Origin of the sequence: Neobacillus niacini, assembly GCF_023715415.1 — a bacterium.
GTDB classification, from domain to species: Bacteria; Bacillota; Bacilli; order Bacillales; family Cytobacillaceae; genus Neobacillus; species Neobacillus niacini_C.
The window spans coordinates 1-57,671 of sequence record NZ_JAMBOB010000001.1 but is presented as its reverse complement, the minus strand read 5'-3'; the positions used below and the strand labels follow the sequence as shown (position 1 = coordinate 57,671).

The 57,671-nt window shown below is 37.5% G+C and carries 46 protein-coding genes and 1 pseudogene (1 of these 47 running past the window's edge); 37 read left to right on the top strand and 10 right to left on the bottom strand.

Features of this window, described 5'->3' with window-relative positions:
• The 12 genes from M3189_RS00235 to M3189_RS00180 all read left to right on the top strand — a co-directional run.
• Positions 1-379 carry the 3' portion of a carbohydrate ABC transporter permease gene (locus M3189_RS00235; protein ID WP_435368051.1) on the top strand. 533 nt of this gene lie to the left of the window's left edge, so 379 of the gene's 912 nt are visible here — the last part of the coding sequence; the start codon falls outside the window, past its left edge; it ends in the stop codon at positions 377-379.
• A gap of 13 nt (positions 380-392) precedes the next feature.
• Positions 393-1,232, top strand: coding sequence for a carbohydrate ABC transporter permease (locus M3189_RS00230; RefSeq protein WP_251630712.1), 840 nt, complete (start codon positions 393-395; stop codon positions 1,230-1,232).
• Between the two features lie 54 nt (positions 1,233-1,286).
• Positions 1,287-2,027: an SDR family NAD(P)-dependent oxidoreductase gene (locus M3189_RS00225; RefSeq protein WP_251630710.1), complete on the top strand. Its 741-nt coding sequence runs from the start codon at positions 1,287-1,289 to the stop codon at positions 2,025-2,027.
• A gap of 23 nt (positions 2,028-2,050) precedes the next feature.
• Positions 2,051-2,494: a PPC domain-containing DNA-binding protein gene (locus tag M3189_RS00220; protein WP_251630708.1), complete on the top strand. Its 444-nt coding sequence runs from the start codon at positions 2,051-2,053 to the stop codon at positions 2,492-2,494.
• A 58-nt stretch (positions 2,495-2,552) separates the two neighbouring features.
• On the top strand, positions 2,553-3,287 hold the full coding sequence (locus M3189_RS00215; RefSeq protein WP_251630706.1) for an RraA family protein: 735 nt from the start codon (positions 2,553-2,555) through the stop codon (positions 3,285-3,287).
• Positions 3,288-3,538: 251 nt separating this feature from the next.
• Positions 3,539-4,261, top strand: a complete 723-nt coding sequence (locus M3189_RS00210; RefSeq protein ID WP_251630705.1) for a FadR/GntR family transcriptional regulator — start codon at positions 3,539-3,541, stop codon at positions 4,259-4,261.
• Positions 4,262-4,322: 61 nt separating this feature from the next.
• Positions 4,323-5,483, top strand: a complete 1,161-nt coding sequence (locus M3189_RS00205; RefSeq protein ID WP_251630703.1) for an iron-containing alcohol dehydrogenase — start codon at positions 4,323-4,325, stop codon at positions 5,481-5,483.
• Positions 5,484-5,503: 20 nt separating this feature from the next.
• The gene (locus M3189_RS00200) at positions 5,504-5,815 is read left to right on the top strand and encodes a UxaA family hydrolase (RefSeq protein ID WP_251630700.1); all 312 of its coding nucleotides are present in this window, start codon (positions 5,504-5,506) and stop codon (positions 5,813-5,815) included.
• Between the two features lie 10 nt (positions 5,816-5,825).
• Positions 5,826-6,974: a UxaA family hydrolase gene (locus M3189_RS00195; RefSeq protein ID WP_251631995.1), complete on the top strand. Its 1,149-nt coding sequence runs from the start codon at positions 5,826-5,828 to the stop codon at positions 6,972-6,974.
• A 251-nt stretch (positions 6,975-7,225) separates the two neighbouring features.
• Positions 7,226-8,119, top strand: a complete 894-nt coding sequence (locus tag M3189_RS00190) for a fumarylacetoacetate hydrolase family protein (protein WP_251630698.1) — start codon at positions 7,226-7,228, stop codon at positions 8,117-8,119.
• Between the two features lie 12 nt (positions 8,120-8,131).
• Positions 8,132-9,595 (top strand): alpha-ketoglutaric semialdehyde dehydrogenase GucD, encoded by a 1,464-nt coding sequence (gene gucD / locus M3189_RS00185; protein WP_251630696.1) that lies wholly within the window; start codon positions 8,132-8,134, stop codon positions 9,593-9,595.
• A 276-nt stretch (positions 9,596-9,871) separates the two neighbouring features.
• Positions 9,872-10,774, top strand: a complete 903-nt coding sequence (locus tag M3189_RS00180; RefSeq protein WP_251630694.1) for an AEC family transporter — start codon at positions 9,872-9,874, stop codon at positions 10,772-10,774.
• A 25-nt stretch (positions 10,775-10,799) separates the two neighbouring features.
• On the opposite strand, the pseudogene M3189_RS27265 reads toward M3189_RS00180, so the two are convergent.
• The 3 genes and pseudogenes from M3189_RS27265 to M3189_RS00165 all read right to left on the bottom strand — a co-directional run.
• Positions 10,800-11,139: pseudogene (locus tag M3189_RS27265) on the bottom strand (ATP-binding protein); the annotation flags it as partial.
• A 143-nt stretch (positions 11,140-11,282) separates the two neighbouring features.
• Complete coding sequence (locus M3189_RS00170) at positions 11,283-12,011, bottom strand: metallophosphoesterase family protein (RefSeq protein ID WP_251630692.1); 729 nt, start codon at positions 12,009-12,011, stop codon at positions 11,283-11,285.
• Positions 12,012-12,427: 416 nt separating this feature from the next.
• On the bottom strand, positions 12,428-13,399 hold the full coding sequence (locus M3189_RS00165; protein ID WP_251630690.1) for a bile acid:sodium symporter family protein: 972 nt from the start codon (positions 13,397-13,399) through the stop codon (positions 12,428-12,430).
• Positions 13,400-13,578: 179 nt separating this feature from the next.
• Between M3189_RS00165 and M3189_RS00160 the strand changes: the two genes are divergently transcribed.
• The 11 genes from M3189_RS00160 (at position 13,579) to M3189_RS00110 (ending at position 24,572) form a co-directional block, all read left to right on the top strand.
• Positions 13,579-14,259 (top strand): hypothetical protein, encoded by a 681-nt coding sequence (locus tag M3189_RS00160; RefSeq protein WP_251630688.1) that lies wholly within the window; start codon positions 13,579-13,581, stop codon positions 14,257-14,259.
• 193 nt (positions 14,260-14,452) lie between these two features.
• A complete protein-coding gene (locus M3189_RS00155) occupies positions 14,453-14,653 on the top strand; it encodes a hypothetical protein (protein WP_251630686.1) in 201 nt (66 codons plus the stop codon).
• Positions 14,654-14,803: 150 nt separating this feature from the next.
• Positions 14,804-16,237 carry an alkaline phosphatase PhoX gene (locus tag M3189_RS00150; protein ID WP_251630685.1) on the top strand — a complete coding sequence of 478 codons (1,434 nt, stop codon included), beginning with the start codon at positions 14,804-14,806 and terminating at the stop codon, positions 16,235-16,237.
• A 335-nt stretch (positions 16,238-16,572) separates the two neighbouring features.
• On the top strand, positions 16,573-16,782 hold the full coding sequence (locus M3189_RS00145) for a hypothetical protein (protein ID WP_251630684.1): 210 nt from the start codon (positions 16,573-16,575) through the stop codon (positions 16,780-16,782).
• Between the two features lie 170 nt (positions 16,783-16,952).
• A complete protein-coding gene (locus M3189_RS00140) occupies positions 16,953-17,639 on the top strand; it encodes a GntR family transcriptional regulator (protein ID WP_251630683.1) in 687 nt (228 codons plus the stop codon).
• Positions 17,640-17,691: 52 nt separating this feature from the next.
• Entirely contained in the window at positions 17,692-18,831 is a 1,140-nt protein-coding gene (locus tag M3189_RS00135; RefSeq protein WP_251630682.1) for a Gfo/Idh/MocA family protein, read from the top strand.
• Positions 18,832-18,886: 55 nt separating this feature from the next.
• A complete protein-coding gene (locus tag M3189_RS00130) occupies positions 18,887-19,990 on the top strand; it encodes a Gfo/Idh/MocA family protein (RefSeq protein ID WP_251630680.1) in 1,104 nt (367 codons plus the stop codon).
• A 253-nt stretch (positions 19,991-20,243) separates the two neighbouring features.
• Positions 20,244-21,212, top strand: coding sequence for an ABC transporter permease (locus M3189_RS00125; protein ID WP_251630678.1), 969 nt, complete (start codon positions 20,244-20,246; stop codon positions 21,210-21,212).
• A 13-nt stretch (positions 21,213-21,225) separates the two neighbouring features.
• Positions 21,226-22,086, top strand: a complete 861-nt coding sequence (locus tag M3189_RS00120) for a carbohydrate ABC transporter permease (protein ID WP_251630676.1) — start codon at positions 21,226-21,228, stop codon at positions 22,084-22,086.
• Between the two features lie 79 nt (positions 22,087-22,165).
• Positions 22,166-23,779 (top strand): extracellular solute-binding protein, encoded by a 1,614-nt coding sequence (locus tag M3189_RS00115; protein WP_251630674.1) that lies wholly within the window; start codon positions 22,166-22,168, stop codon positions 23,777-23,779.
• Between the two features lie 127 nt (positions 23,780-23,906).
• Positions 23,907-24,572 carry a YesL family protein gene (locus tag M3189_RS00110; protein WP_251630673.1) on the top strand — a complete coding sequence of 222 codons (666 nt, stop codon included), beginning with the start codon at positions 23,907-23,909 and terminating at the stop codon, positions 24,570-24,572.
• Positions 24,573-24,691: 119 nt separating this feature from the next.
• Here the strand turns inward: M3189_RS00110 and M3189_RS00105 are convergent, their stop codons facing one another.
• The 3 genes from M3189_RS00105 to M3189_RS00095 all read right to left on the bottom strand — a co-directional run bounded on the left by M3189_RS00105 (position 24,692) and on the right by M3189_RS00095 (position 29,366).
• Positions 24,692-26,149, bottom strand: coding sequence for a CoA-acylating methylmalonate-semialdehyde dehydrogenase (locus M3189_RS00105; protein WP_251630672.1), 1,458 nt, complete (start codon positions 26,147-26,149; stop codon positions 24,692-24,694).
• 78 nt (positions 26,150-26,227) lie between these two features.
• The gene (locus tag M3189_RS00100; RefSeq protein WP_251630670.1) at positions 26,228-27,424 is read right to left on the bottom strand and encodes an iron-containing alcohol dehydrogenase; all 1,197 of its coding nucleotides are present in this window, start codon (positions 27,422-27,424) and stop codon (positions 26,228-26,230) included.
• A gap of 181 nt (positions 27,425-27,605) precedes the next feature.
• A complete protein-coding gene (locus tag M3189_RS00095) occupies positions 27,606-29,366 on the bottom strand; it encodes a sigma 54-interacting transcriptional regulator (protein ID WP_435368050.1) in 1,761 nt (586 codons plus the stop codon).
• A 509-nt stretch (positions 29,367-29,875) separates the two neighbouring features.
• Here M3189_RS00095 and M3189_RS00090 point away from each other — a divergent pair.
• From M3189_RS00090 to M3189_RS00045, 10 genes are all read left to right on the top strand, one after another.
• A complete protein-coding gene (locus M3189_RS00090; RefSeq protein ID WP_251630666.1) occupies positions 29,876-32,512 on the top strand; it encodes a hypothetical protein in 2,637 nt (878 codons plus the stop codon).
• Between the two features lie 321 nt (positions 32,513-32,833).
• Positions 32,834-33,925, top strand: coding sequence for a mandelate racemase/muconate lactonizing enzyme family protein (locus tag M3189_RS00085; protein WP_251630664.1), 1,092 nt, complete (start codon positions 32,834-32,836; stop codon positions 33,923-33,925).
• 14 nt (positions 33,926-33,939) lie between these two features.
• Positions 33,940-34,908 carry an ABC transporter permease gene (locus tag M3189_RS00080; protein ID WP_251630662.1) on the top strand — a complete coding sequence of 323 codons (969 nt, stop codon included), beginning with the start codon at positions 33,940-33,942 and terminating at the stop codon, positions 34,906-34,908.
• 38 nt (positions 34,909-34,946) lie between these two features.
• Complete coding sequence (locus tag M3189_RS00075; RefSeq protein WP_251630659.1) at positions 34,947-35,828, top strand: carbohydrate ABC transporter permease; 882 nt, start codon at positions 34,947-34,949, stop codon at positions 35,826-35,828.
• A gap of 86 nt (positions 35,829-35,914) precedes the next feature.
• Entirely contained in the window at positions 35,915-37,456 is a 1,542-nt protein-coding gene (locus M3189_RS00070; RefSeq protein WP_251630657.1) for an extracellular solute-binding protein, read from the top strand.
• Positions 37,457-37,663: 207 nt separating this feature from the next.
• Complete coding sequence (locus M3189_RS00065; protein WP_251630655.1) at positions 37,664-39,970, top strand: helix-turn-helix domain-containing protein; 2,307 nt, start codon at positions 37,664-37,666, stop codon at positions 39,968-39,970.
• Between the two features lie 24 nt (positions 39,971-39,994).
• Entirely contained in the window at positions 39,995-42,085 is a 2,091-nt protein-coding gene (locus M3189_RS00060; RefSeq protein ID WP_251630653.1) for a hypothetical protein, read from the top strand.
• 202 nt (positions 42,086-42,287) lie between these two features.
• Positions 42,288-42,476 carry a hypothetical protein gene (locus tag M3189_RS00055; RefSeq protein WP_251630652.1) on the top strand — a complete coding sequence of 63 codons (189 nt, stop codon included), beginning with the start codon at positions 42,288-42,290 and terminating at the stop codon, positions 42,474-42,476.
• A gap of 392 nt (positions 42,477-42,868) precedes the next feature.
• On the top strand, positions 42,869-44,611 hold the full coding sequence (locus M3189_RS00050; RefSeq protein ID WP_251630650.1) for an SGNH/GDSL hydrolase family protein: 1,743 nt from the start codon (positions 42,869-42,871) through the stop codon (positions 44,609-44,611).
• A gap of 76 nt (positions 44,612-44,687) precedes the next feature.
• Complete coding sequence (locus M3189_RS00045; protein ID WP_251630648.1) at positions 44,688-47,591, top strand: glycosyl hydrolase 115 family protein; 2,904 nt, start codon at positions 44,688-44,690, stop codon at positions 47,589-47,591.
• A 96-nt stretch (positions 47,592-47,687) separates the two neighbouring features.
• On the opposite strand, the gene M3189_RS00040 is transcribed toward M3189_RS00045, so the two are convergent.
• Together M3189_RS00040 and M3189_RS00035 are read right to left on the bottom strand one after the other, a co-directional pair.
• On the bottom strand, positions 47,688-48,344 hold the full coding sequence (locus tag M3189_RS00040) for a tetratricopeptide repeat protein (RefSeq protein ID WP_251630646.1): 657 nt from the start codon (positions 48,342-48,344) through the stop codon (positions 47,688-47,690).
• Between the two features lie 85 nt (positions 48,345-48,429).
• Positions 48,430-49,626: an acetyl-CoA C-acetyltransferase gene (locus M3189_RS00035; protein WP_251630644.1), complete on the bottom strand. Its 1,197-nt coding sequence runs from the start codon at positions 49,624-49,626 to the stop codon at positions 48,430-48,432.
• Between the two features lie 469 nt (positions 49,627-50,095).
• On the opposite strand from M3189_RS00035, the gene M3189_RS00030 reads away from it, so the two are divergent.
• Both M3189_RS00030 and M3189_RS00025 read left to right on the top strand, forming a co-directional pair.
• On the top strand, positions 50,096-50,944 hold the full coding sequence (locus tag M3189_RS00030) for an MBL fold metallo-hydrolase (protein ID WP_251630642.1): 849 nt from the start codon (positions 50,096-50,098) through the stop codon (positions 50,942-50,944).
• A gap of 513 nt (positions 50,945-51,457) precedes the next feature.
• Positions 51,458-51,808, top strand: coding sequence for a hypothetical protein (locus M3189_RS00025; protein WP_251630640.1), 351 nt, complete (start codon positions 51,458-51,460; stop codon positions 51,806-51,808).
• A gap of 151 nt (positions 51,809-51,959) precedes the next feature.
• Here the strand turns inward: M3189_RS00025 and M3189_RS00020 are convergent, their stop codons facing one another.
• On the bottom strand, positions 51,960-54,008 hold the full coding sequence (locus M3189_RS00020) for an ATP-binding protein (RefSeq protein WP_251630639.1): 2,049 nt from the start codon (positions 54,006-54,008) through the stop codon (positions 51,960-51,962).
• Between the two features lie 170 nt (positions 54,009-54,178).
• Between M3189_RS00020 and M3189_RS00015 the strand changes: the two genes are divergently transcribed.
• Positions 54,179-54,568, top strand: coding sequence for a hypothetical protein (locus tag M3189_RS00015; RefSeq protein ID WP_251630637.1), 390 nt, complete (start codon positions 54,179-54,181; stop codon positions 54,566-54,568).
• 214 nt (positions 54,569-54,782) lie between these two features.
• Here the strand turns inward: M3189_RS00015 and M3189_RS00010 are convergent, their stop codons facing one another.
• Positions 54,783-54,998: a hypothetical protein gene (locus M3189_RS00010; protein WP_251630635.1), complete on the bottom strand. Its 216-nt coding sequence runs from the start codon at positions 54,996-54,998 to the stop codon at positions 54,783-54,785.
• Positions 54,999-55,305: 307 nt separating this feature from the next.
• Here M3189_RS00010 and katG point away from each other — a divergent pair, with 307 nt between their 5' ends.
• On the top strand, positions 55,306-57,516 hold the full coding sequence (katG, locus tag M3189_RS00005; protein ID WP_251630634.1) for a catalase/peroxidase HPI: 2,211 nt from the start codon (positions 55,306-55,308) through the stop codon (positions 57,514-57,516).
• Positions 57,517-57,671 lie beyond the last annotated feature (155 nt).

The following is a 57,671-nucleotide window of genomic DNA, read 5'->3' as shown; positions in this document are numbered from 1 at the left end:
TCCAATGGTTATCTTTCTAGCAGGATTAAAACAAATTCCAACTGACCTGTATGAATCAGCTTCAATTGATGGTGCAGGTAGATTTACAAAATTATTTAAGATTACGATTCCTATGTTAACCCCAATTATTTTCTTTAATCTTGTCATGCAATTAATCAATGCTTTCCAGGCTTTTACACCTGCCTACATAATTGGAGGTCAAACAGGGGGACCTTTGGATTCTACATTATTCTATAATCTTTATCTTTATATTAAAGCTTTTACTGAGTTTCAAATGGGTTATGCTTCTGCGATGGCATGGATTCTATTAGCAGTCATTGCAGCATTTACTGGATTACTATTTTTATTAGCTAAAAAGTGGGTCCATTATGAAAGTTAAGGGGTGAGCTAGATTGCAAAAAGCAACACCATATTGGGCTGCAGGGAAATTTGTCTTATTACTAATAGGTGCTTTAATCATGATTTATCCTTTGCTTTGGATGCTGAGTAGTTCACTGAAACCTGACACGATGATCTTCAAAGAATTGGGACTATGGCCATCACAAATAACATTGGATAATTATTTTAAAGGCTGGGAAGGGACATCTGGTTTTACATTTGCAACATTCTTTAAAAACTCGTTTATTGTGGTCGGATTAAGTATCATTGGGAATCTAATATCCTGTTCCTTGGCTGCGTATGCGTTTGCACGACTTGATTTTTCATTCAAAAAATTACTTTTTGCTCTTATGTTTGGATCAATTATGTTACCTCATGATGTTGTTTTAATTCCTCAATATATTTTATTTAATAAATTGGAGTGGGTTAATACATTCCTCCCATTGATTGTACCTAAGTTTTTTGCTACACAAGCATTTTTTATCTTTTTAATGGTCCAATTTATTCGTGGGATTCCAAAGGGCTTAGACGAAGCTGCAAGAGTTGATGGTTGTGGTCATATACAAATCTTTTCAAGAATTATATTTCCACTAATGCTTCCTGCCATTGTTACTACGGCAATCTTTACTTTTATATGGACTTGGAATGATTTCTTCAGTCAATTTATCTATCTAAGTAATCCAAAGTTGTGGACCGTAACTTTAGCATTACGAGGTTTCCTTGATGCAACTGGTGATTCAATGTGGGGTGCCATGTTTGCAATGTCTATTTTATCGCTAATTCCTATATTCATCTTCTTTATTGCATTCCAAAAGCTACTAATTGAGGGGATTGCAACTACTGGAATTAAATAAGATGGACAACCAAGTTTAATAGAGCCAATTTTATAAAAAAGGGGGGAAGCAGGTATGGATTTAAAAGGAAGAACGGCCATTATTACTGGTGGAAGTACCGGTATTGGTCGAGCAATAGCACTTAAATTAGCAAGTAATGGAGTAAACATCGCTATTAATTATTCCAAATCTCTCTTAGAAGCTCAAAAGACGATCGATGAAGTGAAGAAACTGGGAGTGCAAGGAGAAATCTACCAAGCAAATGTTTCTAATTCCATTGAAGTAGAAGAAATGTGCAAGAGAGTAATCGATGATTTTGGAAAAGTCGATATTTTAGTAAACAATGCTGGTACAACTAATTATGTTGCCTTAGAGGATTTAAATGGCTTGTTAGATGAATATTGGGACAATGCCTTTAATGTAAATGTAAAAGGGGCATTTTATACCAGCCGCTGCTGTCAAGAAGAACTTAAAAGAAATAATGGGTGCATTATTAATATTACCTCAATTGCTGGTTTTAACGGTATGGGAAGTTCCATTGCCTATTCGGCTTCAAAAGCAGCTGGAATTAGCTTAACCAAATCACTTGCCCATGTTTTTGCTCCTGAAGTTAGGGTGAATTCGATTGCTCCAGGTATTGTTCAGACCCGATGGGTTGAAGGACAGGAAGATCATATTAAAAAATATAGTGATGGAACTCCATTGGGCAGAGTAGCTACTCCGGAAGATGTTGCAGAAATGGCAAGTGCTATCATTCAGGGAGGTGATTTTATTACAGGCCAAACTGTTGTGGTTGATGGAGGATTCACTCTTTAAAATAAATTTCTAGGAGGAACGTTATGTCAAGTAATCTGTTTTTTGGAGAAGGAATTGGTAGAGTTATTGTAATAAATCTATCAAGAGGAGATCTTTTACTTGAGGGTATCCGTGATCGATTAAAAGAGGAAGGTATTAAAAATGCAGTACTTTTTGGTGCTGTAGGGTCAATGCAAAAGCTAGTTTATCACTTGCCTACAAGCATGGGACCAACCTCTGAGGATAAATTTATAACCATACAAGGAAATGGACCAATTGAATTAGGTTCTCTTTCAGGAAATGTTATTGATGGTGATCCACATATTCATATTGTCGCTAAAGATAAAGAAGGAACGTATGTTGGCCACCTTGAGGAAGGTACTGAAGTATTATTTTTAGCGGAAATCATTCTTGCAGAAATGAAAGATTTAAACATTCACCGAGTGAAAAATGAACATGGTGTTGTTTACTTAGATCATAAAAATTAATAAAGAAACAAGAACATATATTTTAAAAATATTATTCATATAAAGGGAGAGAAAAAACATGACAACAACTTTAACTGTAACTGAAAAAGATAGAGCATTATTGAATGAACTTAGAAAAGTAAGATTAGCAGATTTATCAGATGGAATGGATGCCTTAGGGTTAGTAAACAAAGGATCCATGTCAACCGAGATGCGTCCAATCCGTCCTGGAATTTCATTTTATGGTTTTGCTTGGACGGTTAAATTAGCCCGTGCTGATGAAACATTTGAGAAGCCATGCGAAACAGTTGAAGAGTACTTAGATCAAAATAACAAATATTGTTCAGATATTTATTCCTTTATGGGCAGAATGAAAAATGAGGATTTAACCGATCATGTATTGGTTGTTGATATGGGTGGATATCCAGGAGGACTTCTCGGATCTGAAAACATGATGAAATATCACCTTTGGGGAATGGTTGGTGCAGTTGTTGATGGAGGCTGCCGTGATTCTTACGAGTGTAATTTGGAAGAGGTAAATGCATTTTGTACAAAACGTACCTATCACCATGTGTCTGGAAGAATGAAAAGTGATGGAGTACAAGTACCAGTAAATTGTGCAGGCGTAACGGTTGTACCTGGGGATATTGTTTGTGCCGATGATGATGGTGTTTTAGTCATTCCTAGAGATAAGGCTGAAGATGTTTTGAAATTTGCAAAGGCAATATTAGAAGCAGACCAAAAGATTCGCGCAGCGCACTATGAGGCACTTGGATATGAACCTGATGAGACCCTTAATAGACTAGGGAATTAGGATTAATTATCTAAAGGGAATATAATTCTTAAAATAAATACAGAACCACTTTTATATGGTTTTTACCTAAAAAGTGGTTCCTTTCTTTTTACTTCACTTGGAGGATCTCATTAACATACCTTTAACCATTAAAAATGTAAACTTTTCTGAATTTCCCTTGTATTTAAGTGATACATTGAATAAACTACATCTATAGGTTGACCATTTTATAAATTTGGTACTGTTATATTAATGAGAGAAGGTAAATATATATGCAAAAAAGTAAGTTTGAATTTGAGCCAATTAAAAAAGACCCTATCGTCATAGAACTTACACGAAGATTACTAGATTTTATTTTTTCCGGAAGCATACAACCTGGAGAAAAGCTTCCAACTGAACGCCAGCTTCAGGAAGCGTTAAATGTAGGTCGTTCATCCATTAGGGAAGCTGTTAAAGTCCTTAATGTCTTGGGAATTCTGGAAGTTAAGCAAGGAGATGGAACCTACTTAACAAAGGCAGACTCAGGGCTATTGCTTGAAACAATTGAATGGGGATTACTACTAGGGCAAAAACATACAATGGATGTCATTGAAGCAAGACATGATATCGAGATAGCAATCGTAAAATATGCTGCTGAGCGTGGCACCGAGGAAGAATTAAATGAGTTATGGTCTATATTAGAAAAACTTAAAGTTTCAACCAAATCAGATTTTGTAGAGCTAGATATTGCTTTCCATGTGAAATTGGCCGAAATGGCTAAAAATTCCGCACTAAAAAGTGTGCTATTAAGCTTGCAATCACTTTTAAGAACATGGATTAAAACGGTAATCGATGTGGCTCCTAATACGACCTTTTCTTATGAAGACCATTATGATATTTATGTTGCACTTGCAGACCATGATCCGGAAAAAGCTGAAATAGCTATGAAAAAACATATGGGTGATGCAACCCGAAGACTTATTGAAGAGATAAACAAAGAAGGAATGGGGAAGTAAAATTCCCTTTAATTTTTTTCTTTATATTGGTTGACCAATTTACGAATAAGAGGGGATTTTCATGAATTTTAATTTTTATATGCCAACAATGATTCGTGCTGAGAGAGGATTGGCTAAAAAAGTTGGCGATTTATTACATTCATTAGGATATAAGAAAGTATTTATTGTAACGGATAAAGGCGTAATAAATGCCGGAATTCTTCAAACAATTGAAAGTTCATTGAATGAATCTTCCATCCAATTTGAAATTTATGATGAGGTTATACCCAATCCAAGTTGTGAAAATATTATGGAAGGTGTAAAAAAATTAAGAGATTATAACCCTGATAGTGTGTTAGCGGTAGGTGGTGGAAGTAGCATTGATGCCGCTAAGGGAATTGCTGTTATGGCAAATAACTCCGGTGAAATTATCGATTATGAAGGAGTTGGAAAGATACCAAATGAGGGACTTCCGCTTATTGCTGTACCAACTACTTCTGGAACGGGAAGTGAAGTCACTTCATCAACAATCGTTACGAACACAAAAACACATTTTAAAGCAGCCGTAATTAGTCCTTATCTTTATCCTAAATATGCCATTCTTGATGCTGAACTCACTATTAATCTACCAATGGGCGTTACCGCTGCAACCGGGATGGATGCATTGACACATGCGATTGAATCCTACACATCTAAAACTTCAAATTTTGCCAGTGAAGCTTTTGCCCTTCACGCCATTGAAATGATTGGAGAAAATATTGAGAAAGCATATTTCGCCGGGACAGATTTTGAGAGCAGGGAAAAAATGCTAGTTGCTTCCATGCTGGCCGCAGCAGCATTTTCTCAGTCACGTTTAGGAAATGTTCATGCTATTTCACATACTTTCAGCGGTGTATTTAATGTTCCTCACGGAATTGCCAATGCTACGCTTTTACCATTCGTAATGAAATATAATTTGCCAGCATGCCCTGAGAGGATGGCAAACATCGCAAAGGCATTAGGAGAAAAAACAGATGGTGTTCCTGTTAAACAAGCAGCAGAATTAGCCATAGAGGCTGTTATTAGATTAAATCAATCTCTAAATATTCCTTCGAATATTAAAGAGCTTGGTGTAACTTTAGATTTACTTCCAAAGCTGGTTGAAGACTCAATGAGAAGTGGAAATGTGTTAATAAATCCGAGACTAACCAGCCCTAAAGATATAAAAGAAATTATTGAAAACGCATATAACGGGATTCTTTAATAGTTTAAGAGGGTGAACCTATGACAAAAACAAATTTCAATTTTGTTGTATTAAATGCAAAAGACAATGTGGCTGTAGCATTAGAAGAGATTCCATCTGAAGTAACTGTTTTAGTCACTGATCCAACGGGGGATTATGAAATAATAGTAAAAGATACCATCCAGTTTGGTCATAAATTTGCGATTAAAACGATTTGCAATGCTGACTATGTAGTAAAGTATGGAGAAATTATTGGACGGTCGATGAGAAAGATTGAGCCTGGAGAGCATGTTCATATCCATAATTTAGAAGGTAACCGAGGAAGGGGAGATCAAATTGGACAAAATCAATAAGCAAACATTTATGGGATACAAGAGACCCGATGGAAGTGTTGGAATTCGTAACCATGTATTGATTCTACCAACCATTACTTGTGCGACCCAAGCAGCCATGCAAATCACGAAATTAGTGCATGGCACCGTTTCATTTGTTCATCAGCATGGTTGTGCCCAGGTAGGTGATGACTATGAACAAACCTTTCGGACATATTATGGAATTGGAGCAAATCCAAATATCTATGGCGTTATTGTTTTAGGACTTGGCTGTGAAACCCATCAGGCAAAAAGTGTCGCTAGTGAGTTAGCTAAATCGGGGAAGCCTGTTGAATTAGTTTCCATTCAAGATGAGGGTGGTACGTTGGATGCTATATGTAAGGGAGCGAAGCTTGCTGCCAGAATGGTTCAAAAAGCTTCGGAACAAAGACGTGAGCCTTGTGAACTCAGTGAACTTATTGTAGGAACAGAATGCGGTGGATCTGATGCCTGCTCCGGTCTTTCTGCAAATCCTGCTGTTGGGAGAGTCAGTGACTTAATTGTCGAACATGGTGGAACAGCTATTTTAGCTGAAACTACAGAGTTAATCGGAGCAGAACATTTATTGGCACAACGTGCGGTGAGTCCACAGGTTTCAAAGACAGTTTATGAGATTATTAACAATATGGAAAAACGTGCCTTTAGCATGGGAGTAGATATCCGTACCGGTAACCCAAGTCCAGGAAATAAAAAGGGCGGACTAAGCACCCTTGAGGAGAAATCTTTAGGTGCAGCCAATAAAGCAGGAACCAGCCCTCTTCAAGAAATAATAGCTTATGCAGAAAAGCCTACTAAAAAAGGTCTTGTCTGGATGGATACACCAGGGCAGGATATTGAACAGCTGACAGGGATGACAGCTGGCGGTGCACAAATCGTATTATTTACAACTGGCCGTGGAACACCCACAGGTTCACCTATTGCCCCAGTTATTAAGATCAGTACAAACAGCCATCTTTATGAAAAAATGAATGATAATATTGATCTAAATGCAGGTACAATCATTGAAGGAATAGAAACAATTGATTCTGTTGGAGACAGAATTCTTGAGGAAATCATTTCTGTTTGTTCAGGGAAACTGACAAAAGCAGAAATATTAAAGCAAAACGATTTTGGCATTTGGAGAATTGGACCTACCTTCTAACTCTCGGATAATAGCATTCGATTAAATAAGAGTGATAATTCTAGCCAATTTAAAATAAATTGGTCCCTTTTCTCCTAGAGTTTCAGTAAAAAAGTAAAATAACTTGAATCTTGCACATTTACCCTAGACCCCTCCCCTGCGAGATAAAGAGTACCACGGAATAGGGCATCACCTTTTTATGTGATTGGTTGTGGTAACCTAAATTGATTTAAGAATAGTTTTATATTTTAAATCGAAGGGTGACATTTTTTATGAGAATAATATGTTATAAATCCGAACAAAAAGCAGACCAACTAGCTGCACTAACGAACAGCGATCAAATTTATATTTTACCTTATTATAGTTTCATACATCTTATGGAGGAAGCAGAAACTAAAAATCAGGGATGTTTATCTTTGGTGCAAGAGGTTATTCAAAATTCACTTCCAATTGAAGAAAAACTGGAAGAACTTCAATTGACGTTACCGATCCGCCCTGATGAAGTGTGGGCTTCTGGAGTTACTTATTTAAAAAGTCGAGAAGCAAGAAACTTGGAATCAAAATCGACAACGAATCAATCCATATATGACAAAGTTTATGAAGCTGAAAGGCCAGAAATATTTTTGAAATCAACTTTACGTAGAACGATAGGGCCAGATACGCCTGTTTATATACGGACTGATTCCAACTGGCAGATTCCGGAACCTGAACTTGGTCTGGTTTTGAGCAGTAAGGGTAAAATTGTTGGATATACGATAGGAAATGACATGAGCAGTCGAGATATCGAGGGTGAAAATCCATTATATCTGCCACAGGCAAAAGTTTGGAAAAACTCATGTTCTATTGGCCCTAGTATTCGTTTAGCAGAGACGGTCGAGGATCCTTATGATCTACTGATTACATGTCGAATTTATCGCAACAGTAACAAGGTTTTTGAAGATAGTGCAAACACATCACAGTTAAAAAGGAAATATGATGAATTAGTTTCTTTTTTATGCCGTGATAATGTGGTGTTTGATGGAACAGTATTGTTAACAGGCACATGCATTGTCCCTAGCGAGGACTTTACTCTCGCAGATGGAGATGTCATTGAGATTGAGATTAGTGGAATTGGTGTTTTAAGGAACCCTGTTCAAGTAAATAAAAGTGAAAAAATTACAAACTAGGAGGTTATGAACATGGCAACTTTATCTCAAACTAAAACATTTTTAAACTATATCAATGGTCAATGGCAGGTTGGTTCCTCCAATGATACATTGGCAAGTATTAATCCAGCCAACCGGGAAGTGGTTGGTTATGTTCAAAGCTCAACTAGAGAAGACCTAGATGCAGCGGTTCTAGCTGCGAAGCAAGCACAAAAAACGTGGAAAAAGTTATCTGGAATTGAGAGAGGAAATCTCTTATATAAAGCTGCAGATTTACTAGAAAAAAATCTGGATGAAGTAGCGGAAACCATGACAAGGGAAATGGGAAAAACTTTGGTTGAAGCAAAAGGAGAAACGGCCCGCGGTGTCGCTATTTTACGCTATTATGCTGGTGAAGGTGCAAGAAAAATGGGGGATATTATTCCTGCATCAGATAGTGGAGCACTTCAGTTTAGCAAACATATACCATTGGGTGTCGTTGGTGCAATCACACCATGGAATTTCCCTGTTGCAATCCCTATTTGGAAAGCAGCCCCGGCTCTAGTTTATGGAAACACAGTGGTTCTGAAACCAGCAACGGAAGCTGCTGTAACGGCTGCTAAAGTATTTGAGTGCTTTGAACAGGCAGGTTTCCCAAATGGTGTTATTAATTTAATAACAGGCAAAGGTTCGGTTATTGGACAAGGACTTGCTGAACATCCGGATGTTGCAGCAGTAACATTTACAGGTTCAAACTCAGTTGGTAAAAAAATTGGACAAACAGCTTCTGCCCGTGGAGCAAAATATCAGCTGGAAATGGGCGGGAAGAATCCGATTATTATAGCAAATGATGCTGATCTGGATCAGGCTGTAGCTGCCGTTCTAAGCGGGGGACTTAAATCTACTGGTCAAAAATGTACCTGTAGCAGCCGTGTTATTGTTCAAAGCGGTGTTTATAATCAATTCAAAGATAAATTAGTTGCAGAAGTGAAAAAGATTAAAGTCGGGAACGGTTTGGACGCAGAGTCTTGGATGGGACCTTGTGCTTCTGAAGAACAGTACAAGACAGTAAGATATTACATTCAAAAAGGAATCGAAGAAGGTGCAGACCTTTTAGTTGGCGGTGAAACTCCGAATTCACCTGAGTTTCAACAAGGGTTCTATGTACTTCCAACGGTTTTTGACAATGTAACGTCAAGCATGACGATTGCCAAAGAGGAAATTTTTGGTCCTGTCCTGGCTCTGATGAAAGTAGAAACAATTGAAGAAGGTATTGAGGTGGCGAATGATACTGAATTTGGTTTGAGTGCTTCTATTTTTACAAAAGATATCGGCAAAATCCTTACTTTTATTGATGATATTGATGCAGGTCTTGTTCGTGTTAACTATGAAACGGCCGGTGTAGAATTGCAAGCTCCATTCGGTGGAATGAAAGCATCCAGCTCGCATTCCCGTGAACAAGGGGAAGCAGCCAAAGAATTTTTTACAACAACCAAAACAGTTTTTATTAAAGGCTAAGGGAGACAAGGGGGAGGGTTCTTCCCTCCCCGCATCAACCAATTGTTTTTTATCTGATTTGTGCGAACATGGAAAAAGAAATTCCAAAAATAGCTTGAGCTACTACTTCTTATGTCAATCCTATTACATTTAGCTCATTCAGAAGTATTTCAATGAAATCATAAATAACGATTGGCGAACCGGATATTTCAATTTACCACCGTACCGCTTCTTGCAACCCGATGGTAAGGGATTTTTTTTTATGTAGGATTTGTTCTTGGGAAGGAGCTTTTAGTTGTGCAGTTTATTTTAATCGTATTACCTGTATTTCTTATCTTTGGAACAGGTTTTATAGGACAAAAGTTACTAAAGTTAGACATAAAATCTATTTCAACGATGGCCATATATCTTATGATGCCTTTTTTAACTTTCAATACCTTTTATACGAATAAATTTAATAAAGATTATGTTTATATGGTTTTGTTTAATATTGTACTTATTATCGTTTTAATACTTATTACAATTATTGTAGGCAAAATCTTAAAGGCCGATAGAGCTAGTTTGTCTGCTATGCTCCTAGGAACTGCTTTTCCTAATATGGGGAATTTTGGGGCTCCGGTAATTCTGTTTGCTTTCGGGGCAAATGCATTTGATTATGCCATAATTACGATGGTTATACAGACATTATTGATTAATACAATAGGGATTTTTATCGCATCCTTTGGCAGTGAAAAATCGACTACAGTTAAGGAAGCTCTTCTAAACGTATTGAAAATGCCCATCCTTTATGGGGTAATACTTGGAGTATTGTTTCAAATTACGCATTTAACAATACCAACATCGATTATTGAGGGTATACGTTTAATCGGATCAGCTGCCATTCCGACAATGACCTTGCTACTGGGGATGCAATTAGCAGAAATAAAATCACAGCAATTTGAAATGAAATATGTAACCTCCACAACAATGATTCGAATGATAGTCTCACCTATTGTAATTGCATTATTGGTCAGCTTTATGCCTGTAAATCATATGGTTAAAAATGTTTTTATACTATTAGCTGCGATGCCAATTGCAGCCAATACGACACTTTTAGCAGTACAATTTAAGACGAAACCAAATTTAGTTGCGTATACAACATTAGTTACAACATTAATTAGTTTAGTATCAATTCCAATAATACTATATTTTTTAGGATAGGATATCATAGGGGAAACATAATGTATAAACGATCCAAGATAGCCTTCGCAACACCTACGTCATCTAAGAGCTTGGTCCATTCTTTTGGGGAACTTGTTGGAAGTTAATATAATCGATGAATTGTTGTACAATTCCTTAATCAATTGGAAAAATAAATTGGTTCCCTACAATCCATCGCGGCGTACATCAAATCATCAATAATGACTAATTGCGATTCTTTAATTCTCTTAATCCTAGTTTTGGATTTCCTCGTTATGTCCATGGTTTTCAAGGTTTGGACCATGTCTCCCATTGTTATAAAGGAGACCCTGTAACCTCGTTTAATGGCTTTTAATCCTAACCCCAACCACCATGTGTGTTTTTCCCTTATGTGCTGCCGGACTGGTGGGTTAGATTCCAACGCAGTCCCGCCAATCTAGTCAAATAAATGAATCTTGTAAAGACCAAATATTAAACATGGTCTTTTTATTTTGAAGAAATAACTAAGGCTTCTGAAGAATATTTCTATCTATTCTCTTACGTTAAGTCTCTCCCTTATATTCATTTCATGAATTGGAAAAGTTAGAACCTCGGTAGAATAGGTATTGTTACAGTAGTATGTTTGATTTGTGAGATTGATGAGAGAAAGTTTACCTTCAGGCAGGACTGAAGCTCCTGTGTCACATGATATAAAATTGCCAGCACGATAGACACATGAATAAGTGGTATGGCCGTGGATCATCAGGCGATTCCCAATTGCTATTTTTAAGGCATCCTTATTGACGGTGTACATATCAGCTATATCCATAAACGTACAATCCTCATGCTGTTTGGTTATATCTCGAGACAAGTCAATACCCGCATGAACATAAAAGAATTCTTCGTCGCTATGGATGAGAGGGAGATTTGCAAGCCAGACAAGATGCTCATTGCGTTCCGTTATTCCATTAAAATGAGTTTTCATTTCTTCAATAACTTTGAGTCCTCCGTATAGGAGCCATGTATGACTTTTCCCGCCGAAAATATACTGTCTCATCATAATCTCGTGATTTCCTAAGACAACAAAGATATTTTCAGGATTCTGTTCCTGTAATTTCTTTACAAACTTGATTACTTCTACGGAGTCAGGGCCCCGGTCGATCAAATCCCCAATCAATACCAACTGATCTACTTTAGGATTAAATTTTACAGCATCAAGTAAAGTAACCATTGGTTTATATTGTCCATGTATATCGCTTATTGCAAATTTTCTTTTCATTCCATTAACCCATCCTACTGTCAAGGAGACTATTATTATTTCTAATGATAGAATTGCTTAGTGTGTGTATAAACCATGTTACATGTTACAATTCTAGCAAAACTTATTTTGAAAGTCTAAAACACTTCTTGGTATTGGATAGAATTCCATAGACCGTTCCAGAAGCGTACCTTAACGAAAGAAATCTAAAATTAATAGTATTAAATGTGAAAAAAGCAAAAAAGCTAAGCAGGTTGACATTCGTTCACCTGGTCAGCTTTTTTGCTTTTTTCGAAACGTTAAGTAAGTGCATCGTGTATTACATTTCTTTGAGAAAAGAGGGGAAGGTTCTCATGCCAATTTTCTTTTCCTTAGAGCAAACTAAAGACCGACAGAACCGTCCCCATGGTCACATCCAACAATGAAGGTGTGGTTATCTAGTTTGTTACGTGTGAATTTTTCGAATCCACATCGAGCGATTTATTGTTATCCATCCGATTAAATAGGGTCGCTAATATTGGGCCAGATATATTATGCCAAACACTGAAAATAGCACTTGGTACAGCAGATAATGGTGAGAAATGTGCGGAAGCAATGGCAGCACCTAAGCCAGAATTTTGCATTCCAACTTCAATTGCAACTGCCTTTTTCTTCGATAAATCCATCTTAAATAACTTTCCAAAGGAATAGCCTAATAAATAGCCAAGGACATTATGTAGGACAACAACAGCAAAAATGATTAACCCTGTTTTAGCAATATTTTGTTGGTTAACAGATACTACTGCGGTTACAATCGCAACAATTCCGATAATGGATACAAGCGGAAGGACCTTTACACTTGCCTGTGCTTGACGATTAAATAATTTCTTAATGATTAGCCCTAGGACAATAGGTACTATCACAATTTTAACAATAGAAACAAATAGGCTACCTGGATCTACAGGAATCCATTCGCTTGCAAGTAATAAAATAAGTGCTGGTGTTACCACAGGTGCTAGTAGTGTTGTCACTGAGGTAATGGTTACACTTAGAGGAACATCACCTTTCGCCAAGAAAGTCATAACATTTGATGAAGTCCCCCCCGGACAGCAACCTACTAAAATGACTCCTACAGCAATTTCAGGAGGTAATTGTAATCCTTTTGCAAGTAAAAAAGCAAGAACAGGCATGATTAAAAATTGACCAACAACTCCAATCGCCACATCCTTTGGACGTCTAAAAACTTCTTTAAAATCTCCTGCAGACAATGTTAGTCCCATTCCAAACATAATAATCCCTAAAAGGAGGGAAATATGTGGTGCTATCCACGTAAATGCGGATGGCCAAAAAAACGAAAGGGCTGCAAATAATAGCACCCATACGGCAAAGGTACTACCGGCGAATTGGCTTACTTTCTCTAAAACTTTCATTTTTTTCACCTCTGACTTTGAATTTTTGTAATGAAAAGTATTATAGAATACTTTTTGAATAAAAACAATAGTAAGAATATTAAATTATCAAAAATTAAAAAATTAGTAGGGAATTCCCTTATTTTGCTCTTGTTTTTTTGTTAATGTTTATAGGTAGTCTGAAAAAGTTGGTGTGAAGATTGAGTAAAAAGAAACAAAAACGTAAATCAAGGAAGAAGGAAACGGGTACGTTCGGTGCGGTACTAATGCTATTTGGCTGTTTTTTCGTCGTACTGATTTTAGGCTGGTATATGATGGTGGGGCATTTAGATGGGGAAACTTTTCATGGGGTCGTGGAGCTTCCCTTAAAGGAGAGCTATGCGAACCCAGTATTTGAATTGGCATTTATACTCTGGGTCATTGGAATTCCGAGTACCATTGTTTTTCTCATATTAATGGTAATGGACAAAAGCGAATTTATTATATCCTGTTTTTATAGTGTTCCCATTTTTTTATTAAGTTTGGGCTTTACAATTCAGTATATGGTTTTGTTAGTTAAAGTTGGTGCTGAATCTTTATGGTGGGTTTATGTTGCTGCAGCAGTCCTCGGCTTCCTAATAGCTAATCTCTTAATCTATTTGGATAAAAGTAAATTGCGTCCTATTTTGTTTGGACTGGGTACTCTGCTAATAGTCCTTAGCTGGATTCTGCTAGTCATAGCAAACTCTGCAGATGGTCATTATATTATTATTTATAAGGATAAACTAAGTGGAAGTTTCGCGATTAAAACAATGGTAGGAACCCTTCAATCGATAGGGATTATGATTTTCATGATTATATATGGGTTTATTTTGAACCTTCGATTTGGTAGGGAAGAGTAAGTGTTCTTTCTAGACGCGATCTAAAAAAACGCACAGTGGATTTCACTTGTGCGGTTTTTTAGTGACTGCCCCTGTATGTCAAGTTAGTATGAACGTGTATTTTTTATAATTAGATAATAATAAGAATGAAAATATAATAGAATTAAAGAAACGTTTATTTGTATTTGTAGTGAAACAGGAGAGGAAGTGGAGTATGAGATATCAACGAACGTTTTTTATGATTAATGATTTGGTAATCGAAGTCAAGAAACCTGAAATAACGTTAAAAAAAGTCATAGTAGCCAAAATTAAAATAGAAAATGAAGAATATAGAATGCTCCGAAAAAAATTCGATGAAGATGTATTCCATATAGAGAAAAAGCCTGATGGATGGTACATAACAGAAAAAGAATAAGCACTCTGAGTTGATAAATACCAAAATGTATTTTTTACAATTCTTCATCAATTGTTTACTGAATATTTACATAAATCCTATCTTTTCTTAAAATTTCTCAATTAATCTATTACTAGATTCAAAATATACATAATTGAGGAGAGATAGTGAATGAATAATGAAACTTCTAAAAATGGCTTAAACAGAAGAGACTTTTTAAAAGCAGGAGGAATGGGTACACTTGCTCTTACTCTTGGATCAACTGGTGTGTTAGCACTCGGTTCGAAAGCATTTGCGGATAGTACGAATAATCCTGCCAGCGGTTTTGGCGGATATGGTCCTTTGGTTCCGGATCCAAATGGAATTCTCGATCTTCCACAAGGGTTTCATTACAAAATTATCTCCAAAGAGGGAGAGCTGATGTCAAACGGGGCAAAAATTCCGGGAGCCTTTGATGGGATGGCAGCTTTCGAGGGACCTAAAAATACGACCATTCTTGTACGTAACCATGAATTAGGGGCAGGCGCAGCTTTTGGTAGCAATCCTTATGATGCGGCAGCCAAAGGTGGTACAACGGCTTTAGTTGTAGGAGCAAACCGAGAAGTTATGGATGAATATGTTACCTCTTCTGGTACGATTCGAAATTGTGCTGGCGGAGCAACACCTTGGGGTACTTGGCTGACTTGTGAAGAAACACGTTCCGCAACACACGGATATGTATTTGAAGTAGATCCGACCCAGCCGGAGAACGAAATGTCCAGAACTCCAATCAAGGAAATGGGCCGCTTTTCCCACGAAGCCTGTGCGATTGACCCAGCGACAGGATATGTATATTTAACGGAGGATGCAAGCCCAAGTTACCTTTACCGTTTTATTCCAAATGACTTAAGCCAAAAACCAGGCGCACTACAAAAAGGCGGTAAGCTTTATGCGGCGGCGATTGAAGCGGTCACGGATCCATCAGCAAGTACATTTAAAACAGGACAAACATATAAGATTGTTTGGAAGGAACTAGATCCTCATTTGTGCCGCGAAGATGCTAAGGCACAAGGCTGCATTGAATTTAGTAGACTAGAAGGAGCGTTCTTCCAAGAGGGTGTTTTCTGGTTCGACGACACCTCTGCCGGTGATAAAAAACTTGGACGCGTATACCGTTATATTCCTCACACTAATACATTGGAGCTTTTCTATGAGGGCAATGATGCACGAGAAATGGAATATCCAGATAATATCTGCATGACTCCATGGGGTGACCTTTGGTATGCAGAAGATGGTTCTGGCCAAGATCGATTGATGGGAATTACCCCTGAAGGCAAAGTCTATCCTTTTGCCGCTAACCGACTAAGTGATTCTGAATTGGCTGGCCCTACCTTCTCACCTGATGGAAACACACTGTTTGTTAATATTCAAAGCCCAGGCAAAACCTTTGCCATTTGGGGACCATTCCAACGCAGAAACTCTGCACGTGCAAGGGAAATGTCCTATGCTGCTCCTGCGAACCTAGCACCACAAGTTTCAGATAAAGTGGCTAAGGCTGCCGAGGAACAAGGTATGTCCATTTTAGAAGCGGCAGCATTTGAGCGCCATGGTGTGCAATTAATCTAATTTAGGGAAATCAAATAAACGTAACTTTTTGATTTCGTTTTGATCACATTGATGTTTTTATAAATTATATAGGTTATTTAACTAGCTGCTCAAATTGTTGGGCAGCTTATTTTTGCATTTTTTGCAACTAGTTGAATAAAAAATGTCGAATTTTAGAATATAATTACTATTTTTGTAGAATTATCAGTAAAAATAAAATATTCTAATTATTTTGTTGAAATAGGTGAATAAAAATTATATAATCCTAGGTGTACTAGTATATTAGTTATACTAGTGTGATTTAAATACTTTACATAAGTATTTTTTACCAAGTGTTTGTAAGCGGTATCAACTATTTGGGGGTGAGAAGGGGCGCAATACTAGCTAGTAGATGGGTTATTGGTGAAGTACATAACTGGCTTCCGGCACAGGTTGTCATGATTGGCGCAGTACATTATTTTTCAAAAAATAAATTTAGTAAATACATTCATACCACTAATGTTACAAAGCTTTCTTGGTACAACACCGTTCTTGATTTATTTGATGGAAAAACTCATCCACCGTAGATGAATCATGTATGGTAATTTGATTGCAATGACAATTTTGTCGGTTGCCCAGTATTCATTATCTTTTGATTTTCCAGCGTTATGTAGAGGGAATTGCTACTCATGGACTAAAAGGATGATTTCGGTATAGGCATTACTGATATGAATGGATAGTCTATTAGAGGTGAAGCATGAAACTATTAGCGGAAACAAATATAAATAATAAAAGGTCTATCAGGGAACATGTTTATACTGCTATTAAGACCCAAATCTTAAAATTAGAACTCGAACCTGGAAGAAAGATTTCTGAAAAGGATATAGGTGAAACATTACAAGTCAGCAGAACACCGATAAGGGAAGCTTTTCTAAAACTAGAGCAAGAAGAACTTTTGGAAATATATCCTCAAAGAGGAACGTTTGTTTCAAGGATTAATTTAGATCAGGTAGAAGAAGCAAGGTTTATGAGGGAAAATATTGAAAGAGGAATTGTTCGGCTTGCTTGTGAACAGTTTCCAGAGGATTATTTTATCCAATTAGAAACCAATATTACCATGCAGAAACTATTCGATGAAAAGAAAAATTTTACCAGGCTATATGAATTAGACGACCAGTTTCATCAAATTCTTTTTGACGGTTGTAAGAAAAGTAGAACATGGGCAATTTTGCAGCAGATGAACACTCACTTTAATAGAGTAAGAGCTTTACGTACATCCTTAGGGATGAAGTGGGATTTTATCATTAATCAGCATGAACAGATTTTCAACCTTATTAAAAGCAGGGACGTAGATTTAGTAGAAAAGGTAATAACAGAGCATTTACAAGTAGTGGTATTTGAAAAAGCTGTATTAAAAGAAAAGTATCCAAACTATTTTAAATGAGTCGTTAAACTTCTTCGACCTTTGCAAAATATATCTTTGAGGAGGCAGAAAATTGATTAATGTTGCAATTATTGGTGCAGGAGCTATTTCACCCGCGCATATTAAAGGATATTTGGAATTTCCAGATAAATGTAGAATTGTAGCCATATCAGATATCTATCTGGAAAAGGCAGATAAAGTTGTTAACGAGTATAATCTCGAAGCAGTTACGGTGAAAGATTACAAGGAGCTGTTGAACCGAGGGGATATTGATTTAGTTTCAGTATGTACACCCCCTTACACTCATGCTCAAATAGCGATTGATTTCTTAGATGCTGGTAAACATGTTTTGGTTGAGAAACCAATGGCGTCTTCATTAGAAGAATGTGATGCCATGAATGCGGCGGCCCAAAGAAGCGGAAAAATCTTATCGGTTGTTGCTCAGAACCGTTTCCTTAACCCGATGATGAAGTTAAAACACATACTGGAACAAGATATGATTGGGCCAATTGTCCATGTTCAGGTTGATTCCTACTGGTGGAGAGGTCACTGCTATTATGATTTATGGTGGCGCGGAACTTGGGAAAAGGAAGGTGGCGGACCTACGTTGAATCATGCTGTTCATCATATTGATATATTCCAATGGATGAATGGAATGCCATCTGAAATAACCGCTGTGATGAGTAATACCTCACATGATAATGCGGAAGTGGAGGACATCTCGATTGCCATTGGACGTTACAATAGTGGATGTTTGGCACAAATTACAAGTTCTGTCGTCCATCATGGTCAAGAGCAGCAATTAATTTTCCAAGGGAAAAATGCACGGATTTCTTCACCTTGGAAATTAAAAGCTTCTAAATCAAAAGAAAATGGGTTCCCAGAGGACGATAATCAATTAGAAGAAGAAATTCAACGTGCCTATGATGCACTTCCGGATATTCCATATGAAGGACATCCTGGTCAGATTCACAATGTGTTAACAGCAATCGAAAATGATTCAGAAGTTTTGATTGATGGGTATCAAGGAAGAAAAACACTTGAATTAATTACAGCGATTTATGAGTCGGCAAGCTTCGGAAAAACTGTGAAACTTCCATTAAATCAGGACAGTCCTTTTTATACTAGAGAGGGGTTGTTAAAACAATCAGTTAAGTTCTATGAAAAAACAAAGGCCATTGAAAACTTCGGCACTAGCTCTATTACTTTATAAAATTGTTTTGAGTTGAAAAAGGGATTTCCCTTTGAAGAGATGAGGAGGAGAACCAATGGATAAAATGGATGGAATGAATTACGCACCAAAAGGTCATGTTTCTAAAGTAGTGAAAGAGGGAGAATTTCCTTTCGCAGTTATTGGCTTGGATCATGGTCATATTTATGGAATGTGTAATGGATTAATTGAAGCGGGTGGCGAATTAACCCATGTGTATGATTCAGATCCTCAGAAGGTAAAAGCCTTTTGTGAAAAATATCCTGGTGTAAAGGCAGTATCATCAGGCGAAGAAATCCTGGAGAATCCTGAAATTAAATTGGTAGCGAGTGCTTGTATTCCTTCGGATCGAGGACCTCTAGGCTTGAAAGTACTGGACCATGGGAAACACTATTTTGCCGACAAACCTGCATTTACCAAAATAGAACAAATAAGAAAAGCGCAGCAAAAAACAGCTGAGACGGGACTAAAATGGGGAATTTACTATAGTGAACGTCTCCATGTCGAAAGTGCTGTGTTTGCAGGGCAGCTTATAGAAGAAGGGGCTATAGGCAGAGTGGTCCAAGTAATCGGAACAGGTCCTCATCGTGCGAATGCGAACAGCCGTCCAGACTGGTTTTTTGATCCAGAATCTTACGGTGGGATTTTATGTGATATTGGAAGCCATCAAATTGAGCAATTCTTGTATTATACAGGTGCTAAAGACGCCAAAGTCCTTCATAGTAAGGTGGCAAACTACAAGTTCAAAGACTACCCATCCTTCCAAGACTTTGGTGATGCCACTCTTGTAGCAGATAATGGGGCTACCTTTTATTTCCGCGTAGACTGGCTGACACCTGATGGTCTCGGGACATGGGGAGATGGACGAGTAGTAATTTTAGGAACAGAAGGATATATAGAGGTTCGGAAATATATTGATATCGGCAGAGAAAGCACCTCGAATCACGTATATCTAGTAAACCATGAAGGTGAAAAGCATATACAGGTGTCCGGAAAGGTTGGATTCCCGTTCTTTGGAGAATTTATTCTTGATTGTTTAAATGGAACAGAAAATGCCATGACGCAAGCTCATGCATTTAAGGCAGCAGAGTTATGCATAGTAGCCCAAGAAAAGGCAGAATTTATTGAAACAGCAGATCAAAAAGTGACACTTAACTCATAAAACTTTTAACTTGAGAAATAAAAGTGAAAATTAGCAGGGCGATTCTACATGGCAATCAATTCCTTGGGCTATCTCACCTCTGTCAGTCAACTCGCTTTCGCCCTGAAAACGCAAGACTCCGCTCTATGATTTTTGAAAATTACAAAGATATTCAGTATTTGCAATTCTATAATGTTAATTTTATCTTAAATCCATACCTCTGCATGAGCGTCAAAGGATACGATTCTAATTAGTAGAACGGAGGTCGTAGTTTATGAAAGTAATAGATAGTGATCTTGCTTTAAATAAAAAGACTAGCATTGAACCGTCACTGATAAAGAAAAAGGGATTCCTTTATTATCTAAAGCGTGATTTTATCATCTACCTTATGTTGGTCATCCCTGTGGCCTATATATTGACATTTAAATATGGCTCCATGTACGGCATACAAATAGCCTTTAAGGATTACAACATGTTTACGGGTTTGAGTGAGAGTACATGGAATAATTTTGCAACATTCAAGGAAATATTTGCAAATCCGCAATTCTTTCAGGTAGTTAGAAACACATTGGTGCTTAACGGCTTGGATTTAATTGTGGGATTTCCGGCACCAATCATTTTAGCTATCCTAATAAATGAACTTGCATTTAAAAAGTTTAAGAAGATCAGTCAGACAATACTGTATATGCCGCATTTCCTTTCCTGGGTTATTATCGGCGGAATTGTTACTCAGCTGCTTGCGCCAACAGGAATGTTAAACTCATTTATTACCCGTATGGGTGGAGATGCATTCCCGTTTCTAACGGACAAATTGGCTTGGGTTGGAACTTATTCTTTAGTAGGAGTATGGCAGAGTGCAGGGTGGGGTACAATTTTGTATCTTGCTGCTATGACGGGAATTGACAAAGAGCTTTATGAGGCTGCTGACGTGGATGGCGCAGGAAGGCTAAGGAAAATTTGGCATATTACACTGCCTGGTATAAGACCGACCATTGCAATACTTCTGATCTTGCAACTCGGACATATTATGGCAATTAATTTTGATCGTCCATTCACTTTGCAAAACAACCTTGTTATGGACTATGGTGACGTTATCAGTACCTATGTTTATCGTGTAGGTATTCAATCCGCAAATTTTTCAGTTGGTGCAGCTGTGGGTCTGTTCCAATCTGTTATTTGCTTAATATTTCTGGTAACTTCCAATTTTATTACTAAGAAATTAGGCGGGAAAGGAATATGGTAAGGGGGTACTTACAATGTCACAAAAGTTAAGAAATAAAGCTTTTGACTATTCAGCAGCATTTATTGTTTTAATAGCGGTAATTATATGCCTGGTTCCATTTCTTTATGTTCTTTCGGCATCACTTAGTTCCAATAGGGCGATTATTTCCCAGTTGGTTACCATATACCCTATAGACTTTAATATTGAAGCCTACAAAGTTGTATTCGCTGATGGCGGTATGTTGTACTCAATGTTTTTCACTGTGATTCTGGTCCTTGTATATGCGCTCCTTGCATTGTCGGTCACCGTTTTGGCAGCGTACGCAATGAGTAGAAAAAGGCTCAAGGGCAGAAAAGTAATAATGTTAGTAATGGTGTTTACCATGTATTTTAGTGGTGGTTTAATCCCGGATTATATGCTTATAAAGGACTTAAATCTTTTGAACACTCCATTTGCACTGATTCTACCGAGTATGATGAGCGTATTCAATATGATTATATTAAAATCATTCTTTGAGAACTTGCCGGAAAGCCTCGAGGAAGCTGCATACCTGGATGGATGCAATGACCTGCAGATACTGCTCAAAATCATGCTGCCTCTTTCCAAGCCGGCACTTGCTACCATCGCATTACTATACGCAGTATTCAGATGGAATTATTTTCAGGACGCTCTATTCTATATTACGGACGAAAATCTGTATACCATCCAACTTAAACTATACAATGTGATTAATATTTCACAACAAATGGCTGGAGAAAATATCAATTTAAATATTCCTTCAGAAGCACTGAAAGCAGCAAGCATTATGTTTGGTACAATTCCGATTCTTCTAGTATACCCATGGCTCCAGAAATACTTTGTATCCGGAATTACCATTGGTGCAACGAAAGGTTAATGGGTTTGTGAAAAAGATTATTTTAATCTGATTCGCGAATTTATATAAAAATTAATATATACAAAAGGAGAGGCTTTCTATGAAGGTAAAGGCACTAAAATCTATCTTTGCTTCTTTCACTGCACTGGCACTTGCTACTTCTTTGGTTGGTTGTCAGAGTACAGCATCAAGCGACAAACAAAGTGGTACAAAAGAAAAAACAACAGACAAGACAACAGAACATCGAACGTTAAAGGTTGAAGTTTTTGATAGAGGCAAACCTGGTCAGCCTGATTTAAATAATAACTACTGGACAAAGTATATCAACGATACTTTCGGCAAGAAGTACAATGCAACTGTAGAGTTTGTTCCAGTTCCTAGAACCCAGGAAGTAGACAAGTTAAATGTATTGATGGCAGCAGGTGAGGCACCTGATATCGTCTTCACCTATAACCAGGGTACTGTTTATAATTATGTACAGCAAGGTGGATTGGCAGACCTTGGTCCAGCACTTAAGGAGCATGGATCTGATCTCACAAAGTATCTTGGAGATGATTTATTAAAGTATGGGAAGTTTAGCGATAAGCAGTTTGCAATACCAGGGAAGAGAACTGTACTCCTAGGTATGAATACATTTATCCGTAAAGACTGGCTCGATAAACTCGATCTTCCTGTTCCTACTACACCAGAAGAGTTCTATGACACTATGGTTGCATTCAAAGAAAAGAATCCCGGAAATGTAAGCGGAGTCATTCCTTTTGGATATTCACTTCAACCGGCATATCCAGGATTAGGTAACATACCAGATGCATTTAAACCATCTGATCTGACTAAAAAGCAGTTTGCTACACTGCAGACAAGTCCTGGTTACCAGGCAAACTGGAATTTACCAGGATTTAAACAGGCGATTCAATATGTGAATAAGATGTATAATGACGGCTTGATTAGCCCGGCTTTCGCAACTGACAAAGATGCAAAACTGCTAGATGCAGATATTTCCAATGGAAAAGTTGGAGCATTTACCACGAACTGGGATGGTCCGTACAGAACTGCTCCTGGTACCCTTACCAATCTTAGAAATAACGTCCCTGGTGCAGAACTGATCCCTATTGATCCTTGGAAAAATGACGCTGGAAAGACTCCTAAGGCAGGATATTCTCCTAATGGCATGTTCATACTTGTACCGAAAGCAAGTAAAAATGTTGACCTTGCGATACAATATCTTAACTGGATGGCTGACCCAGAGGTAACGCTCTTCTTACAGAATGGTGAGGAAGGCGTAGATTACAACATGGTTGATGGTGTTCCAGTTCAGACAGGAACTACAAATGAAGGCGAAAAGATGATGACTGTTGCAAACAATCTCGACTATGATATTCTTTCAAATGGTATCGAGCTTGGCGATAAGGAAAAGAACGTTGCAGCTGTTTCTGCGGGATATCCAGGTTTTGAAGAAGAAGTACAGAATGCATTGAAGGTTGGGTCTGTGGATTACTATGCTCCTTACTATTTTTCAACACCGAATTCTGCTGACGCAAAATATAATACCTCGCTTAAGGACTTTTCTGCTCAGATGCTTGCAAAATTAATTTCTGCTAAGCCAACTGAAGTAGACAGCCTGTACAAAACTTTGGTTGACCAGTACATGGGTCAAGGCGGACAGGCAGTTTATGATGAATATGTAAAGAATTACAATGATCAAAATAAGAAATAAATAATAGATTACCAAGTTAGAAACTGTCTCTTTATGAGGCGGTTTCTAACTACTATACTAGTATTATAAAAATTAATAACACAAATACATATTGGTTCTGGAGTAAATGCTGTGCTATTAATAACCTATGATAAGAAGGGCGGTGTGTATCATTATGTTACAGATAGACGGCTGGTTTTATCGAGTGTGTACATGGATTTATCACTTTACCTTACTAAACCTTCTATTCTTGATTAGTTGTATACCGATTATTACAATATTTCCAGCTACTGCAGCTGCTTTTGGAGTAACAAGACAGTGGGTAAAAAAGAAAGAACCTCCGATTGTCACAACATACATTCGATTAATGAAAGAAAATTTCAAACAAAGCATGGTTGTTGGGATTTTTATTGTCATTGTAGGGATGTTGCTTTATGGTGATTTCCGTATCATTACAAAAATTGACTCAAACATAAAAATCGCCCTATACATGTTTTTCTGTTTAATGACCGCTTTCTATGTTGTTATTGTGTTACATGTGTTTCCGTTAATGGTTAATGGTTATTATACAGGCAAGCAGTTACTTATAAATGCTTTGAAATTTGGCTTGTATAAATTTCACCTGACGTTAATCAACCTGATTTGTCTGTATGGGCTTTTTTTAATTTCTGTAAAGTTTCCATTCTTCTTTCTTTTCTTTTTCTCAAGTATAGCTATTTTCATAACCTATTGGCTAAGTGAATTTAAATTTACACAGTTGGCAGTTGAAACTGGAATTAAGACTAAAAAGAACCTCTTAAAAACTCATTCCTAATCCAATTCCTGCCAAATTACCATTTTTAACAAACCTATTATACTAATAAAAGACTCTTGCCCTACAGTCTACTTAATCCTAAAAAACCGACATTCGTTTTGAATGTCGGTTTTTTGATCTTACCAGCGTACGGTTAGCATTTTTCTTCTTGTGTAGAATTCTACTCCGTCTGTTCCATTGGCATGCAGATCGCCGTAGAAGGATTTTTTCCAGCCGGAGAAGGGGAAGAAGGCCATGGGAGCAGGGACACCAACATTTACCCCTAGCATTCCCGCTTCGATATTTTCTCTAAAATAACGAACGGCACTGCCGCTATCAGTGAATAAGCAGGCGCCATTTCCAAAGTCTGATTGGTTGGCTAATTCTACAGCTTCTTCAAGGCTGTTGACCCTTACAATGGAAAGGACAGGAGCAAAAATTTCCTCTTTCCAAATTCTCATTGAAGGATCCACGTTATCAAAAATAGTTGGTCCAATGAAAAAGCCATTTTCATGATAAGCTTCATCTTTTCGCCCGTCACGGACTAATGTTGCACCCTCTTTTTGACCAATATCAATATAATTCGCTGTTCTAACCTTGTTTTCCTCACGAATAACAGGTCCTAAGAAGACATCTTCATCCAGTCCATTACCTATTTTCATTTCATCTGCATGCTCATTGAGAAGCTTGACTAATGGTTCAGCGACATCTCCGACCGCTACTACAATTGAACAGGCCATACATCGTTCACCTGCTGAACCATACGCAGCGTTAATAATTTCTTTTACGGATGACTCTAGGTCTGCATCCGGCATTACGATGGAGTGATTTTTGGCACCAGCTAAAGCTTGAACGCGTTTGCCATTCGCAGCTGCTGATTTATAGATATACTCTGCCACAGGCTGAGAACCAACAAAAGAAATCGCCGGTACATCCTTATGGTCCAATAAACCATTAACGATATCATGTGCACCATGAACAATATTTAAAACCCCATCCGGCAGCCCGGCTTCTTTAAACAGCTCCGCCAAACGGTTGGCAAGAATCGGAGTTCTTTCAGATGGCTTTAATATAAAAGTGTTTCCGCAGGCAATAGCAAGGGGGAACATCCAGCATGGAACCATCATCGGGAAGTTAAACGGAGTTATGCCCCCGACTATTCCAACAGGATAGCGATACATTCCTGATTCGATATTTGTTGCAATGTCAGGAAGCTGTTTGCCCATCATCAGCGATGGGGCTCCTGAAGCGAATTCCACGCATTCGATTCCACGCTGTACCTCTCCGTAAGCCTCTTTATAGCTTTTTCCGTTTTCCTTTGTGATTAACGTGGCAAGTTCATCCCAATGCTCCATCAATAATTGCTGATATTTAAAAAGAATACGTGCCCGCTTTGGTACAGGTGTTTTACTCCAGGTTTTAAATGCTTCTTTTGCAGCTTTTACTGCTAAATCAAGGTCTTCACGTGTAGATAGAGGAACATGTGCAAGTTCTTCACCAGTAGCAGGATTTGGAACGATTTCATATTTATCTGAGTTGGACTCGATCCACTCACCATTAATAAAATTTTTTAGTACTGTAACAGCTGTAGTTGTCATACGTCTTTACCCCTTTCAATCGATTAATAGATTCAAACCTTTAAGGAATTAAATTATCACCATTTCTAATCCCTTTACCTAAAGAACTGTGGACTCGTAGGTAAACTGATAATGATAGCAAACATGGTAAAGGTCCACTAATTCACTGTGAGTTGGGATTCTCGGGTTATTTCCAGGGCTTCCGCTATTGATGGCATCGACCGCCATTTTCTCCACCACATTTTCAAAAGCACTTTTATCGATTCCCCATCCCTTAAGATTAGGGATATTCAGTTTTTGGCAAAGTTCCTTTACTGAGTTCACTGCGATTTGTGCTGCCTCCTCATTGGAAAGGGTTTCATTTTCAGGTTTAATAATTCGACCAATATCTGCTAATCTATCGATACAGGCATCCTTACTAAATTCCAATACGGCCGGCAGCAGCATAGCATTTGATATGCCATGTGGGACGTGGAACAGTGCTCCAATTGGCCTGCTCATCCCATGAACAAGGCAGACAGAGGCATTGGAAAATGCCATTCCCGCTTGAAGAGCTCCTAGTGACATGGCTTCACGCGCATTTTCATTTTTTTCATCCTTATAAGCAATTAATAAATTTTCTAAAATAAGCTTCATAGCCGATAATGCCAGCATATCCGTCATTGGTTGTGATTTTCTTGATAGATACGCCTCAATCGCGTGGCTCAGCGCATCAACTCCTGTAGCTGATGTTACACTAGGAGGGGATGACATGGATAATAATGGATCCACAATCGCCACATCCGGCATAAAAGCAGGTTGTTTAATCATCATCTTGACATCGTTTTTTGTATCCGCAATAACGGTTACATCCGTAGCTTCTGAACCGGTACCTGCTGTTGTTGGAATCGCAATATGCGGAACCGCAGCTTTGACAGCCATTTTCTTCTCCTGCATGTAATCCCCGATATATCCTCCGTTTGTGGCAAGGACAGCAATTGCTTTAGCTGTGTCAATACAGCTGCCGCCGCCTAAGGAAATCACAAGATCACAATTTTCCTCATTAAAAAGTTCCAGTGATTCCTCTACATACATATCTGTTGGTTCTGAATTTACCCCAAGATAAACAGCACTTTCTATTCCTTCCTTTTGAAGAAGGTTTTGACATTGATTAACGTAGCCAAGTCCAGCCATCATTTTATCGCTGACAATAAGAGCTTTCTTTCCTCTTAATCTCGCTTCCTTCCCAACATTTTCAAAAGACTTTCTACCATAAAAAATTGATTTTGGTGTTCGAAATACTGCAAAATTCTCCACTCTCGTTCTCACCCCTTACTAAACTTTACACATATCTAAAATGCAAGAAGTATGCCAAGTGGAGAAGTAGCGTAAGGCAGGCTTTTGTTGATATCATTTTGTAGGAATAACACTACATGTGTAGCTTTTTTGCAGTGTTGCCACTACACTATCACTAAACAGATGGTGCTATTTATTCAATTTAATAGATTCCGTGCTTTTTTAATTTTTGATAAAGAGTTGTACGATGAATTCCAAGAATATTTGCAGCGCTTGATTTATTGCCACCAGCTTGTCTTAAAGCTTGAAGAACGATTTCTTTTTCTTTTAAATTGCCCTCCATTTTAGCTTCCGCTATTAAAGTTGGAGCCTTGGAAGGAGTAGTATCCTGTATTTCCTCAATCTTGTTATGAATTGACAGTGGCAAATCTCTTATTTCAATTGTGATTCGATCAACAAGTGTTACAATTCTTTCAATCGTATTGGCCATCTCTCGAATATTGCCGCGCCAATGATAATTCATAAACGCAGCTACTGCCTCTGCAGATAATGATTTAACAGGCACTTGATATTTCTCACAGATTTTCTTCATATAATGAGCAATTAAAATTGGTATGTCTTTCTTTCGTTCCCTTAGTGGTGGCAGCGGCAACTGAATGATATTAATCCGGTAATATAAATCTTCACGAAACGCTCCTTTATCCACCATTTCCTTTAAATCACGATTGGTGGCACTGATGATTCTCGCATTAATTTGATATTTTTTAACCCCGCCTACACGTTCTACCTCTTTCTCCTGAAGAACACGCAATAGTTTGGTTTGCATGACGAGCGGCAACTCACCTATCTCATCAAGAAAAATCGTTCCATTATCTGCTAATTCAAATTTACCTGGTTTTCCGCCTTTTTTTGCACCGGTAAATGCACCTTCTTCATAACCAAATAGCTCTGATTCAAATAAATGCTCTGGTATCGCTCCGCAGTTCACACTTATAAAAGGACCCGTAGAAAAAGGACTTAAATGATGAATACTTTTGGCAAACATTTCTTTTCCTGTCCCACTTTCTCCCGTAATTAAAACGGTTGCCGCCGTTCTTGCAGCTTTTCTGGCGATTCGTTTAACATGAAGAATTTCATCACTTGTACCAATAATCTGATCAATGGTAATTCTGCTGTCCCTCTCTTCTTTTAATGTAAAGAGATCTTTTTGAGGGTCATTCTTTCGGTTACTTTCTTGTAATCTCTCATAAATTTTATAAACCTCACTTACCCCTTCGAAGATGAGCATTCCAATTGCTCCAACCACTCTGCCTTCCCGCCATATCGGGATACGGTGAACAACCATGTCCTGTCCGTGTATATTTTGCAGGACCCCGCGCTGTGCAACGCCTGTTTTAACTGTAATATGTAAGTTGGTATTATCAATCACTTCAGTGACATGTCTTCCAATTGCATCTTCTCTTTTAATGTCAATGAAACGGCAATAGGCTTCATTAAATTCCTGAAGCATCCCATTTTCATCCACAACTGCAATCCCTTCAAAGGCACTCTCTGATATGGCCGCTAATGCTTCTACAGAAATTTGCCTTTGCTGCAATTTGTACATGTATTTAGAAAAACCCTCTAAAATATCTCGCTGTGTTAGAACTCCGATCAGTTTTCCACTATCATCCAATACTGGTAAGTGACTATAGGGCAGTGATTTGACATCCAAGATGGAATCAGTGGGACGGATACAAACTACATTTCTATTTAAAAAGCTTGAAGCTAATTCCTCATGATTTGCTTCATGAAGAAAATGAGAAAACAAATTTCGCAATGTAATCATACCTAAGAATTGTTCGTTGTCATCAATTACTGGCAAACAATCTACTCGTAACTTCTCCATTTTCTCCGCTGCTTCCCTTATCGTTCCCCCAGGTAAAATCGCATAGGGGCTTGGGGTCATCCAATTTTTCACCATAATAATCTCAGTTTGATAAAGGTCCTTAACATACCAATCTGATTGCTGCACCAATCATATCCCCACACTTTCCCTTTGTTTCCTCTATCATATCAACAATTTCCTGATGCAGAAACTAGCAAACTAACTATATCTTTGAAGAAGTGGTTATTTTTTACTAATCATTCACATTAAAAATTCATAAGCCTAATCCATTTCAATATTTTTTTTACGAATGTCAGGGGGATCCAAAATCTCTTTGTAATTGTTACAAAAATGTCAGTTTTTGCTCTTACCCAGGAAATTTCATGACATTCTTATTTCAAATCTCTGTCCTAATTTAAAATTAAAACAATGCTAGAGTAATAAAAGCAAGAATCCAAAGGTAATTAGAACCACATAAGTAAGACAACTTTTGATATGTTGAGCTAAGAACAAAAGCTGTCTATTGAATGAGGGTTGTATGTAGCTCAAAGTATAGATAGGGAAAGCGATTACATTTCTATAGAAGTTTACAAGGAGGAATTATTTTGGCGAAGGATATTGGAAAGAGAATTAGATTAAGTCGAAGGAAAGATGATCATGTTGCCATGCAAGAACAGGTTAACTGGGCTTTGGAGCAATTTAGAGAGAAACTTGAAGAGAAGTGGTTAAGTGTTGAAATAGCTGACAATATTACGTACGAAGAAGGAATAGGGTTTCCTATAATCGTAGGAGGACCTCACACTGCAGCTTTTGATTTCCAGCATTTAATAAAAGATAGCCAACCCATTCAGCCAGAATCTTTTTTCATTACATCAACTATAGAAAGTGGACAAAAATCACTGGTAGTACTAGGTGCGGATGTACGAGGATTGGTGTATGCACTCCTTGAATTATCAGATATAGTAATGCATTCAAATGATCCAGTAGAGGAGCTTTTGAATTTACAACCAATAAAAAATCAACCGGCAAATCCGGTTAGAAGCATCAATCGACTATTTGTAAATGAAAAAACAGATAAATTATGGTTTTATGATAAAACATTTTGGCGTGAATACTTAACAGAGTTAGCAAGTCAGCGTTTCAATCGTATTCATCTCGCTCTTGGTATGGGGTATGACAATGGTCATGATCCAGATATTAAAGATTTTTATTTTTGTTTTGCTTATCCTTTCCTTGTCTCTGTACCTGGTTACCAAGTAACTGTTCAAGATTTAACCGATGAAGAGAGGGACAAAAATTTACAGATGCTCCGCTTTATTGGACAAGAAGCAAATCGCAGAGGGTTGGAATTCCAAATTGGACTATGGACACATACTTATGAGCCAGAGGAAAGCCCTAACATCCGTTATAAAATTGAAGGACTTCAAGAAGAAAATCATGCAATATACTGCCGTGATGCATTAAAAACACTATTACAGTCTTGTCCTGAAATCGATGGAGTAACAATCCGTGTTCATTATGAAAGTGGAATACCTGAGCCAGCACATTTATTTTGGGAAGTAGTATTTCAAGGTGTAGCAACATGTGGTAGAAAAATTAATCTTGATCTCCATCCGAAAGGGATTGATGATGAACTCCTTCAAGTGGCTGAGAAAAATGGTGTACCTTTTTCAATTTCACCAAAATTCTGGGCAGAACATATGGGACTGCCTTACCACCAAGCTGCCATCAGGGAGACAGAACTTCCAATTGAACCGACCCCCGAAGCAGGTAAGATGATTGTTACTACCACTTCAAGACGGTTCACCCGATACGGATATGCTGATTTTTATAAGGAAGACCGCAACTATGATCTATTCTTCCGCATTTGGCCAGGTACACAAAGGGTACTTTTATGGGGAGATCCGGAGATGGCTGCAGGGTATGGTCGTTCAGGCAGTTTCTTAGGTGCCAAAGGGGTAGAAATAATGGAGCCGCTTTCTTTTAAATCACGGAAAACGACAGAGACACCTACAGGAAGAGACCCTTATGCAGATCCAGCATTACGTTTTGGAGTCGGGGACTGGAAAAAATATAAGTACACTTATCGGCTGTGGGGGCGGTTATTATATAACCCAGATGCAAGTCCTGAATCATGGCACCGATTTTTAAGAAGTGAATTTTCAGAAGCTGCCGAATCATGTGAAAAATCATTAAAGTATGCTAGTCGGATTTTACCATTATTAACCGTTGCACATTCACCATCAGTAGCCAACAACAACTATTGGCCTGAAATGTATAGTAATATCTTTATTATCGATCAAGAAAAGAAACCAGATTATCACTGTGATGGTCGTGAACCTCATACCTTTAATGCAGTAAGTCCATTGGACCCGGCTTTATTTTATCGAGTGGATGAATTTGCTGATGATATGGTTCGAAATCAAAGGCAGGGCAAGATATCTCCTATTCAAACTGCAGACCTTTTAGAAGATTTAGCCTTGACAGCACAACATTATTTGCAAGAAGCCAAGGGGAAAATTGACAACCAGAATGATCCAGCATTCCGGAGATGGGTGATTGATATTGAAGCACAAATTGGTTTGGGACACTTTTTTGCAAATAAATTTAGAGCTGGAACAGCATATGAGTTCTTTGAAAGAGTCGGAGATGCAAGTTTGCTAGAACAAGCGCTTAAATATTATCGCTTGGCTAAAAATGCATGGGAGCAAGTAATTGAAGCTACCAAAGATGTTTATACCGATGATATCACATATGGATATGTTTCTTTTATGCGCGGGCATTGGGCCGACCGATTACCAGCAATCGAAGAAGACATTCGGAATATGGAAAATCAAATCCAGTTAGCAAGAAATAATGTTTCATCAAAAGAAATTGAAAAAGCGAAGAATTGGCTACTCAATCAACAGATGGAGTTACCAGCATATAATCACATACCACCGAAGTCATTCGAAAGAGGTCAGAGTGTACAAATTAGTTTGAATATACAAGATATTCCTTCTGATTACCAAGTTTATTTAAACTATCGTCATGCAAACCAGGCAGAAAGTTATCAATCTATTAAAACGGTACGGGATGCTGATTTATTTACGGCAGACATTCCAGCTTCGTACACCGATAGTCCGTATCCAATAATTTACTTTTTCGAATTTGAGAACGACGAAAAGCAAAAGAGAACTTGTCCAGGATTTGATAAGAATTTAAGCAATCAGCCTTATTTCTCCATTCGATTAGCGAAATAAGAAATCATAGTAGGCATGAGAGGGATAATCCTCTCATGTCTATAAAAATAAAATGAATCTTCCAATTAACAAATTTAAGAAAAGAAACAAGATAGATTTGAACAGGACAACTAATGACATACATATGGGTAAGTCTCAACTCCCAATCTATAAATTCCTTGATAAGTTACCCTTCTTTAAATAGTAGAGTTTCGCATCAAAGGACAACTTTTTACATCTATTTGATTTGCAAGGACTGCCTGTTGAATGCCTGGTGAAGGAAAGTAACAATAGATAAAAAGTAAGCGGTTACAAATAAAGTGGATTGAAAGGAGACCTAAGATGAGGATACAGAGTATCGAAACTTTTTCTACAAAAGAAATATGCATCGTTAGGATCCGTACGGATTCAGGTGAGGAAGGATATGGTCAAGTTGCTCCCTATCATGCAAACATTTCGGCGATGGTCCTCCATCAACAAATTGCACCGCATGTTCTTGGGTTTAACCCATTAGATATTGACGGAATAGTGGACCGTTGTATTGAAGCGGAGCATAAGTTTCCTGGTTCCTATATTTGCAGGGCTGTTGGTGGTGTTGATACCGCCTTATGGGATCTTAAAGGAAAATTAGAAGGAAAAAGTGTTTGTGAGCTATTGGGTGGAACAAATCGTCCTATTCATGTGTATGGCTCTAGTATGAGAAGAGATATATCTCCTCAAGATGAAGCAAATCGATTAAAGGAATTAATGAATAACAAAGGATATACGGCCTTTAAAATTCGTATTGCTAATAACTTTGGTAAAAACATAGATATATGGCCAGGAAGAACGGAAGAAATTGTACCGGCCGTACGTCGCGCCATTGGTGATGACACAGCATTGATGGTAGATGCAAATAGTGGTTATACACCAGATAAAGCAATTGAGGTTGGACGGATGCTTGAAAAATATAATGTAGCTCACTTTGAAGAACCTTGTCCTTATCCTGAAATTGAGTGGACTGCTGAAGTTACTAGAGCATTAAAAATACCTGTAGCAGGTGGAGAACAGGATAATTGCCTATCTCAATGGAAAAGGATAATTGATTTAAAAGCAGTCGATATTGTCCAACCGGATATTTGTTATCTTGGTGGAATATCTAGGACTCTTAAAGTCGCAAAAATGGCAAGTGAAGCAGGTTTGCCTTGTACTCCACATGCTGCCAATTTGTCAATGGTTACCGTTTTTACCTTACATGTTCTAGGTGCAATTGAAAATGCTGGACCATACTTAGAATTTAGTATTGAAAATAACCCATGGGTAAAAGACTTATTTTATCCAACATTAGAAGTAAGGAATGGCATGGTAGATATTCCACATGGAATAGGATGGGGAGTTGAGATTAATAAAGATTGGTTAAAAAAAGCGGATTATAAAATCACACAACTTCATTAAAAAGGGGTGGACGAATGAAAAATACGGTAGTAAATTCAAATGCTCATCTCTCGATAATGAGCAAAAAAACGTCTAAGTGGCAAATTCTCTGGAAACAAATCGTAAAGCACAAATATTTTTATCTACTCATGTTGCCAGGTATCTTGTATTTTATTATTTTTAGGTATGCTCCAATGTGGGGGCTTGCCATTGCATTTAAGGACTACAGTCCTTTTAAAGGATTAATGGGAAGTCCGTGGGTCGGATTTAAACATTTTATAGATTTATTTACTTATGATTATTTTTATACGTTATTACGTAACACACTTGTCATTAACTTTATGAGTTTAATTCTATACTTTCCTGTGCCGATTATTTTGGCATTATTGCTTAACGAAATACGTCATGATGTTTTCAAACGTGTTAATCAATCGATTATTTACCTGCCGCATTTCTTATCATGGGTGGTTGTTGCAGGGCTAACCTTTTTCATGTTATCGACAGATGTTGGTGCAATTAATAAACTATTGAATTCTTGGTTTGGAGATACGTTTGCTTTTTTGTCAAATGATAATTTATTTTGGCTTATCGTTACGTTTCAAAGCATATGGAAAGATGCTGGGTGGGGTACCATTATCTTTTTAGCGGCAATTGCCGGAGTCAATCCTAGTTTATACGAAGCAGCAGTCGTGGATGGAGCGAATCGTTGGAGACAAATATGGCACATTACGCTGCCGGCTATTCGACATGTTATCATCATTTTATTAATCCTTCGATTAGGGAGCATGATGGATGTTGGATTTGAGCAAATTATTTTAATGCTGAATCCGTTGGTCATGGAAGTGGGGGATGTATTTGATACTTATGCCTTTACACAAGGGATCCTTAGAGGGGATACAAGTATCGGTGTAGCGGTTGGTATGTTTAAGGGAATTATCGGTCTAATCATGATACTGGGGGCAAATTGGATTACAAAGAAATTTGGAAATGAAGGTATTATGTAACTGTTTAAAAGATTTCTACTAAAATAGGAGGTTGAATAATGAGCTCTGTGACAAAAAAACGGCTCACAGCAGGGGACTATATCATCTACTCTATTATTGCTGCTATCTCAATAATCTGTTTAGCCCCTTTTCTATATGTAGTAAGTATTTCACTTACTGATCCGGAAGTTTATGTACCTTTTGAGTTTAATTTAATCCCTGAAAAATTTTCACTAGATTCCTATTTTTATCTTTTGTCAACAAACAGCTTTTTATCGGCTTTGAAAAACACCGTATATATCACTGTTGTTGGAACGATATTTAATCTTATTGTAACTTTTTCGATGGCATATGGATTGACGAGAAAATCATTACCTGGACGTAAATTTATTTTCTATGCTGTAATATTTACGCTTGTATTTAATCCGGGAATCGTTCCCAATTTTTTACTCGTTCAAGAGCTTGGGTTAATCAATTCGCATTGGTCTTTAATCTTAGTCAGTTTGACCAATGCTTGGAGTTTATTAGTTGTAAAAAGCTTCATGGATTCTCTTCCAGCTGAACTAGAAGAAGCAGCTAGAATTGATGGCTGTAATGATATAGGGGTATTTTTTAGAATTATCATTCCCCTTTCAATGCCGGCGATTGCAACTTTTACATTATTCTTTGCAGTAGCCCATTGGAATACGTATTTTAATGCCTTAATATATCTTACAGATTCCTCCAAGTGGACACTCCAAATGTTGATTAAGACACTCGTTATTGATTCAGGTTCAGATGCAGTAGGACAGGCTGGCGCCACACCGGAGCAAGCAACACTGCCACAAGAAACCATCCGGATGGCTTCCATTGTTTTAGCCATGCTTCCAATTTTGGTTGTCTATCCTTTCTTACAAAAATATTTTGCTAAAGGAGTTATGCTTGGATCTATAAAAGAATAATTCAGGAATTATAACCTGAAAGGGGTGATGTAAGAGATTTATAAACATCGCTAGTAAAATTAAAAAACTTTTTATGGGGGTAAAAAATGGAGAAATTATCGGTTAAAAAGTGGCTATCGTTGTTTATGGTCTTTGCACTTTTGATTACGGGAGCATTGGCGGGGTGTAGTAACGACTCCAAAACAAACACGGAATCAAAAGATAATGATGTGGCAGATAGTTCAAAACCACTAGAAATTAAAATGGTATTACCACTATTTGAAGAAGTACCCGATATGAAAAATCAATTCTGGACGGAGTTCCAAAAAAGAACCAATACAAAATTGGATATTGAATGGGTCCCTTCTGGAGATTTTGACACAAAATTTGACTTGGTTTTATCATCTGGAGCATTACCTGATGTGATTTGGGCACCAGATATTAACAGTCCAAATTTATTGAAAGCGATTGAGAATGGTGCATTTTGGGAAGTTGGTAAATTCTTAGGTGACTTTAGTGACTATCCAAACTTTGAGAAATATTCAAGTCCAAATGCTTGGAGATTTTCAAAAGTTGATGACAAGATATATGGAATTCCTAGAAACCGTCCAAGTGTTGACCAAGGGATTAAGATACGTAAAGATTGGTTAGACAATTTAGGACTCCCAGTTCCAACTACATTAGAGGAATATGCTGATGCTTTAGAAGCCATGGTAAAACAAGATCCAGATGGAAATGGAAAAAATGATACGATTGGTCATGTACATTCATATGGTGGAACAGGAATTCACTCAGCAATTGCAGCAGGTTTTGGAGCATTAGATCCTGCATATGATGATGAAGGTGGTATGATCCATTATAACCTCCATCCAGGATTTGTAGATACAGTCAAATATTTTAGAGACTTGTATTCTCGTGGAATTTTACCAAAGGAATTTTCTACTATGAGCACCACTCAGACTCAAGAATTATTTGAATCTGGAAAAGCGGCATCATATATTCGAAATATTTGGAGAGCATGGATGTTCCAGGATTCTATTAAAAAATCAGAACCGAATGCGGAAGTAATTGTACTTGATCTTAAGGGCCCTAAGGGACCTGCAGTACAATTGGAGCCTGGCGTATATGGATCCCTTATGCTTTCATCTAAGTTATCGGAAGAAAAAGTAAAGCGGATATTAGATTATTTCGAGCAAACGAATACTCCTGAATTTTTCGATTTTATTTTCTATGGTCAAGAAGGTGTTCACTATAATCTTGATGATAAAGGAAATAAAGTAACCACTGATGTAGGAAAAGTTGAGATTGGAACATCTGTTCAACAGCCTTTACCTTTAGCTTATACTACATGGATGAAAAGCGTGGATAAAAATGCACCAAAAGAATACAATGACCGAATTTTAAAGGAAACTGCACACTTTGAAGAAATAGGAAAAGTGAATCCTTTCTCTTATTTAAAATCCGACACATGGACATCTGTATGGCCACGATACCAAAATGAATGGCAAAGTAATGTTGTTAAAACAATTGTTGGCGAAATGTCAGCAGATCAATTTGAGAAGTACATTGATAGTTTGAAAAATAAGAGTGAATTTAAGAAAGCGTTTAAGGAATTCGATAAATCTTATAAAGCAATCTGGAAGAAATAAATGCACAGAGAATTCACATGAACTAAAGAACAACATAAGGTTTCCAATACCACAGTCCTTAAGACTGTGGTATTTTTCGAGTGAAATCATACTATTTTTAATTTTTCATAAATTCTGTTATTTAAAAGGAATTTCTTATGAAAAAGTCGAATTTTAACATACGTGATGTAAAAACATGTAAAGCGGTGAGATATTGTGCAAATTAAGTTGAACAACATCTTAAACTATTTTAGTAATGAGGGAAGAAACCAAAAAGGATACTTTTATCGGTTAATTTGGATCGGGTGCATGTCTGCGTTTATTCCGGTAATCTTAATTGGCGGACTCTACTATTATTTCGCAACTACATCGTTAAAAGACCAAATCAAAAGGGATTCCGAAGCTTCATTAGTTTTGTTTAAGGAACGAGTAGAGAGTATTCTTCAATCAATCGAATTAGAATCCCACCAACTAGCATCCAATCCCATTATTCGGGACTCTTTTTCCACCCCACAGTTTAGCCAAAATATATCTGCTCAACTTGACCTACTACAACAATTAAAACTTTCAAAGTTAAATAATAATATAATTGAAGAGGTTTATTATTATAATACTGTTGATAATTTTGTTTTGTCTAATGAATATGGCTATATTTCAAAAGAGGCTTTTAAGTATCAAAGAGACATTGAAAAGATTATTGAGGAAAACCAGAGTACAGCATGGATGCGCTTACCAATAGCAAGTAAAAAGGGCTATATTTCTCTAGCTCGGAAACTCCCAATCCTGGACTCAGGAAAACCAAAAGGATTACTTGTGATATTGGTGAAAGAAAAGGTATTTCTAGATTATTTTCCTAGCAATAATCAACAGATATCCTTTATTCTAGATCATCAAAATAAAGGATTATTTTTAGATAATAAAACATTATCTTCGATTAAGAACACACATGAAAGCGCTTTTAATAGAATTATAGATGAAAATTCAAATTCCGGTGTCTTTTATGATGTGGATAAAAATCAACAACGAACATTATACATTTATAATGGAAGGTCAACATTAGGCCGTGTCTATATTTCTTTGGTACCGGAATCAGCAATCACTGAAGAGCTAAGTTTGTTTCGATGGATGATTTTTTCATCTGCATTCGTCATTTTATGTATTGGTATGCTATTTACCATCATTTACGCAAGACGAGCGTATAATCCGATTAAACAATTAGTTGATTTTAGTCAGTCACTAGGTGAAATGGACATTTCTTCTAACCTAAAAAATGAAATTACGATTATCCAAGATTCTATACAGAACCTTAGTAAGGAAAAACAAAAATTAAGGAAATATAAAGAAGAAATAGAACCGACTTTAAGAGAATGGTTTTTTCAACAGATTTTGGAAGGGAAATATGTCATTGATCATTTTCTCTATAAAAAGTGTAAAGAGTATAACATTCCTATCCAAAGTCAATATGTTGTCATCGCCATTAACGGTGTTAATCTCATGACAGAAGATAATGCTGAAAATGATGATAAACATGTTAGTTTGTTAGTAGTCAAGAGTATCCTTAATGAATTATTTCAAATCGATCCATCCTTGGAAGCAGTTGACATAAACACGATTCAAGATAATGTTGCTGTCATATTTCGTTATAAAGAAGATATGTCAAGCGAGGAAATTAAAGATAAACTTTATAATACATCCCTTTTGATTACTGACTCCCTTCAAAAACGTTTATTCTCAGATTTTAGTATTGGTGTCGGGAGGATTTATCAAGATATAAAATATATTTGTATTTCTTTTGAGGAGGCATTACTGGCCCTTCAATATCGAATTTATAAGGATTCCGATACTGTGTTATTTATTGAAGACGTTGAGCAATCAAAGAATAAAGGAATGTTCTTTTATCCGAGGGACCTTGACGCCAGAATAGTAGAATCGTTAAAAGTGGGAGATTTAGACCTAGCCCAACTAACACTCCATGATTTTTCTAAATCTACTTCTTTATTTAAATCATACAACAGCACTTTGCAATGCTTTTATCTTTTGCTCTCTTCTATTATTTTTTCTCTTGAGAAGCAGGGGCAAAGTATAAAGGACATTTTTGAGCCAGATTTATTTAATCAATTAAAATCTCTTAAAACGCTAGACGAGATCAATAAATGGTTTATCGAATACTTATTCCCATTCTACGAATCATTTAGTGAAGAAACAGAAACTTCATCTGGAACATTGGCAGTAAAACAGATTTGTCAATATATAAATGAAAATATCGCTAAAGATATTACTCTTACACAATGTGCTGAATTGGTAAATTTAACTCCTTCCTATTTGAGTCGCCTTTTTAAAAAAGAAGTGGGTATGAATTTTAGGGAATACGTTTTAATTAGAAAAGTTGAAAAAGCCAAAAGCTTGTGCTTGCAGACTGATGTTCGTACAAGTGAGATTGCTGAAGCTGTTGGATATTCAGAAAGAAATCTTACACGATTATTTGTAAAATATGTTGATATGACGATAAGTCAATATAGGAATAGTAATCGTTAATATGTTTAATAGGGGGGCTAACCTTTGAAACTTGTGTATGATCATAGTGATCTTATGACTCGGTTTGGGGCAGACGACATTAAACAAAGTCTAGAAAAAAAGAATATATATTATGTGGAACAGTATGAAAAGTACCCAAATGCTTTAAACCCCTCTCAAGGTATCCTAGTGCGTAAGTTAGAAAAAGTGAAGGATAAATTAGGTAATGACGGATTTTCCATTAAACGGATTGGAGCACTTATTCTTATAGAAGGAGCTCATTCCCGTGGGATTATGTACGGATGTTTTGAATGGGCTGAAAGGATTTTACTAGGCAAGAATTTAAAGGATGGTGAAGAGATCCATCAAAAACCAGCATTAGAACTTAGAGGGATTAAATTTAATTTACCTTATGCTGCTTTTGATGAAGGAGACCCTTTCCTTAAAAATGAAAAAACATGTATGGATATGAATTTTTGGAGACCTTATCTCGATATGCTTGCAAAAAACCGTTATAACTGTTTGAGTTTATGGTCGGAGCATCCATTCCATCTTATGGTTGTCTCACATAAATATAGAAATGCGAATCCATTTAGTGATGATCAAATCCAAAAGAATATTCATTTCTTTAAAGAGTTACTACATTATGCTGCTAATAGAGGTATCGACGTCTATTTGTTTACTTGGAATATTAGACTGTTGCCTGAAGTGGCAAGGGGATTAGAACTTCCAGAAACTGTAGGAGACTTTGGGAACATGTATGATCACTTGATTCATCGCGTAGGGATTTCACTGAACCGTTTTCGGGGACAATCAGAAATTATCAAAGATTACTTTCGAGAAATGATTTTACAAGTATTAATCACTTATCCCGAACTTAAGGGCATAGGAACCTCGGCTAGTGAATGGATGGATGGTACAGGCTATGAAAGGGAACAATGGATTGCTGAAACTTATTTAAAGGCTATTAAAGAATCAGGTCGTAGAATTCCATTTATTCATCGTACAAATATGCAAAATGCAGGGAAAGAAATCAAGGATATGATTCAAAATCAATTTGATAAAGAGGATTTCTTTATTAGTTGGAAATATTCCAATGCACATTGCTATTCTCATCCCAATCCTCCATTTGAAGATAGATGGAATGCGTGGGAAGGTGTAGATCTAGAAAATACCCAAGTTTTATTTACGGTCAGAAATGATGATGTATTCACCCTTCGGTGGGGGGATCCTGATTATATTCGTTCCTATGTTAAAGGAATGATAAAACCATATGTGAAAGGGTTTTATTGGGGAGCAGATGGGTATATTTGGGGGAAAGATTTTCAGCATATTGATCATGGTCACAAGACATGGATATATGATTTCGAAAAACACCTGTTCCAATTCCAGCTCTGGGGGCGGCTATCTTATAATCCTGAACTCGATGATAGTGTTTGGGAACATTTATTACGGGATATTTATGGACAAGAGAATGCTGGACAATTTCTAGAAGGATTACGCTATGCCTCTAAAATCATACCAGCCGTAAATCGGCTTTTCTGGTTGGATTACGACTTTCAATGGCACCCTGAAAGCTGTCTTTCCCAAGTTTCAGGATTTAAAACCATTCTTGATTTTGTTGATGGAAATGCCATGCCGGGAGTTGGAGTAATAGGTATTGCGGAGTTTGCACAAGCAGAGTACGAAGGTACGCTAAAACAACTTGCGGGTCAGTTTCAAGAGACTCCAATAGACATTATTAATATACTGACCGAATCACCTAATAAAGTGGAAGCGATTTGTTCAAAGCTAAGTTGCTCGTTGGGAGATTTTAATGCTAGTCATAACCAGTGTACCCTTCTAGACCTGCAAAGCTGGGTAGAAATGGGTCGTTATTACAAATGCAAATTCCATGCCGCACTTGAATTAAAACGTTACAGTTTAAATAGAAATCCGCAACATATATCTCTTGCGATATCATTATTAGAACAGTCTTGCACTCACTGGGAACGTCTAGGACATTACTGGAGCCTTCATAATAAACCCTATTTTATGGCAAGAGTGAAGATGAACTTTGGGTATCCATATTACTTAGAAAATACGAAAAAGGATATAGAACTAACAAAACAATATGTTAATTTTTTTCATCAATAGAAAAACAGCACAGTTCACTCTGTGCTGTTTTTAGTGCTTAGATCTGCTTTGTAATTTAGGATTTGGATTGTTAAGTAATAAATTTATAATAATAATTTTTTTATCTAGGTATTGGTTAAACCGCAGTTATAGGAATTAAGACAACATAAAAAAGGTGATTTCATCATATTTATCAACAATGAGAGGATAAAGAGGTGAAAACATGTTAGGTAATGTTGGTAGAAAATTCATCTGGTTCCTGTTCGGAAGTACGGCTTTTGCTGCTTTTATCGGATATGTACTGTTTAAGGCTGGACTCATTTCATTTCCTGGTATTTCTAATTCCCAAACAGCACTGAATACTAATAATCATAATCGTGTTAGAAGAGTCGGTAGAATTCGAGTTACTTAGAGATTTTTAAATCACCACGGTGTACTTTTAGTCGTTCAAATCTTTAATATGAAAAGAACAATAATATGAAGTTACTAAATCCAAACTTGGTATGCCTATGGCTGCCAAGTTTGTTGTTGTAATAGCGTATACTAGGTAGGTGGTTCGACCTTTAATCCACTTAGTATAATAATTAAACTAATAATATAAAGTGATTTCAAAAATGCATTGACCTTTCTGAAAATAATAATAAAATGATTATATAAGTACATTCCATTAATTAGCCAAAAACGGGGGAGAGATTTGGCGAATTGTAACAAATCAATAGATTATTTGGCAATACTTTGTTTGTTGACTGTTTAAACAAAGTTAATGATTGATGCATTACTAAATTCATAGGAGAATTTTGAAAAATGACTAAAAGTAAATTAATCATAAATGACGATAGAAATAATGTTCCAAAGGCACCAAAAGATCCGGTAGCAAAACGGGATAGCTTTTTTGTATTGTTTGAGAAAGTGATTGAGGCAACTCCCCGTAATGAAGGTAAGCCCTCACAGGAAATCTATTTGGATGGAGAACGATTAAAAAGTATTGCAAAACTTGTGGGTGGCGTAATAGATGAGGAAATTTTGAATCTACTTGTAGATTGTAAGGGATTTCATAATCTCGTTCACAGTATAGGTGTCGTAATAACAACAGAAAATGAACATGCAGGAAAAATCAATTTTGTATTACAAAATTATGGAAAACAACAAAAATATGAAACTGGAACATTACTTAGATTAGCTTGTCCAACAGATGGAACCGAAATGATTTTAGAACTTGGAGATTTCCAATGGTCTCAAGATGATGATGTTGTAGGTAAATTTGCCTTTGAATTTGACCATCCTGGTACACTAGCAACAGCAAGTGTCAAATTCTATTTGCATGATGCCTATAAAGTACCCGAGATGTCGCCTGAACCACCGGTCGCATTCGGGTCAAAAGATTACCAGGATATGATTAGAAAATCCCTACTAAACAAAGGAAACAATCATAGATTAAAAGCAGCAATTGAAAAAGCAGAAAAAGGCGAGGATGTTACCATCGCTTATATCGGGGGCTCCATTACTCAGGGGGCAGGAGCAAAACCAATTCATACTCATTCTTATGCCTACCAATCTTATTTTAAATTTAAGGAAATGTTTGGGAAAGATGATGGGAAGAATGTCCATTTTGTAAAAGCTGGAGTTGGAGGTACACCCTCTGAGCTCGGCATGATTCGCTATGAACGGGACATTTTAAGGAATGGAGAAGTAGAGCCGGATATCGTGATTGTCGAGTTTGCGGTAAATGATGCAGGAGACGAAACCAACGGAATATGTTATGAGAGTCTAGTTTTAAAAATACTTTCTTCTGAAAACAAACCAGCTGTAATTTTATTATTCAGCGTGTTTGAAAATGACTGGAATCTGCAAGATAGGCTTTCTCCTGTAGGGATACATTATCAACTTCCAATGGTAAGTGTAAAGGATGCAGTGGTAGAGCAGTTTAGGCTTACAAAGGAAGAGGGAAACATCATAACCAAGAGACAATTTTTTTATGATATCTATCATCCAACAAATGACGGTCATACCATAATGGCGGATTGTCTTTCTTATCTATTTTCAGAAACAAAGAAATCCATTAGAGATAGAGATGATAGTAACATAGCGAAATCGCCGGTTATTGGGAATTGTTTTAAGGATGTTCAGTTACTAGATAGGAAAGATAATAGAATAGGTGCAAGGATAAATAGCGGTAGTTTCAGTGAAACAGATGACGAATTGCAGATGGTAGAGATGGATGCTAATACTTTCGTTACTGCTCAATTTCCAAATAACTGGCTGCATACACCTACATCGGGAAATGAAAGTTTTAAAATGACAATCAACAGCAAAAGTCTCGTTCTGGTTTTTAAGGATTCAGGAAGTAGTGAATTTGGAACTGCGGAGATTTATGTGGATGGTGAACTTAAAATAACGGCTGACCCGCATGAAGTGAACTGGACTCATTGCAATGCTGTCATCTTGTATCAGGAGGATGTCTGCCGGGAACATCAGGTAGAAATCAAGATGGCTTCCAATCATGAAGATAAATGTTTTACAATTTTGGGATTCGGGTATACCTTGTAACTTTTCCAAAGTAGAACTGTTATTTTCTTTTACGTAGTAAATAAAAAAATTTGGGTTTTAAAGAAAGGACTTATTCATGGAATTTGTTATCAACCAAGAAATATTAAAAAATGTAACTTCAGATAGTCATTCATTTTTTTATCAGGAAAAAGAGGCTTTTAGCGGTGTTAATAAAATCGCCAAAAAGGTCATGCATGATGTGGAGTTGGTTTTCGGGGTAGCCCCGCAGGCATCCACGGACAGAAATAGACTTGGAAAGAATGTTGTTTTGTATGGAACAGTAGATAACAGCCCCATGCTTCAAGAACTTGTAGAAAAAAAGAAAGTTGAACTGTCAGAAATAAACGGAAAAAGAGAAGTCTATTTGTTTCAGGTGATTAATCGTCCATTTGAAGGTGTTGAAAAGGCATTGGTCATTGCGGGAAGTGATAAACGCGGTACCATTTACGGTCTTTTTCATTTATCCGAGTTGCTAGGAGTTTCACCGTTGGTGGATTGGTCCGGAGTAAAGCCTCTGCGTAAAGATTCATTTTCGTTGAGTGAAAACTATAAATATATCTCTAAAGAACCATCTGTCCGGTACCGCGGCTTTTTTATCAATGATGAGTGGCCTGCCTTTGGGAACTGGACGATGAAGAACTTTGGCGGTTTTAATGCGGAAATGTATGATCACGTTTTTGAATTGTTGCTAAGATTGAAAGGAAATTATCTTTGGCCAGCCATGTGGTCCGCTCGTTTCAGTGATGATGGACCGGGCTTAGCCAATGCAGAAGTGGCGGACGAATATGGAGTCGTAATGGGGGCATCCCATCATGAGCCTTGTTTGCGGTATGGTGAAGAATATAAATATCTGCGTGGAAAAGATTCCATTTATGGAGATGCTTGGAATTTTATTAGTAATAGAGATGGAATTACAAAGTTTTGGGAAGATGGCCTGAAGCGCAGCGGAAAATTTGAAACTGTCGTTACTGTCGGTATGCGAGGCGAAGCAGATACTTCAATCATGGGTAAAGAAGCTACATTGGCTGATAATATCCAATTGTTACGAGAAGTGCTGCAGACGCAAAACCAGCTGATACGAGATAATATCAATCCAAATCTTTCAGAAGTACCAAGAATGCTAGCTTTATATAAAGAAGTGGAACCCTTCTTTTATGGAGATAAGGATACACCAGGATTAATGAACTCGGAGGAACTCGAAGATGTCATTCTGATGCTCTGTGATGATAATCATGGAAATCTAAGGACACTGCCAACAGAAGAAATGCGTGACCATAAAGGTGGTTATGGTATGTATTATCATTTTGATTATCACGGCGGACCCATTTCGTATGAATGGATAAACAGTTCTTATCTTCCTAAGATTTGGGAGCAAATGAGTATGGCTTACGACTTCGGTGTTCGGGATTTATGGATTGTGAATGTAGGCGATATTGCTACACAGGAATTCCCGTTAGCGTATTTCATGGACTTGGCGTATGATTTTGAAAAATGGGGAACTGGTGCGATTAATAAGACTGATATATATACAAAGCAATGGATTCAAAGACAGTTTGAGGGTGTACTTTCTGAGGATGATATGAAAAAGGTATTTGAGCTGCTTACAGGTTATACAAAGATTGCTCATAATCGCAGACCTGAACACATGAATGCAGATGTCTATCATCCGGTGAATTACAAGGAAAGTGATCATTTATTACAGCAAATCGATACCCTTTTAAATATTGCTGAGGAACTATATAAGAATATGGGTTCGGAGAACTTTTCAGCTTATTTTTCACTCGTTTATTATCCTGTTGTAGGGAATTTAAATTTGCAAAAGATGTGGCTGCTTACTGGGGAAAATCATTATTACGCTAAGTTAGGTTTACTGGAAGCAAACAAACTGGCTGATCAAATAAGAGAATGCTTTAAGAGAGATAGAGATCTAGTGGACCAGTATCATACGATTGATAATGGTAAGTGGTACGGAATGGGGCTTTCTGAGCATATCGGTTTTATCAATTGGAATGAAGAAGGATGCAAGTACCCTATTTTGATGAATGTCTTACCTACAAGTAAGCCAAGACTCATGGTAACTGTGGATGGGGCGGAACAGCACACTGAAGGTCCAGCATGGCATAATAATAAAGTCTATTTGAATGACTTCCTGCAACCGGATAGTGTGGAAGCTTCATTTACAATTTTTAGTTTAAGTGATGTGGATGCGGAATTTAAGATTACTTGCGAAAATCAGTGGCTGACATGTTCAAAGATGAGCGGCAGCTTAGATGGCAGAGAAAAAACTATGGAAGTAATCAAGGTGAAAATTGATCGCAGTCTGATGAATGGTGAGACGGAAGGCAGTATCGTTGTCGAAATGCCATATGGTACGTGTACAATTATTGTAAACGCAAAGCAGGCTGATAACAGTGAATTCCCTAAAATGACTTTTGTCGAGATGAACGGATATATTTCCATAGAAGCAGAACATTATTCTATAAATAAGGAAGCAAGTAATCAGTTTGGTGACGTTAAACGATTTGAAGTGCTTCAGGGATACGGGAAGACTTTATCTGCTATGAAGGCTTTTCCAACAACTGAATATTATACTCCGGGAAAGGATGCACCTTATCTGGAATACCATTTCGTAGTACAGGAAGCTGGTGTGTATGAGTTGGAATTATATATGCAGCCTTCTAATCCAGTCACAACCGATTATACGTTATTTTGTGGAATACAGGCGAATGAGGATGAGATTAACATTTTAAATACACTCCCGGAAGGATATCGCGTTGATGATTCTAATTGGGCAGTAGGGGTTCTTGATAACATCCGCAGGCACATTAGCACGATAAATTGTAAGGAAGGATTCAATACCCTTCGAATTTATGCAGTGAGCCCAGGATTTGTTTTAGAAAAGCTTGTCATTAATCCGGAAGGGAAGAAACCTGCAGCTAGCTATCTGGGACCGACGGAAACTTATTATGTTGGGAAATAGTTATTGTCAGGAAGGAAGAATGTCGGAGTTGAATAGGACCTAAAATTAAGGGCAAGCAGTGCGAAAAAAACTGCTTGCCCTTTTTACTAGATTAAATTACTTGTATGTACTCATGTAATAATTAATTGCTTTGATATACTGCATATTTGCCGATTGGATCATTAATTCAGAAGCCTCTTCGAACCTAGATTGATTTTCAAGTAATAATGCAAGATGGAACATTGAAGGGGGATAACCCTGGTTTACGGCGATCCTATAGTATCTTTCGGCTTTTTTAGGATCTTGTGAAATTTTACAATATCCGAAATGGTAAATTTTACCTAATGTATCTAATGCTTTGTTTGCATTCTGATTTGCAGCATTATTTAGGGTTAGAAGAGCTTGATTCATATCCAAAGCAACACCTATACCTTTTAGATACATAAGCCCTTGGTAATAAAGAGCATCAGCATGTCCCTGTGTTGCAGCAGTAGAAAAGTAATTGAAAGCCTTCATGTAGTCTTTGGAGATTCCTAACTGTTCACTCCCGTAATAGCAGTGTTGCCCCATTTCGAACTCCGCACAAGGAAATCCTGTTTTTAGAGAAAGAGTAAAAAACTCTAATGCTTCCGAAAAGCGTTCAGCTTCATAGAATTTTTTGTATTCATTAAAAAGAAACTGAGGACTATCTTTCAGCCCGTTTTCCTGATCAACTGGACAACTATTACTATCTGGCATCCTATTCGCATCAAATTCAGATTCAGCAACTTTCAAATTTTCCCCTCCTATTAAGTTATACGTTTGATTATTAAAAAGTTAATGGGTAAATGAACATCAAAGGTAAATCTCATAATTTTCACTAGGCAGAATAAACATTTTCAATGATGGTAGCTACACCTTGACCTCCGCCGACACATAACGTTGCTAAACCAAAGCGGTTTTCTCTTTTTTTCATTTCATGAATTAATGTCACCAATATCCTTGCTCCGCTAGCACCGATTGGGTGACCTAATGCAATTGCTCCACCATTTACATTTAACTTTTCTTTATTAAAATGCAGTTCTCTGTCTACTGCGATAGATTGGGCAGCGAATGCTTCATTTGCTTCAATTAAATCAATTTCTTCAATGGATATAGAAGCTGTTTGTAGAGCCTTTTTTACTGCTGGGACGGGACCAATTCCCATAATACTTGGGTCAACACCCGCTATAGCATTTGCTTTAACAACTACCATAGGTCTAAGTTGTAATTCCTCTGCCTTTTTACGGCTCATAACAACAAAAGCTGCAGCACCATCGTTTATACCTGAAGCATTTCCAGCGGTAACAGTCCCATTTTTAATAAATGAAGGACGAAGTTTTCCAAGACTTTCTGTAGTCGTTCCAAATCTAGGGAACTCGTCCTGACTGAATACTGTTACTTGTCCTTTACGGCCAGATACTTCAACAGGGACAATTTCATCACTAAATCGATTCGATTCAATCGCTGCTTGAGCCTTTTGTTGACTCCATGCCGCAAATTCATCCTGCTCCATCTTGGTAATTTCATATTTTTCTGCAAGATTTTCCGCTGTAATTCCCATATGATAGTCATTCTCGGCACACCATAATCCGTCCTGAATCATGCTGTCTAGTATTTTTTGATCTCCCATCTTAAATCCATTCCGCCCGCCTTTTAATAAATAGGGCGCTTGACTCATATTTTCCATTCCGCCCGCAACAACAATTTCAGCCTCTCCCGAAAGAATAGCCTGGGTTGCCAGGTGGACTGCCCGTAGTCCTGATCCACAAACCATGTTAATTGTCATTGCTGGTGTTTCCTGGGGTACACCCGCAGCAAGTGAAGCTTGTCTTGCGGGATTTTGGCCAGCTCCTGCTTGTAAAACATTCCCCATAATAACTTGATCAACACTATTATGTGTTATACCAGCTCTTAGAATGGCCTCTTTTATTACTGTCGCTCCAAGTTCTTTTACTGAAACATTTTGTAAACTTCCTAGAAAACTTCCAATTGGTGTCCTAACAGCACTTACAATTACAACTTCGTTAAGAGTCATGTGTATCTCTCCTATAGTGAATTTATTATACTAAGTATGATTTCTACCATATGATACTACATTTGGTGGAAAGTGAATTCATTAAATCTTCGACATATTTTGATTTTTTCTTAATGTAGGTAGTATTCGTTTGCCTGATTAATGAGTATTTTATGGTGACTTGGAAGGGGGAGGGGAGGAGGTGAAAACTGTAACTGCTTTAAAATTAGAGGATATTCTCCAAATCTAAACAAAGACCAAATGATTCCATGCAGTCTCAAAGGGAAGTGTTGAATGTTAGCAATTATTGTAGAAAAAAATCTGGACGTATGATCTATTTGAGTCATTTATCTGGTAGTAATCCTGTAAATAATTAGGGAAACTGGTGTTTAAACAGTTTAGGAATATAGTAATATTATTTTTGTTTTTTAATGATTAGAAGGTATACAAGCCCATGATATAATTCAATTAAAAGAAAGGGGTGGAATCAATGGCGACTATTTATAAAAGTGGGAAAGAATTTATGAAAGAGGTAAGAAAGACAAGAATTTTAGGAGAGGCTGTTTCGTTTTGGAATTTAGGACAAGCGGGCATCCTCTTAAAAGGAACAGAAGAGGATGGGCTACTTTGCATTGATCCTTATTTAACCAGAAGTATTGAAGAAAAGAACCCTGAGACTGAATTTATAAGAGCTTTTCCACCGGTAATTGACCCGGGAATGCTTCAAGACTTAGACAGTGTATTGATTACACACGGACACGATGATCATTTAGATTTATCAAGCATTAAAGAGGTTGCAAGAGTCTCTGACTCTATGTTTGGAATCCCAGCACCACTTGTCCCATTGGTTCAAGAACACGTACATGATAAAAATATACATTCTGCCAAGGATGGTGAATCGTTTTTTATCAAGGGATTTAGGATTACACCAGTACCTGCCGCTCATACGACTTATGAAACAGATTCTTTAGGAAATCATGTTTTTTTAGGCTATTTAATAGAGGTAAACGGCATCCGTCTATTTCACAGCGGGGATACAATCGTTACACCTGAGCTGATTGATAAAGTAAAAAAGTTCAGGCCTCATGTTGCATTTTTGCCAATAAATGGAGCCGATTATTTTCGCACTTCACGAGGTATTATCGGAAACATGAGCGCCAGAGAAGCGGCGGACTTTTCTACAGCGGTCGGGGTTGACCTCATTGTTCCGATTCATTATGATATGTTTCCGAATAACCGCGAGAATCCAGCTTATTTTGTCGATTACCTTTTTAAACACTATCCAAATCAGAAATTCCATATGATGGTTCCTGGTGAAAGATTTATTTATCATAAATAAGGTTTGGTTTAATACCCAAAGCGCACATATCCGCTGGGGATCAGGATAATAACCAGATCTGATAATAGACGGAAAAATTCCTTTTAATGATTAATTATGTTTAAAAGAGGCTTAAATAGACGGAGAGATTCCGTCTATTGGCCCGAAAAATGTGAAAAAAGATAAAGTTTGCTTTGAATAACCGGAAAACCTCCGCCTATATACCTCGAAACAAACTTCATTCTGTATCTAAGCGGAAAATCTCCGCTTATCCACTTTTGCTAGTTACTGATTTAGGACAAGATATTTTATTTGAAAATGATCTCAAAAAATCCAAGAGAACCACGTTAAGGTGCTTACAGTGAACCGTATCTCAGATGTGTATTTTTTGGATTGGTCTTAAGGGAAGTTTTGCTTGAATGTTCTCAATTAAGAACTTATAATTATTTTGAATAGTTAATAAATTAGGTGGTTTTGTCTTCATAAATAAGGACTACAACCATCTAAAGAATTAACAAAAAGGAGGGTTGAACCATGAAACAACAGGAGTTTGTTATTTATGCACATACCTATGATTACAAGAATGAGGAAGGAACAGTAGTTCCAGGTGGAGAAATTCATATTCTTAGTAAAAAACAATCTAGTTCTAATGAAAAAGGTGTTTCCAGCGGTCACAAAATCGCTCAAGTTGAAGTCCCATTTGAAGTAGTTCAAAAGCTTATTGGTCAAGTACCGGCTGTCTGTGATATTGAATACGAAATTACTGTTGTCAATAAAGCACTTGTATTAATGCCAAAAAATATTCAAGTGATTAAACAGATTGAAAGCTTAAATATATTAGAGGAAAAAGATAGATTGTCAGAAGAGACTATTCGCTCATTATGATGGAAAAGTTAATCAAAATAGGAGGACAAGGCATGTTTGGGAAGATATGTTTTGTTTTTTATAGAAGAAATTAAGTTGGATTAAAGTCTAAGAATAGTGATGCAGGCAATTGCAGCCTGCATCTTTTTTATATTTAACCGATGTTGATAGATCACTTTTGTGCTAATACCTGGTATAGACGCTCTATTGCTTTATTCAAATACCTATAGTAGGTTGATAAGGATAGATTTGTTCTCTTAGCTACAAGTTCATGTGGCCGAATTCCTTGAATAAAAACATAGTTTAAAAGTTTACCTAAAATTGTATCCGAATCCTCTCCATCAATTAACGAGTTAACCACATCTACTATGTCCTCCTGAATAAATTTCCCGATGTTACCATTCGTAAAATCAAGTTTAATCCGTTGAGGGAACATCTGAACGTACTTATCGGATAACTCAGGATTTACAGGGAATTTTGCATACTCCTTCATTAAATTTTTAAGGTCATTTCCATCATAGGTTGTCTTAGGCTCGGTCAAAGTCTTGCCACTTGAATTACTTGATAGAAGTCTGTCGAGTTTTGAAAGATAGTCTTCTTGGGTAAGGTCGAGAATGAATCCGCGGAATTCCGTTCCGAATTTGGTTAAGCCATTGGACCAAGAAGCTGGTTCAAATCCGCATAATTCTAAAACAGGAAACCACTCTTTCAAACAAGTAAAATCCAACAGCCATTCTGATAATGCAAAATGATTGATGAGCGTATTGATAATATAAGTTTGTGTTTTTGCCGCAAGCTCTGGCTCAAGACCCACAAAACAAACTAAATACGAATTAGGAACGGGTTTCCATCCATTCAAGAAAGGTTGAAGGACAGGAGCTGTTTCTAATACATTCAGCATTTCGGCATGCAGCGGAATCTTTCCGAAAAAAGCAACTAATTTATTTTCCTGCCAAATGGTAATGAATGAGGACGGATCAACCTCCCAAATCGGGCGAATTAAAGGTACCATAAGAAAATCTTCAGAAGCTTCAGGCAATACGAAGTGATGATAGCGTAAGTACAAGGATTCAATTATAGGAAGGTCAATTTCACGGCATCCTCGAACTTCTACGTTGTCCAAATGACCAGTGAAACAAATATTCCGGACGAGTGGATTTTCATGTAGGCTCATTTTATCTAGATGAAGTTTCTGCCTTAGAAGCGGATTCGACTTTTCTTCTAATCGAATCTGTTTTAGGGCATTTATTCTCATTTGCTCATAGGTTTGTGGTTTTCGGAGCATCATGTCTTCAAGTGCCCATGATCTGACCGCATCATGGAGCATCCAGCCATCTTCCTTCAAGATAATGAAAGGCATTTTAATCAGTTTTCTAAAAGCTTCATAGTCTATTTCCTCATCCAATAACGAAGAAAGTCTTTCTTCATTAAATCTCCAAAATACCGATGCTGCTTCAAGTAATCGTCTAATTGGGGCTTCCAGACCTTCGAAAAGTTCTTCCATTAATACGGAAATAAGCTGGTTCTGTTCTACGCGCGCAAGCGGTTTATATTGGTTTCCCTTTAACATCATTTCAGCCACAAGCGTCATGGCAAGAGGAATGCCGCGAGAAAGCTGGAATAACTGTAATTTTGTCTCGTTGCTTGCGAGACCCCGTTTTCGAGCATAGAGGTCTACATCGGTTGGAGTCAAAGAGCTTAGTGGCAGGGTATTGATGAAACTTGCCCATCCAGAACGCAGCCAGCCGCCAGAAAGCGGGTGCCTTCCAGCCGTGATAATCCGGACTGTTTCTTCCATCTGCCCAAGCCATTGAGGGAGCCAATCCTCTACGGAGTGCCAATTCTCAAAAGTGTCAAGTAACAGAACAATATGACCGCCTTTTTGAGCCGACCTACGAATCATTCTGTTCACAATTTCCTCTTGACCTAGTTCCTTCAAATCCCATTCGCCTGCACTCTTAAGCTGAGTGGCCAGCTGAATTAAGACATCTTCCTTAGCCCTTATCGTTTTGCTCCCATCTAAAAAGTAAGCTTCGCCAACCTCTAATTCAGCCATGAACTGATGAAGAAGTGTTGACTTTCCTATACCGCTTTGTCCATATATATGCAGCCACTGGCAGTCTGAATGTCCAACAGCATGTTGTCGCAATAATTCTAATTCCTTGGCATGTCCTACAAAAATATTTCGTTCTGCGCCATAAAGTTTTGCTTGAATCTGCATTGTAACCCCCCTTAATACTACTTAATATTCTATATTTTACATTTGATTCCTTTTTTTTGAGAGTGGAATGACATTGCATGTGAGAGTGTTTATTCATTATATTTAATTCGAAGAAAATCCAAGGAGATTAAATAGCTAAAGTAATCATATTAGTAGGCAGGTGCTAAGATATGAACGAGGTGCTATCAAAGCAAATAAAACAAGCCCTAGAAGGCGTTTTTCCAAGCTACATCATCACTTTATCAAAGGATGGTTTTCCGTCAAATACATCCTTATCTCAGGTATGCTATATAGATGACCGACATATTGCCTTACCAGATAAAACATTTATTAAAGTCTGCCAAAATCTCCAAGAGGTGCCCAATATTATTGCTGAAGTGACAGACCCTATTACGCTAAAGAATTGGAATCTTGAGTTAAAATATATAAACACTGTCAAACAAGGTCCTATATTTGAAAAAATGGAAGTAAAGGTAGCAAAGCTATTTTCTTTAGTTGGTATGGAATGTCTATTTCACTTAAATGGTGCAGAAATTTATGAAGTTTTAGCTGTGAGTTAACTATGGATTAGTTTTAGGGGGAAATGAGAAGGGTTCTTCAAGAATGAAAGGGGAAGTTATAGTTAAATAGATATTTATCATTGTCCTCCTAGGTGGAAATTACTAGGAGGATTTATTTTTTATTAACATATCTTGACAATAAACTAACCATCCCCTGTCTACTCTATCCATGATTAAACAAGGGATGCCAGATTAGCTTATTTACCTGCTATTCTCAAAAGGAATAGTTAGATAAGACTTTTTCTCTATTTTCACGTTGGATTTCTTTTTCTGCAAGCTCCCACCAGCGATTTGAATTAGTAATAGGTAGATTTGTAACCGAAGGACTAGATGTCATAGCTTTTCTTAATTTAACCACATCCACCGATTGTTCATTTTCTTCATAAGTAGAACAAATTCGGTAAATATCGTAAAAATCAGCGAATGACATTCCAAGGACCTCCTTTCTAAAAGTTTAAAGGGGATAAATATTCCAATCCCTTTAGCTTTATTATAAGGCCAAAAATTCATTAGGAAAGAAGTAAAAGTGAATTTATTTTGAATTTTACAACAATTCAGAAAGGTTCTGTTCTTGAATACAGATTTGTTACAAATTTGTGATTATGATGGTTATTTTTTCATTTTTTAGTAATAGGTTAGTAGAATAGAATATAGAATAATTATTGTCATCCAGTTTGTTTTCCTACCATTAGAAGAATAATTATTTTTACTATTTTTACAAAGAGAGGGGAAGAAATATGGACGTTAATAACAAAGCTAAAACAGACGGGTGCCCGTTTCATCACGGAGGCGCTACTAGTAACAAATCTAGCGGTACATCAAATCAAGATTGGTGGCCAAACCAATTAAACTTGAATATTCTCCATCAGCATGACAGAAAATCTAATCCTATGGGCGAAGACTTTGTGTATGCTGAAGAATTTAAAAAAATAGACTACTATGAACTTAAACAAGATCTCAAGGATCTAATGACAACTAGTCAGGATTGGTGGCCGGCTGACTATGGACATTATGGTCCATTATTTATCCGTATGTCTTGGCACGCTGCTGGTACTTATCGTAATACTGACGGCCGAGGCGGTGGTGGTGCAGGTGCACAGCGTTTTGCTCCACTTAACAGTTGGCCTGACAACGGCAACCTTGATAAAGCTCGCAGGCTATTATGGCCGGTCAAGCAAAAATATGGAAATAAGATTTCTTGGGCTGACTTGCTCCTACTAGCAGGTAATGTTGCCATTGAATCAATGGGAGGAAAGACATTTGGTTTTGGAGGAGGACGAGAAGACATCTGGCATCCAGAAGAAGACATTTACTGGGGTGCTGAAAAAGAATGGCTTGGTGATAATCGTTACTCAGGAGATCGTGAACTAGAAAATCCACTAGCTGCCGTTCAGATGGGTCTTATTTATGTTAACCCAGAAGGTCCGAACGGTAACCCAGATCCGCTTGCAAGTGCACGCGACATACGTGAAACCTTTGCACGTATGGGAATGAACGATGAAGAAACAGTCGCATTAATTGCCGGAGGTCATACTTTTGGTAAGGCACATGGTGCAGGCGATGCTGCTCATGTTGGTCCAGAACCAGAAGCTGCTCCAATTGAAGCACAAGGTTTAGGTTGGTTAAGCACTCACGGCAGCGGTAAAGGTCATGATACAATCACCAGTGGTATTGAGGGTGCTTGGACTGCTAATCCAACACAGTGGGATAACGGTTACTTTGATCTATTATTTGGATATCAATGGTGGCTTACAAAGAGTCCTGCAGGTGCATTTCAGTGGCTTGCTGTAAATCCTGATGAGAAGGATCTTGCACCAGATGCAGAAGATTCATCCGTAAAAGTTCCAACTATGATGACCACTGCGGATATGGCATTACGTTATGATCCTGAATACGAAAAGATCTCTCGTCGTTTCCATCAGAATCCAGAAGAATTTGCCGATGTATTTGCCCGTGCATGGTTCAAACTACTTCACCGTGACATGGGTCCTAAAGCAAGATATCTAGGTCCAGAGGTTCCTAAGGAAGATCTTATCTGGCAAGATCCTGTACCAGCTGTTGATTATGAATTAACCGATGGGGAAGTAGCAGAGCTTAAAGTGAAAATCCTGGAATCAGGACTTACAGTCAGTGAGTTAGTAACAACAGCTTGGGCTTCCGCTAGTACCTTCCGTGGCTCTGATATGCGTGGCGGAGCTAATGGTGCCCGCATCCGACTTGCACCACAGAAGGATTGGGAAGTGAATCAGCCGGAGCTGCTTACAAAAGTTCTTCATGTACTTGAAGACATTCAATGTAAATTAGATAAGCAAGTGAGTCTTGCCGATTTAATTGTTTTAGGTGGTAGTGCTGCGATTGAAAAGGCTGCACGTGATGCAGGCTATGAGGTAACCGTTCCTTTTGCTCCTGGACGTGGTGATGCAACAGAAGAGCAAACAGATGCAGAAAGCTTTGATGTACTAGAGCCTATTGCTGATGGTTTCCGTAACTATCAGAAGAAGCAGTACAGTGTAAGTCCAGAAGAGCTCCTTGTAGACAAGGCCCAACTCTTAAACCTTACAGCACCGGAAATGACTGTACTTATTGGCGGTATGCGTGTGCTTGGTACAAACCATCGTGGCACAGAACACGGTGTATTCACGGATCGTGTAGGTACACTCACTAACGACTTCTTCGTGAATTTGCTTGACATGGGAGTAGAGTGGAAGCCTGTTGAAGAAAACGTATATGTAGGACGTGATCGCAAAACAGGTAAAGTCGTCCGCACAGCAACAAGAGTCGACCTCGTGTTCGGTTCAAACTCCGTCTTGCGTGCCCTAGCAGAAGTTTATGCTCAGGATGATAACAAAGAAAAATTTGTACGTGACTTTATAACAGCTTGGGTCAAAGTAATGAACGCAGACCGCTTCGACCTCAAGTTGAAAAAAGCTCAAAAAATAGGGATTTAATGTCCATGTGTCCATGGGGACGGTTCTCATAGGGGACAATCGGAAGTTTTGCGCGTAAAAAGGCACAACTAGTGATAATTGCTAGTTGTGCCTTTGCTTTTTTATCGTTGAAAAACCAAATGCGCAAAATTTTTGATTGCCCGAGAAGAATGAAG

Bases quoted from the DNA above. Each gene is read 5' to 3' on its own strand.
- M3189_RS00225 (WP_251630710.1), top strand. From the start codon at position 1,287: ATGGATTTAAAAGGAAGAACGGCCATTATTACTGGTGGAAGTACCGGT.
- M3189_RS00220 (WP_251630708.1), top strand. From the start codon at position 2,051: ATGTCAAGTAATCTGTTTTTTGGAGAAGGAATTGGTAGAGTTATTGTA.
- M3189_RS00215 (WP_251630706.1), top strand. From the start codon at position 2,553: ATGACAACAACTTTAACTGTAACTGAAAAAGATAGAGCATTATTGAAT.
- M3189_RS00210 (WP_251630705.1), top strand. From the start codon at position 3,539: ATGCAAAAAAGTAAGTTTGAATTTGAGCCAATTAAAAAAGACCCTATC.
- M3189_RS00205 (WP_251630703.1), top strand. From the start codon at position 4,323: ATGAATTTTAATTTTTATATGCCAACAATGATTCGTGCTGAGAGAGGA.
- M3189_RS00200 (WP_251630700.1), top strand. From the start codon at position 5,504: ATGACAAAAACAAATTTCAATTTTGTTGTATTAAATGCAAAAGACAAT.
- M3189_RS00195 (WP_251631995.1), top strand. From the start codon at position 5,826: ATGGGATACAAGAGACCCGATGGAAGTGTTGGAATTCGTAACCATGTA.
- M3189_RS00190 (WP_251630698.1), top strand. From the start codon at position 7,226: ATGAGAATAATATGTTATAAATCCGAACAAAAAGCAGACCAACTAGCT.
- gucD (WP_251630696.1), top strand. From the start codon at position 8,132: ATGGCAACTTTATCTCAAACTAAAACATTTTTAAACTATATCAATGGT.
- M3189_RS00170 (WP_251630692.1), bottom strand. From the start codon at position 12,011: ATGAAAAGAAAATTTGCAATAAGCGATATACATGGACAATATAAACCA.
- M3189_RS00165 (WP_251630690.1), bottom strand. From the start codon at position 13,399: ATGAAAGTTTTAGAGAAAGTAAGCCAATTCGCCGGTAGTACCTTTGCC.
- M3189_RS00155 (WP_251630686.1), top strand. From the start codon at position 14,453: ATGAGATATCAACGAACGTTTTTTATGATTAATGATTTGGTAATCGAA.
- M3189_RS00150 (WP_251630685.1), top strand. From the start codon at position 14,804: ATGAATAATGAAACTTCTAAAAATGGCTTAAACAGAAGAGACTTTTTA.
- M3189_RS00140 (WP_251630683.1), top strand. From the start codon at position 16,953: ATGAAACTATTAGCGGAAACAAATATAAATAATAAAAGGTCTATCAGG.
- M3189_RS00130 (WP_251630680.1), top strand. From the start codon at position 18,887: ATGGATAAAATGGATGGAATGAATTACGCACCAAAAGGTCATGTTTCT.
- M3189_RS00125 (WP_251630678.1), top strand. From the start codon at position 20,244: ATGAAAGTAATAGATAGTGATCTTGCTTTAAATAAAAAGACTAGCATT.
- M3189_RS00120 (WP_251630676.1), top strand. From the start codon at position 21,226: ATGTCACAAAAGTTAAGAAATAAAGCTTTTGACTATTCAGCAGCATTT.
- M3189_RS00115 (WP_251630674.1), top strand. From the start codon at position 22,166: ATGAAGGTAAAGGCACTAAAATCTATCTTTGCTTCTTTCACTGCACTG.
- M3189_RS00110 (WP_251630673.1), top strand. From the start codon at position 23,907: ATGATAAGAAGGGCGGTGTGTATCATTATGTTACAGATAGACGGCTGG.
- M3189_RS00105 (WP_251630672.1), bottom strand. From the start codon at position 26,149: ATGACAACTACAGCTGTTACAGTACTAAAAAATTTTATTAATGGTGAG.
- M3189_RS00095 (WP_435368050.1), bottom strand. From the start codon at position 29,366: ATGGTGAAAAATTGGATGACCCCAAGCCCCTATGCGATTTTACCTGGG.
- M3189_RS00085 (WP_251630664.1), top strand. From the start codon at position 32,834: ATGAGGATACAGAGTATCGAAACTTTTTCTACAAAAGAAATATGCATC.
- M3189_RS00080 (WP_251630662.1), top strand. From the start codon at position 33,940: ATGAAAAATACGGTAGTAAATTCAAATGCTCATCTCTCGATAATGAGC.
- M3189_RS00075 (WP_251630659.1), top strand. From the start codon at position 34,947: ATGAGCTCTGTGACAAAAAAACGGCTCACAGCAGGGGACTATATCATC.
- M3189_RS00070 (WP_251630657.1), top strand. From the start codon at position 35,915: ATGGAGAAATTATCGGTTAAAAAGTGGCTATCGTTGTTTATGGTCTTT.
- M3189_RS00055 (WP_251630652.1), top strand. From the start codon at position 42,288: ATGTTAGGTAATGTTGGTAGAAAATTCATCTGGTTCCTGTTCGGAAGT.
- M3189_RS00050 (WP_251630650.1), top strand. From the start codon at position 42,869: ATGACTAAAAGTAAATTAATCATAAATGACGATAGAAATAATGTTCCA.
- M3189_RS00045 (WP_251630648.1), top strand. From the start codon at position 44,688: ATGGAATTTGTTATCAACCAAGAAATATTAAAAAATGTAACTTCAGAT.
- M3189_RS00035 (WP_251630644.1), bottom strand. From the start codon at position 49,626: ATGACTCTTAACGAAGTTGTAATTGTAAGTGCTGTTAGGACACCAATT.
- M3189_RS00030 (WP_251630642.1), top strand. From the start codon at position 50,096: ATGGCGACTATTTATAAAAGTGGGAAAGAATTTATGAAAGAGGTAAGA.
- M3189_RS00025 (WP_251630640.1), top strand. From the start codon at position 51,458: ATGAAACAACAGGAGTTTGTTATTTATGCACATACCTATGATTACAAG.
- M3189_RS00020 (WP_251630639.1), bottom strand. From the start codon at position 54,008: ATGCAGATTCAAGCAAAACTTTATGGCGCAGAACGAAATATTTTTGTA.
- M3189_RS00015 (WP_251630637.1), top strand. From the start codon at position 54,179: ATGAACGAGGTGCTATCAAAGCAAATAAAACAAGCCCTAGAAGGCGTT.
- M3189_RS00010 (WP_251630635.1), bottom strand. From the start codon at position 54,998: ATGTCATTCGCTGATTTTTACGATATTTACCGAATTTGTTCTACTTAT.
- katG (WP_251630634.1), top strand. From the start codon at position 55,306: ATGGACGTTAATAACAAAGCTAAAACAGACGGGTGCCCGTTTCATCAC.